Raw genomic sequence first — 55607 nt, 5'->3', positions numbered from 1 at the left:
CAGCCTGGCCGAGCTGATCCAACTGACCAACGATATCGGCGGCAGCACCGAGCCGGACTGGGCGGTGGTCGACAGAGCCATCGCTTATGCCTGCGAAATTGCCGACGGCTACCTGATGGGTCGTTACACCCTGCCGCTGGAGCCGGTACCCAGCATCCTGCGGCCGGTGTGCAGCGACATCGCGCGCTACTGGCTGCATACCCGCCGCATCAACACTGCCGATTTCCCCAAACCTTTGCAGGCAGCCTACGACAACGCGCTCAAGCTTTTGGCGCAGGTACGTGATGGCAAGCTGCATTTGGGTGTGCGTGCCGACGAATTGGCCAGCGATACCGAGCGGCCGCAGGCCGAGCGCGGTGCCTACCGTGTGCGCGGCAATGCCAAGCAGGATTGGGGAGGCTACTGATGTCTGCCACCCGCCCGATTCTGACCGCCGTGCGCGATTACTTGGCCGCCGAGCTGCCCGCCTACACGGTGGAGCTGTTCCCCGACGACCCGGCCGGCTACCGCTTTATGGCACCGCTGGGCGCGGTGCTGGTCGGTTATCAAGGCAGCAAGTTTGCCCGCCCGGACGGCCTCGGCCTAATCGGCCAGCAGCGCGACGTCACACTGGCGCTGACCGTGTTCGGGCGCGGCCTGAACCATGACGGCGCGGCCTTGGATCTGCTCGACGCATTGCGGCTGGCCATCACCGGCTACCGCCCGCCAGACTGCGAACCGTGCCATTTAATCAGCGAGCAGTTTTTGGCCGAAGAAGGCGGGGCATGGCAGTACCAGCTGATTGCCCAAACCGAAACCCAACAGGTCGAACGCCGCCCGGCGGATACCCGACCCAAAGTCAGCAGCCTGTACCTGCGGCAGCAAGGCCAGCCGCTCAACCCCGATATCAAACCCAAACCCTAGGAGATTATTATGTCCGCAGCTTTCCACCACGGTACGGAAACCAAACGTATCGACGGCGGCACCAGCCCGATCTACACCGCAGACGGCGCGATTACCGCCATTGTCGGCACGGCTCCGGCCGGTGCGATCAATACCCTGACCGTATGCGCAGCCGCCCGCGATTTCTTGCAATTTGGCAGCAGCCTGACCGGCAAGGGTTTTACCCTGTCTGATGCCGCCAATATCTTTACCCGCTACAAGGCCGGTACCGCCTATGTGGTCAATGTGTGCGACCCGGCCAAGCATAAGAGCAGCGTGGCTGACGAGGCGCTGACGGTCGATGCCGACACCCTGACCGCCCGCACCGCCCATCCGGCTTTGCAAACGGGTTACACGGTAAAAGACGGTGCCAGCGCCCTGAACGAGGGCAGCGACTACACCGTCACCGATGCCCTGGCCGGCGAGATTGTGTTCAAAACCAAACCGACCACGCCGACCATCAGCTATACCTACACCGACCCGTCCAAGGTAACCGAAGAAGAGATCATCGGCGCCTATGTGGCCGCCACCGGCAAACGCACCGGCCTGCAGGCGGTGATTGAAGGCTTCAACCGCTTCGGCGCCGATGCCAAAATCATCATCGTCCCCGAGTACGACAAGACCGCCAAATGCCGTGCCGCCATCGAAGTGCTGGCCGAGCAGATTAAGGCTATCGGCTACGCCGCCGCCCCGCAGCAGACCACCCTGAGCAAGGCCATCGAAGGCCGTGGCCCGTTGGGCAGCATCAACTTCCAAACCTCCAGCGACCGTATGATGCTGTTCTATCCCTATGTGTTGGGTTTGCTCGGCGTGGAGAGCCTGGCTACCCACGCTGCCGGCCTGCGCATGAAGACCGATGTGGAACAGGGCTACTGGTACAGCTCGTCCAACCGCGACCTGCTGGGCGTGACCGGCATCGAAATGCCGCTGACCGCCCGCGCCGACGACCCGCAGAGCGACACCAACCGCCTCAACGAAAAAGGCATTACCACGGTGTTCAACAGCTACGGCACCGGCTACCGCCTCTGGGGCAACCGCCTGGCCTGCTTCCCGACCGTCAGCCACATAAAAAACTTCGAAGTGGCGCAACGCACCGGCGACGTGATCGACGAATCCATCCGCCGCTTCGAATTGCAGTATATCGACCGCCCGATTGACGATGCCCTGATTGACAGCCTGCTCGGCTCCATCCGCACCTATCTGGGCACCCTGCAATCCATTGTCGGCTACAGCGTGGACTTGGATTACGACTACGACTTGGTGGATGCCTTCTCGAAAGGCCAAGTGCCGCTCAAATACGAATACACGCCCAAGCTGCCGGCCGAGCGCATCAGCAATGCCAGCGTGATGACCCGCAAATATCTGGCCAACTTGGTCAGCCAACGATAAGGAAGGAATGAAAGATGTCCGATATCAAAGTGATTTACAACGCCAACGTCTACATCGACGGCAACGACCTGTTGGGCAAGGCCAGCGAGTTCAAACTGCCGGAGTTTGAGTTTGAGCAGGACGAGTACAAAGGACTGGGGCTGAAAGGCACGGTCAAGCTGCCGATGGGCGTGGCCGCACTCGAGGGCGAGATTACCTGGAACAGCTTTTTCCCCGAAGTGGCGCGCAAAGCCGCCAACCCCTACAAAGCGGTGCAGCTGATGGTGCGTGCCAACGTGGAAACCTACGATACCACCGGCCGCGTGAAGGAAGTGCCGCTGGTAACGATGGTAACCGCCACCTTCAGCAAGAATGCGTTGGGCGGCTACAAACCGAAAGAAAAGGCGGAGTTCTCCAGCACCTACCAGACCACCGAAATCCGCCAAGTGTTGGACGGGCGCGAAGTGCTGTACTACAACGCCCTGCGCAACGAATACCGCGTAGACAGCGTGGACGTGGAAGAGACCTACCGGCGCAATATCGGGGCATAGTTTTTTAAAGCCGTTTAAAAGACCTTTAAAGCGCCCGCAAGCGACAATCCCTACATCAAATCCGATGTAGGGATTTTTATTTACCACCGGCGGTTTTATCAGGCCGCGCCGCCCGGCCAATTTGAAAAAGGATTGCAAAAAATGAGTGATGCAAAACAGCTGCAGGAAGACTTAGGCATAACCACTACCATCAAACTGAAATACCCAGTGCGACTAGCCACCGGCCAGACATTGGAACAGATTACGGTGCGCCGTGCCAAGGTGGGCGATCTGCGCGCGGTATTGCACATCGAGGGCGAGACGGCACAGGGTCTGGCTATTTTGTCACGCATTACCGGGCTAGTGCCGGAAGATTTGGACGAGTTGGATATTGAAGACTTGAATAAGTTGCAGGCCACTTTTCGCTTCGGACAGGAAGAAGCCGTCTGAAAAAAGGTCGCGCGAGGAAAACATCCGTGCGTTGCGCGAAGCCTGTGCCGATATGGCGTGGTGGTTTGGTTGGCCGCCAAGTGCGATTGACGGTTTGACCTTGGAAGAATTCGAGGGCTACCAGAAAGAAGCAGCCCGCCAAATTAAGGCGGGCTATCGGAAAGGTCTTTAAGAGAGGTTGCTGCGTTTGGTATGCCACCAACTACGCGGCAGCCAACCTACCATCCATAAAGTTTCAACTATGCCGTACAGGCAGCCGAATACGATGCCAATCGTAATGCAGGCTAAACATAGCCAGCCTAGCAACACAGCAATCATCAACATCATCTTCCCCTTTCACTTCAATATACTTCGGATAGTAAATCATGGCAGCAGAATTATCAATACTGGTCAAGGTAGGTGCCTCAATCGGGGGTACTGTTTCTGCTTTGCGTTCTTTAGTTGGCGGGGTGAATGGGGTACGGCACAGCGTACAAATTCTACGCAATGAACAGCTTCGACTTGGTGACTCCATTCGTCAGTCTACTGGGGTTGGTCGTACGGAGCTGGCACGGTTACAACGGCAGTATGATGGTTTGGGGAGAAGTATTACCCGGCTCAATCGTAACCGTTTGCGCCAAAATGCGATTGAAGCGCAATTGACGAACCTCCGAAACAGCAGGGAGCAAATGAAAACGGAGGTTATGGGTGCGGTGGCTGCTGCCGGTATCCCCTTGGTTCCGATTAAGATGGCGATGGATTTTGAATCGTCGATGGCCGATGTCCGCAAAGTGGTGGATTTCGACACCCCACAACAATTCAAGGAAATGCAGCAGGATATTCTGCAGCTGACCCACCGTATCCCAATGGCTGGTAAAGAGCTGGCAGCAATTGCCGCTTCAGGCGGCCAGTTGGGGGTTGCCCGTCAAGACCTTGCTGCGTTTACCGAGACCGTGGCCAAAATGAGCGTGGCCTTCGATATGTCGGCTGACGAGGCGGGCGACAGCATGGCCAAGCTGGCCAACGTGTATCAAATCCCGATTGCCCAAATCGACCGGCTGGGTGATGCCATTAACCATCTTTCCAACTCCAGCCCGGCCAAAGCCTCGGATATCGTCAACACTTTGGGGCGTATCGGCGGGGTGGCCAAACAATTCGGCCTGACCGAGCAGCAGGCTGCCTCACTGTCTAATGCCTTTATCAGCCTGGGCAAACGCCCTGAAGTGGCGGGTACCGCCATCAACGGCATGCTGGTTAGGTTGATGACGGCCGACAAACAGGGCAGCCGCTTCCAAAATACCCTGAAGTCGATGGGGATGTCGGCGGCGCAATTGAAACGCGAAATCGCTGAAAACGGTGAACAGGCGCTGGTTAATTTCATCAAACGTATTAATGCCCTGCCGAAAGAGCAGCAGATGAGCGCCTTGGTGGACTTATTCGGCCGCGAATACGCCGACGATATCGCTGTGCTGGCCGGTAGTGTCGACACCTATGAGCGCTCCATCCGCCAGCTGCAGGAAACGGGGAAAAATGGCCAAGCCAATTACCTCGGCAGCATGGATAAAGAGTTCCAGAGCCGCATGTCGACTACGGCCGCGCAATGGCAGACCTTCAAGAACCAGCTGATGCATTTGGGTATCACGATTGGCTCTGTGGTGCTGCCCAAGATTAACGAATTGCTGGCCGAAGTAAAGCCTCTTATCGATAACCTGATCCGCTATTCACAAGCACATCCCGAGCTAATCCAAAACATCTACAAAGTAGTTGCGCTGCTGGTTGGATTTAAAGCAGGCTCACTATTAGCACGCTTTGGTCTGAATCTGCTGGGAACGGCATTTTGGGGAACCGCCGGTCATTTGTTTAGCTTTATCGGCGGCTTGATGCGCTTAAAGAGTGCAATGATGTTGTTCCGCATGGGACGCGGGGTAATGGCCTTGCGCACGCTGGGGTTCTCTGCCCGGCAGGCACGCGCAACCATGCGCCTGCTTGGTGGTTCGTTCCGCTTGGTGCGTGCCGTGGGTGGGACTGCGTTCAGGCTGCTGGGTAGTATCGGTTCGGCGGCTTTTCGCCTCATTATCAATCTAGGTACGGGCTTAATCCGCTTCCTGCCGATGGTTGGCCAGGCATTTATGGCACTAGGTCGATTCCTACTGACTACCCCTATTGGTATCGCGTTGGGTTTGATGGCGGTAGCTGCTTATATGTTGTACACCCGCTGGAACGATATTGTTGGAGGAGCGAAGCTACTGTGGACGGATTTGTCCAATTTCTTTAGCAGCCTGTGGCAGCAAATCGTCGGCTTTTTCAACAGTGGTATCGGCAATATTTCCGCCACCATCATCAATTGGTCTCCACTTGGGCTTTTCTATCAGGCTTTTTCGGCGGTCATGAGCTGGTTCGGTATCGAACTGCCGGCTAAGTTTACCGAGTTCGGCAGCAACATCATTCAAGGGTTATGGAATGGGTTAATCGCCAAATTCGAAGCGGTTAAGGCATGGTTTGCCGAGAAGGCGGCGTGGTTTAAAAATGCCTTTGCCCAAAGTAACCAGATCAGATCGCCAAGCCGCGTGTTCCGCCGTTTTGGCGGCTGGATGATGGAAGGCCTGCAAATCGGTATCAACCAAGCCGCCCCGCGCCCGTTGGCCGCTATCGGCTCGGTTTCGCGCGGTTTGCAACAGCGTTTCAGCGACAACACCTCATCCTTGGCTGCCTCAATGGCCGCCAACAGCGCCGAACTCTCTGCCGCACGGCAGGGCACGGCTGCGGCAGGCGGCATCACGGTACATTTCAGCCCGACCATCAATGCACCCGGCGGCGATGCGGGGCAGATTCAGGCGGCCATGCAGATGGGTTATCGCGAGTTCGAGCAGACGTTTAGGCGCATGATGGAAGATTGGGACAGGAGGTCTTATGTACGCAATGCTGGGTGACGTGCGCTTTGAATTATTGGGCAGCTTTACCGACCTTGAAGAGACCCACGGCGCCAGCTACGCCAAGCACGAGGTGTTGGCCGGGCGGCCGCGCCTGCAGGCGATGGGCAACGAGCTGACGCAGATACGGTTCGGCATCAAGCTGCATTGGAAGCTGGGCGATGTGGACGCGGCCTACAAGGGCTTGATTGCGGCCAAGGAGGCACAGCAGGCGGTGTCGCTGGTTTTCGGGAGCGGCAGATTTGTCGGCTGGTTTGTGATTGAATCACTGACCGCCCGCACCCTGCTGCAGGACGGCCGGGGGCGCACCGCCGCGCGCGAGCTGGATGTGAGCCTGACCCAGTTTGTCGGCGACCCGAACAACCCGCTGCCGACCCCGGGCGTGGCCAACGGCCAAAACCCGCTGCTTGCCATGTTGCCCGAGTCGGTGCGTGCCCCTTTGTCCAAAGTGGCCGATGCGGTGCAGACCGGCGTGCGGATTTACCGCAGTGTCGAGCAGGAAGTCGGCCAGCTGCAAACCCTGATTGCCCATGCCCGCGAGCTGAAACACGACCCGCTCGCTTTGCTCGGCGTGGTGGGCGATGCGGTCAATCTCGGCGGCACGGCGCTGGGTAAATTGAACAAGCTGCCTGAAGTCGGCAAATACATCGGCAACCTGTCCGGTGCGGCCGAAATGTTGGCCTACGGCGGTCAGGCGGCGCGCGAACTCTCCGGCGGCTTGGCCGCGCTGCGCAACGGTGCGCAAAGCGGCACGGTGGGCGGCTGGCTGGAAGGCGGTGCGGCCGCCATCGCCTCGGCCGCCGACAGCCTGAACAACGGCGCACGCGGGGCGCAAAGCCTGACCGCGTGGCTGGCCGGCAGAAAGGACGGGACGAAATGAGCGAATCGGTATTAAGACATCTGACGCGCGATGGCGACCGCTGGGATTTGATTGCCTGGCGCTATTACGGCAACCCCTTGGAAATCGCCCGCCTGATTGCCGCCAATCCGCACCTGCCGGCCGCCGAGCAGTTTACGGCCAACCTGACCGTGTTTGTACCGGTTATCCCGGCCAAACCCCAAACCCAAGCCGACATGCCGCCGTGGTTGCGCGGCAATAACGGAGACGACGATGCAGATGCCTAACCTCCATCTGGGTGCCTTGCTTTCAGGTAGCCTGAACAGCACGGCCAGCCATCCGGTGACCCTGCCCAAGGTCATCATCAAATACGAGCAGAAGGACATTACCAGCGATATCCAGCCCTATTTGTTATCGGTGAGCTACACCGATTACTTGGAAGGACAATCGGACGAAGTACAGGTGGAGCTGGAAGACGTGGACGGCCGCTGGCGGCAAAAGTGGTATCCCGAGCAGGGCGACAAAATCAGCCTGGAAATCGGCGACCAGATTAACGGCATGCTCAAGCTGGGCAGCATGGAGCTGGCCGAGATTGAGTACCAGCACCCGCCGTCCGTGATTACCCTGAAAGCGCTGTCCACCGGCATCACCAAATCCAACCGCACCCAGCGCGGCCGTGCCTACGAGCACACCACGCTGGCCGACATCGTGCGCCGCATTGCCCGGCGGTTGCGGTTGAAGGTAACCGGCACCATCCGGCACATCCCGATCGAGCGCGTGACCCAGTATCAGGAGCGCGACGTGGAATTTCTGACCCGTTTGGCCAAAGAGTACGGCCATACTTTCAAGATTGTCGGCAGGCAGTTGGTTTTTCAGGCCAACGACGCGCTGGCGGAACAAAAGCCGGTGGCGGTGTTGCTGCCGGAGGACATCAAAAACTTCAGGCTGCGCGACCTGATTAAGGGCGTACCGCAGGAAGCGGTGGTGAGCGGCTACGATGCCAAACGCAAGACCACGCGCCGCACCCGCCGCCGCAGCAAGGCGCTGCGCCCGGGCGGCAAGCGCGCCAGCAGCGGTGACACGCTCAAAATCGTGGCCAATCGCGGCGAGAGCCAGGCGCAGGTCAATGCCCGTGCCGATGCCGCGCTGGCCAATGCGCAGCAAAGCCAAGTGGCCGGCAATTTTTCTATGGTGGGCAACGCCAAGCTGGTGGCCGGGCAGGTAGTACAGCTCAAGGGGTTTGGGAAGTTTTCGGGCAAGTATCTTGTGAAACAGGCGCGGCACGAAATCCGCCGTGGCGGCGGCTTTACCAGCGATTTGGAGGTAAAAATGGTCGAATACGTGCCGGATGAGCCACCACAGGCAACCGCCGCAACCCAACCCAAAAAACAGGCAGCCAAAAATGCGAACCCATGACTTTACCGCCACCCTGCAGTTCGGCACCGTAGCGGCGGTGGACGCGGCCAAACACGCGGTGCGCGTAACCGTGCCGACCTTGGACGATATCCAAACCGACTGGCTGCCGGTGGTCAGCCTGGGCGCGGGCGGTAACCAGTTCTACGCCTTACCCGACCCCGGTGCCTTGGCTGTCTGCCTGCTGGACGCGCGCGGCGAAGGCGGCGTATGCCTCGGTGTGATTTATAACGAGCAGGACGGCACACCCGCCGCCGATGCCAATATGTGGCTGAAGAAATTTGCCAACGGCACCGTCATCAGCCACAACAGAGCCGACGGACAGGTAACCGTCGACACCCCGGGCAAGGTGGTGGTTAAGGCCGCTTCGAAAGTGGAAATCCAGTCGCCGGAAACCGAGATTACCGGCAACACCACAGTCAAGGGCATGCTGACCTACACCGCCGGCCTGACCGCCTCCAACGGCGGCGGGGGCGATACCGCCAGCATCGAAGGCACTGTGCGCGTCAACGGCGAAATCATCCTCAACGGTATCCCACTCTCCGGCCACGTCCACCCCGGCGACTCCGGCGGCACCACCGGCAGCATGCAGGCCGGCTGATTTTTGAAAACGTTTTACAAGACTGCGGACAAGTCCCGCAGCACAATCCCCGTATCCCGCCCGATACGGGGATTGTTTTTTAAACCCGTTTAAAAGACCCGCCGCCACCGCGCAGGCAGAATAAGCCCATGACTACCCAGACCACCCCGCGCAGCCGCCACTGGCAGCCCGCCCCTCTCGCGAGCGGGCAGGACATCGTGCAAGACCTCGACGACATCAACCAGTGCATCGAAAACATCCTCGCCACCCGCAAGGGCAGCGACGTGCTGCGGCCGGATTTCGGCAGCAATTGGTTCGACTACATCGACTACCCGGAAGACGAATTTATCCCCAACACCGTGCGCGAGGTCATCCTCGCCATCCAAACATGGGAAAAGCGGGCACTGGTCGAGCAGGTCACGTTTGACGGCCACGCCCCGCATATCACCATGACCGTACATTGGCGCGTGGCGGATGAAGTGGCGGGCGAAATCTACCGCACCGACATTGTGCTTGAGGCTACCTGAAAATGGATTTGAGCAAACTGAAACGCGAAGAAGTCAAGATTGTCGATGACGACTTGGCACAAACCCTGGCCGCCACCATCGCCGACTACGAGCAGCGGGCGGGCAAAGTGTTGCAGCCCGCCCATATCGAAAGGCTGCTGATCAACACCTTTGCCTACCGCGAGCACCTGCTGCGCCAGCAGGTGAACGAAGCCTACCGCCAGCAGCACCCGCGCTTTGCCACCGGCCTGATGCTGGACTTGTGCGGTGATGACGTGTCTACCCCGCGCCTGCAGGCGCAGCCCGCCCTGACCACCCTACGCTTTACTGCGGTATTGAGTGGTTTGGAACAAATCGCCGTACCCAAAGGCACGCGGGTTAATGCCGGGCAGACCAGCTTTGTTACCACCGAGGCCGCCCTGCTGACTGCTGCCCAAAGCAGTGCCGAAGTGGCGGCGGAATGTACGGAAAGCGGCAGCGTGGGCAACGGTTGGTCGGTCGGCCAAATCAACAGTCTGGCCGAGCGGCTGCATCCGACGATTGATGTGGCCGTCAGCAACACCACCGTTTCTGCCGGCGGGGTGGAAATTGAAGACGACGAAGCCTACCGCGAGCGCGTGTTGCTGGCACCGGAGAGCTTTAGCGTAGCCGGGCCGGTGGGTGCCTACCAATATTGGGCGCGGCAGGCCAGCCCGGCGGTGGTGGACGTGCACGTGGCCAACGATACCGACGGCGGCGGCCAGCCTATAGGCGGGCGGGTGGCGGTAACCGTGCTGGCCAAAGACGGCCTGCCAAATGCCGAGCTGATTGGCAAGATTCAGGCTGCCTTATCGGCCGAGAAACGCCGCCCGCTGTGCGATACGGTGGTGGTCAAAGCCCCGACCGCCGTCGATTACACGCTGGACGCCGAGCTGACCCTGTTTACCGGCACCGATGCCCGCACCGCCAAAGCGGCGGCCGAACAGGCATGGGCAGTGTATGAAGCCGCCCGCCGCAGCCGGCTCGGCTTGGACATCGTGCCGCTGGACATCATGAGTGCGCTGAAAGTGGCCGGTGTTTATAACGTGGTGCTGCATAACCTGCCGCTGACCGTGGTCAAGCCCGACCAGTGGGCGCGCTGCACCCGTGCCACCATCCGCATTGCCGCACAAACGGCGGAGGGCTAGACGATGGCCAAACTTTCCTACGCCGCCATCATCGAACGCGACCAACGCGCCCGCGCCCTGGCCGAATTGGGACTGCGTTTGGATTTGGCCGAGCTGCCGCAGCTGATGCCGCGCCTAGTCGATTTGGTCGCCCCCGAACACCTGCCGCTGTTGGCTGAAAGCCGCAGCATCCTGGGTGCCGACGGCTACTGGCTGGCCGAATCCGACGATGCGCGGCGCAAGCTGATTAAAGGTGCGTACGAGCTGCACCGCTACAAAGGCACGCCGTGGGCCATCCGCGAGATTGTGCGGCGGCTCGGGTTTGGTGAGGTGCGGATTATTGAAGGGCTCACTGGCCAAACCTACGACGGCAGCATCAACTACAACGGCAGCCATGTTTACGGTGCCGGCAGCTACTGGGCGCACTACCGCATCATCATGAACAGCGTGATTACCAACGACCAGGCCGCGCTGTTGCGCAAAACGCTGGCCGCCTTCGCACCGGCACGCTGCCTGTTGGCAGCCTTGGATTATCAGGCCGTCCCCCTGCGTTACAACGGGCGGGCGGCCTACGACGGCAACTTTAACTTTGGAGCAGCTTAAAAATGGCGAATATCACGGAAGAACTGGACAACCCGCAATGGACGGAAGGTATCTACCAGCTGGAAACCACCGACCCGGTATTGGGCGGGCCGAACGGCATTGCCAACCGGCAGGCCAAGGAACTGGCCGCGCGGACGCAGTATTTGAAGAAGAAGCAGGAAGAGTACAAACCGGGTGCGGCCAGCACTACTAAGGCCGGCATCGTACAGCTCTCGTCTGCCACTGACAGCAACAGCGAAGAGCAGGCGGCCACGCCGAAGGCGGTGAAGGCGGCTTATGACAAGGCTGTTGAGTCCGCCGGCAAAGGTCTGCCCATTGGCGCAGTAATCGGCTTTCCGCGCGCCGTTACCAACCCCGAGGGCTACCTGAAAGCCGACGGCAGCACCTTTGCCCAGGCCACCTATCCCGACCTGCACCGTGTATTGGGTGGCAACAAACTGCCCAACCTCACGCGCTCCGACATCGGCATGACCGCCTATTTCCCGTTTGGCGACATCCCGGACGGCTGGATTAAGTACGACGAGATTGCCGCCAGGGTTACCCAGTCCGCCTATCCCGAACTCTACCGCAAGCTGGTGGCACAGTACGGCAGCATTGCCAACGTCAAGCCGGTAGATGATTACTTTGTGCGCAACGTGGGCAGCAGTGGACAAATCGGCCAGCAATACCCGTGGACGGTAGGCGACCATCATCATGTTTTGGGGCTTGTGGCCTACGGCAACGACGACCTGCTGCTCAAACGCCTGCCGGTGGATAAGTATTACCCCAACCAAATCAAAGCCGGCGACCCGATGTTTGTCATCTACGGACAACTGGGCGGCGGCGAGGGAAAAAACAACGGCACGGATATGTTTGGGCAGGAGCATGTACAGGCCGGCAGCGGCAAATACCACCAAAAACACGCTGTCCCCATCACTTACGACCACGCCTACACCGACCAATACACGCCCAAGCCCTATTACCAGGACAACACGCCGAAATACATCGGCATGGTGCTGTGCATCAAGGCTAAAGACAGCCTAGATGATGTGGTGATGTGGGTCAAAGCCTACGGCACAGTCAGCAATGCCGGCACGCTGGACGCTTCCACGCTGGCCGCGCAGTTGCAAAATAAATCCGATAAAGGGCACACCCACCGCGCCGCCGAAATCAGCGACTTGGACGAAACGGTTAAGCAGCAGATGGCCGCTGCCATGCAGCACCAAGCCAGCACCAACGGCTACACCAAACTGCCCAACGACCTCATCGACCAATGGGGCGAGGTGTTGATGAGCTGGCAAGGCGAGGGGCCGGTTAAGGTAACGTTCCCAATCGCCTTCCCGAATGCGTGCTACAACGTGCAAATCACTGCCAAAAGCAGCGGCCGGTCGGGCTCGGTGGGCACGGACTTAACCATCGGCGCGGGAGAGATAACGGCCACCGGCTTTAGCGCCATGCTTAACACATGGGCTCAAGGTGCGGCAGCCAATGATTTCCAGGGCTTTTTATGGCGTGCCATCGGCAAATAACGGGAGATAACTCATGACACTGTATTACTCACAATCCAGCGGCGGTTTTTATGACAGCACCATCCACAGCAGGCTACCTGAAGATGCGGTAGCCATCAGCCCCGAGCAGCACGCGGCACTGCTATCCGGCCAGTCCGCCGGGCAAGTGATTATGCCGGGCAAAGACGGCAAGCCCGTGCTAGCCGAGCAGCCGCCTTGCCCATCCAGCACTTGGGACGGCGAGCAATGGCACATCGACCCCGAGTGCGCCGCCCGGCTCAAAGCCGAGCAGCAGGATGAAATGTGGGAGCGCATCAAGGCCAAGCGCTACGACAACCTGCGGCACGGGGTGTTTGTCAAAAGCGTGGGCAAGTGGTTTTACACCAACGATGAGAGCCGAACCCAATACATCCTGCTGCGCACCATGAAAACGCTACCGCCGAATCTGAAGTGGAAAACGATGGAAAACGATTTTGTCCTCATGACCCGCGAACTGCTGGATGAAATGACTACGCAGATGGTAGTGGATGAGCAGGCGGATTTTGCCAATGCCGAACGCCATAGAGCCGCCATGCTCAAAGCCGAAAACCCGCTGGAATACGATTATTCAGACGGCTGGACAGCCAACTACGAACAGGCCGCCGCCGAACTTGAGGAGGCTGAAAAATGAACCGGCAACAAATCTATCTCGCTCTATACAAAGGTCGTCGGGACGGCTCCGGCTGGCGCGTGTGGCCGGCGCGGTTTACCGACTGGTTCACGCGCAAACTCACCCGCGGCCAGTATAGCCATGCCGAGATTGTGGTGCGCGCGCATCCGCAGGCATCAGTTTATACCTGTTACTCCGCCTCCATCCGCGATAAAGGCGTGCGCTGCAAAGTGATGCCGCTGCCGGCGGCCAAATGGGATTTGATCCCGCTGCCCTCTACCCCGGAGGCACACGAGCAGCTGCAGCGGGTATGGACGGCCACCGAGGGGCAGGGCTACGACCTGATGGGCGCATTGGGTATCGCCTTCGGACTGCCGCAAAACCGCCGCCGCTGGTTCTGCTCCGAGTGGTGCGCCACCGCGTTGAGGCTGCCTGAAAGCTGGCGCTGGTCGCCTAACGACCTCGCCGCCATTGTGCCCACACTATATAAGGGGGAGGCATAAAAATACCCGCCACAGGGGCGGGTATACGCAATAAGTAGGACGGCGGCGCGGCCGGTGTTTGCCCACCAAACCGCGCCAGCCACGCAGACTAGACCTGCATGACCCAAGGCCGCCACCTCTAGAGGCGGGCGGATTCTAACATACCGGTAATGTGGGAGCTGCAAAAATGCAATATCGTTGCAAAAACTGCAATAAGCTGTTGGCCAAAGGCGAGGGTGAGCTGGAAATCAAATGCCCGCGCTGCAAATCGGTCAACCAATTTGGTTCTTTAACAACCCGGAGTGCCTGTGAGCGCCAAACTTCAAGGAACAAGCATCATGGGCAACATCAATCCCGTCAGTCCGCTTAGGGGCTGGCTGGGCGGCAAATACCGCCTGGTCGGTACCATCATTCCGCTAATCCCGTCAGACCATACCTGCTACGCCGAAGTGTTCGGCGGTGCGGCATGGGTGCTGTTCAAAAAGCCGCCATCCAAAGTGGAGGCCATCAACGACATCAACGCCGATGTCATCAACCTATATAGGTGTGTTCAAAACCACCTGCCCGAGCTGCTGCGGCAGGCCGAATACCTGTTGCCCAGCCGCGATGAGTATTGCCGGCTGCAGCATTGCAATCCCTCCACCCTGACCGACATCCAGCGTGCGGTGCGCTTCCTCTATCTGCACCGCATGGGTTTCGGCGGTAAGGTAGCCGAGTTCTGCTGCGCTGCCACCAGCACCCGCCCGCCCAAATTCCGCGCCGACCGGTTGGCCGAGGAGCTGCAACACAGCCACCGCCGCCTGCAGGGTGTGATGCTGGAGCGGCTCAACTACGATGACTTCATCGCCCGCTACGACAAACCCGGCACCTTCTTTTACATCGACCCGCCGTATTGGGACTGTGAGACGATGTACGGCAAAGGCATCTTTGCTAAGGCTGACTTCGAACGGCTGGCCGAGCAGCTACGCCACATCAAAGGGCGCTTCCTGCTGTCGATTAACGACGTACCTCCCATTAGGGAGATTTTCACCGGCTTCCAGTTTAAAGAGGTCAGCCTGCGCTACAGCATCAATAAGGAGATTACTACCGAGGCTGACGAGCTGTTGATTGCCAACTACCCCATCACCACGGAGCAGGCGAAGTCAGCTTGATGTAAAAAATCCCACCAAGTAAGGTGGGATTTGTAACGTTGTTGCACAGGGTGCAATAATATCAGGACTGATTTATCGCGCCGGAGTGGGGATATTTATCGCGCGCGGCTTCAATAAATAATCACAATCTAATTGGCGGGCTGGCTTCCCGTCTGCTGGCACAACTGAACGGAGCGCGGTTTTTCGGGGGGAAAGGGCTTGCATGTTCGAAGCGGCGCAGCCGCAAGTTGCAGCTAATCCAATTTCTCTTTGCGCCCGAAAAACCGTGTGCAGTGAGGGAAGTTTGGCGAAGCCAAATCTGTGCTCGCAGTCGCCTTTCTTTGCTTCCTTTCTTTGGCGAAGCAAAGAAAGGAAGTGCCCGCGCGGGCATAAAGCGCAAGAATAAATAGAGCGCAAATATAAAAACTACCTGAGAATGCTTATTTCGAAAATTCAAACCAAACGGCAGCGTCGCAACGCCGCCCTGCCCCATCATCAACGGAGAAACCCATGGAACTTCCCTTTATCCTGCTGCTCATCACCGGCTTTTTGGCCGGGCTGATGGATGCGGCCGTTGGCGGCGGCGGGCTGTTGCAGCTGCCCGCGCTGTTCGGCGTACTGCCACCCGCCACGCCCGTGCCCACTGTACTGGGCACCAACAAGGCCGCTTCGTTCGCCGGCACCTTCACCGCCGCCGGCCAGTTTGCCCGCCGCCTGAGGCTGCCATGGAAAATGCTGCTGCCCGCCGGCGTGCTGGCCTTTGCCGCATCGTTTGCTGGTGCGAAGCTAGTGGCCTATGTGCCGGTGCAATACATGAAACCGGCCATGTTGGTCATTATGGTGGCGATGTTTGTGTACACCTTCTTCCGCAAAGATTTGGGGCAAACCGAGCGCACCCGCGCGCTCACGCGGGGCGAAATGCTGCTGGGCACGGCGTTTGGCGCGGCCATCGGCTTTTATGACGGCCTGTTCGGCCCGGGCACGGGCAGCCTGCTGGCCTTCGTGTTCGTGCGCTTTTTTGCCTACGATTTCCTCACCGCCACCGCCTGCGCCAAGGTAATCAACCTGATGACCAATCTGGCCGCACTGAGCTTTTTCATCCCCAGCCAACATGTGCTGTGGCACTGGGCGTTGCCGCTGGCGGCGGCCAACCTAAGCGGCGGCTTCTGCGGCGCACGGCTGGCGGTGCTCGGCGGCAGCCGCTGGCTACGTTATGGTTTTATGGCGCTGCTGTGTCTCTTAATCGGCAACTTCGCCCGCCAGCTGTGGTCAGCCTAAGAGATAGCTGAAACAATTATTTTCCCCTACAAGACAACAAGTCGCAGACAGTACGGAAGTACGGCAAGACGAACCAATGCAGTAGCGAAAGTGAAGTTAATCCGCTATGCCTGAAATCCAATAAGGAAACCCCATGCCCATCAAACTCATCGTCGGCCTCGGCAACCCTGGCACCGAATACGAAGACACCCGCCACAACGCCGGCTTCTGGCTGCTGGACGAACTCGCCCGCAAATGGCAGGCCCGCTGGCAAGACGATAAAAAATTCTTCGGCAGCCATGCCCGCAGTACGCAGAGTGAAGGCGAAATCCGCCTGCTCAAACCGCAAACCTATATGAACCTCTCCGGCCAATCCGTACAGGCACTCGCCGCCTTTTATAAAATCAAACCCCAAGAAATCCTCGTAATCCACGACGAACTCGACCTCGAGCCCGGCCGCATCAAATTCAAGCTCGGCGGCGGTAACGGCGGCCACAATGGCCTCAAAGACATCCAAGCTCGCCTCGGCACACCCGACTTCTACCGCCTGCGCCTAGGCATCGGCCACCCCGGCGATCGCAACGAAGTAGTGAATTATGTGCTGAAAAAACCCCGCTCCGAAGACCGAGACCTCATCAACCAAGCCATCATCAAATCCATCCACGCCCTGCCCGACATCCTCATCGGTAAAATCGAAGCCGTCCAACGAATGCTGCATAGCAAATAGCGGCGCAGTATACCTGAACGAATAAAGGCTACCTGAAAAATTAGCGCAGTACGCAAACCAATCCACCCGACCAAACCAATCTTTTCAGGTAGCCTTAACCTTTGCACCCCCCATCCCTCATCTCGGCCATCCCCCCCCTAAGGAGATTACAATGTTGCGTCATTCACTATGGTTGCTACTGTTGCTCGGCAGTAAGCTGGCCGCTGCGCCTATTCAAGGTTTCTACACCACGCAGGGCGATTGGGAGCTGGCCTGCGACAACACTGGCACGTGCCGTGCCGCAGGCTATGCCAACGAAGAAGACTCTCACGGGCTGCCGGTTTCCCTGCTGCTGCAACGCGCCGCCGGCGAGCGGGCTGTCGTGTCTAGCCATCTGCAAATTAGTTATCAAGATAATTTGGCTCGGCAGCAAACCGTAACTGAGTTACGTATCGACAACCACACAGTTGGCCGAGTTGTATTCACTGATCAGGGTGAAGGTGTAACCAAATTACCTGCCTCGCAAACGCAAGCTCTGTTGGCAGCCTTAAAACGCCGAACTGCCATCAGCCTACACACAACAAACGGCACGGTATGGCGGCTGTCGGCCAATGGTGCCACTGCCATTTTGCGCCGCATGGATGCGTTCCAACGCCGCAACGGCACTCCCTCTGCTCTCATCAACCCCGGCCACAGCCGCCGCCCCGTGTTGCAGCCGCAACCCTTACCGATAATCCATGCCGCAGCTGTACCGGAAATGCCACGCATTCAGCCAAATAGTGCGCTGGCAAATAGTAATAGCCCGTCTATGCCGATGGTGCGCGTATTAAAACGCCATACCCCGCGATACCGTGCATTGGTGCAAAAACTGCGTCGTTTGCCGCAGGCAAAATTCTGCGAGTTTGTTGATTCACCAGAGGAGACCCCAAAAATCGAAGCCTACCGCTTGAGTGGCGGCCATATACTGATACGAGCCGACTGTATGCATACGGCTTCGAACGGTGTAACCCAATTTGTTACAGTAACCAACAGGGATTTCTCACGAATCGAATCAATACTTGGCAATAAAATTAACGAAAGTTATAGATATGACGGCATCATATCCAACAACTGGAAAGAACGCGGTTTCGGCGATTGTTGGGGGCATGAAAACTGGATTTGGAACGGCAGAAAATTTAGCCTGACTTATTCCGCCACCGATCAAATGTGCCGTGGATTTGCCGGCGGTGCGTGGACAATGCCCACCTTCATCTCCCTGCCCACCGGCACGCCTGCAGCCGAAAAAAGAGCGGAGTGGATTAGGGAGTGGCTGAAAGAATATGCCGACTGAACTCTCCTCAATCATCCCAAAGCTATATATCATTTTCAGGTAGCCTTTAAATGAGATAACCTACACGACTTTATCTTCATGCTTGAGCAGTAGAGCAAACTCAAGCATTTCGCCCATCCCGTTTCCCTGCATTTGGAAATGGCTGAAATCGCCGACCGCGTGCTGCGCGCCGAAAGGTTGGTGTTGCTGTTTGAAAACTCGATTAAGCCCGACGCACACCCAAACGCGTGGCGACGGGCATGGGTGCGGACAGCGTGTCCAAGTTGCGCGAAATCGGGAAGATACTGGCGTATCTGAAAGAACCCGAGCCGCCCAAGGGCATCAAAGACGCGTTTTCCAAACTGCCACTGTTGAAAGACATTTAGAGCATGGCATCGAATGTGGTGAAAATGCCCCCATCGACTATCTCGACTTCGCCAGCCCTGTCAGCGGACTCGGCGGCAAAATGGGCTTGGACGCGACCAACAAATGGCCGGGAGAAACCGACCGCGAATGGGGACGGGTAATCAAAAAAGACCCTGCGGTTATGGCTAAGATTGATGAGATTTGGGGAGAATTGGGGTTGTAAGAAACTGAATCTTGCCGGGCATTTGGGGACTTTTCAGGTAGCCTTTGCCATGCTGATGGCTCGGCTTGGGAAATAAAATGAACAATAACGAATTGATTGAACAAATCAAAAATCCACAAACCCCGCTGCGGAACAAAATCCCACTGATTTTAGACCTTGCCGAACAACGCAATCGTGAAATCTACCCGTTGATTTTGGCCGCACTAGACAGCACGGAATATGCCAAAGTTCGCGGTACGCTGATTTATGCATTGGCAAACTATCCGGCGAAGCCTTTGTTTGAGAAAGCTATTTGCTGGCTGATTGACGGCAATTTCGAAATGGCGCATGAAGCAGTGGGTATTCTCGACAAAATTGCAAAAATAGAAGGCACGCGTGCAGACAAAGCATATGCCGCCCTCACTACCGCGTTGGACAATCCTGCCAACGAAACATGGCGCGTTGAGCTGTTGGGAGAGGTGCTGGGGATGTTTGAATAGCAGGCATAGAAAAACGCATAGATAGAGCTTCAACCGTCTTACAAAGGCTACCTGAAAATATGAAAAAGCAGCCTGCACTTGGTAAATTCAAAGTGCAGGCTGCTTTTCCCACCTCCGCCTTCACACCGCCATTCCTTGCCACACGCCAAAAACCCCTATACCATTCAACCCACTAACCATCAACACGGCCAAACCCCATGCCCACATCCCTCCCCTTCTCCCCCGCCGAACTCTGGCAAATGCTGCTTACGCATTTATGGCTTTCCGGACTGGCTTTGCTCGCGGCAGTGGTAATTGCCGTGTCCGCCGCCGTGTTGTTTGCGCGCAGGCGGCGGGCGGCGGAGGCGGTATTGCAGTTCACCAATATATTGCAAACCATCCCGTCTTTGGCACTGCTAGGTTTGCTGATTCCGTTTGTCGGCATTGGATCACCGCCCGTCTTGATTGCGCTCACGTTATACGCGCTGTTGCCGATTTTTCAAAATACCTATTTGGGGCTGACCCAAATCGACCAATCGATTCAAGATGCGTACACCGCATTCGGGCTATCGCGCTGGCAATCATTGTGGCGGATTGAGCTACCGATGGCGTTGCCTGCCATGATTTCTGGCATCCGCACGGCGGCAGTGCTGATTGTCGGCACGGCAACACTGGCGGCGTTAATCGGCGCAGGCGGCTTGGGTAACCTGATTTTGCTCGGCATCGACCGCAACAACATGACGATGACGTTTACCGGCGCATTGCTCTCCGCGTTACTGGCTGTCGGCGTAAGCGGAATTATCAGGCTGTTGCAGAAATCGCGACGCAAGTTGCCGATTATTCTTGCATTGGCTGTGGGCTTCGGCGCACTCGGTCTGTCGCAGATTTCATTTACGCCTGCCACAAAAAACGTGGTAGTTGCCGGCAAAATGGGTAGCGAGCCGGATATTCTGATTAACATGTATAAATTATTAATTGAACGTGAAAATCCGAATATCAGAGTTACAGTCAAACCCAATTTCGGCAAAACCACCTTCCTGTTCAACGCGCTGAACAGCGGCGAAATCGACATTTACCCCGAATTCACCGGCACAGTGCTGGAAACCTTGGTGCAAGTGCCGCCCGAACAAAAGAGCCGCCGCCTGTCGCCCGATAAAACCTATCGACTGGGCAAACAATTGTTGGCGGAACAATATCAGCTGGAGTTTCTACCACCGATGTCTTATCAGAACACTTACGCGTTGGCGGTCAAAGAAAGCTACGGCGCGGCGCACCAACTGAATGCCATCAGCGACTTAAAGCAGGTAGCGCCCGATATCCGAGCAGGTTTCTCACTGGAGTTTACCGACCGGGCGGACGGCTACAAAGGCATGCAGGCAGCCGGTATCACGCTAAAACATATTGTTAGCTTGGAACCAGCCTTACGCTATACGGCATTGTTGAATGACAAAATCGACCTAGTCGAAGCCTTTTCCACCGATGCAGAATTGAAACAATATCAATTGCGCCTGCTGAAAGACGATATTTCTCTGTTTCCGGCCTATCAGGGCGCACCGCTGATGAAAGCCGAATTTGCTGCGAAGAATCCGCAAATCGTGGCTGTGCTGAACCGATTGGCCGGCAAAATCAGCGAAGAAGAAATGAGCGAGATGAACTACCGCGTGAAAGTGCAAGGCGAAAGCGCGGAAAACGTGGCTCGGGATTATTTGGAGAAAAATGGGTTGTTGGCGAAGTGAAATAAGCAGCAGGCTACCTGAGACCCAAAAAGCAGCCTGCACATGGCTTGCCAGAAACCCTGCAAACGGCAAAGCTATCCCTTTTAAAACGCATAAGGAAAACAACATGAACCTCGCCATCACCGGCGCCAGCGGCCACATCGGCGGCATGGTCGCCCGCCACCTCAGCGCACGCGGTTTGCCGCTGATTCTGCCGCTGCGCAACCCCACCAAAGTGCCCGATTTGCCCGCTTGCGAAGCGCGCCCCTTTGCCTACGGCGATTTCGAACTGGCCCGGCAGGCGTTAAGCGGCGTGGATGTGCTCTTTATGGTGTCCGCTGCCGAAAGCCCGACGCGCGAGCAGGAACACCTGACCTTGGTGCGCGCGGCAGCGGCGGCGGGCGTACAGCATTTGGTGTATCTATCCTTCGCCGGTGCCAGCGCCAGCAGCACCTTCACCCTGGCGCGCACCCACGCCGCGACCGAAGCTGCCATCCAGCAAACCGCCATGCGCTACACCTTCCTGCGCGACAACTTTTACAGCGAAGCGATGGCGACGTTTGCCAATGCCGACGGCATCATCGCCGGACCTGCGGGCGATGGCCGTGTTGCCTGCGTCTCGCAGCAGGATGTGGCGCAAGCGGCGGCCAACATCCTCGCCGCCATCGTCTCCGGTGACGACCGCCACCACAACCGCAGCTACACCCTTACTGGCAGCGAAGCGCTGACCTTCGCTGACATCGCCGCCATTCTCAGCGACATCACCGGCAAACCGCACCGCTACCACAACCAAACCCTTGCAGAAGCCTTCGCCAGCCGCGAACGTGACTACCCCGACACGCCCGCCTGGCAAATCGAAGCCTGGGTATCCACCTACACCGCGATCGCAGGCGGCGAACTCGCCACTGTTTCAGACGACCTGCCGCAACTATTGGGCCGCGCACCACGCCGTTTTGCCGAAGTGGTTAAAAGCATATTTATCAAGGGAAATACAAATGACGAAAGCAGAGATTCTTGAAAAAGAGATACGCTTTACGTTTCCATGGTCAATTATCACGCCAAACTCAATAGTGAGTCTATTTGCTATTTTTAACCACGTTAGGCAGTTACAACTGATAACTTTCAAAAATATCAGCAAATACGTTTTGGCTGCGGCCACATAATTAAAGAGGTTCTTATGGATAACACCATTCTCAGCAACAAGAAAATTCACCAAGCGACCGTGCTGGCCTGTCGCGGCGAACAAAAACTTGCGGAACTATCAAAGGGCGGGATGACCTGCGATTCCCCTTTTGCCATTGCCAGCATCTCGAAGCTCTATACCCATGCGATGACCTTTGCGATGATAGATAAACGGCTGCTTGCCTACACATCACGGCTTGTTGATTTGCTGCCGGCGGATAAAGTCGGCTGTTTACCCAATGCCAAAGAAGTCACTGTGCGACACCTGATTGATCAGACTTCCGGTTTTGCCAACCATGAATTGGATAAATTGCCGAACGGCACCGTATTATTTAAGGAAATATTGCATCAGGATCGCGCAGTGAGCGTTGTGGAGTCGCTGCGGTTGGTGGCTGCATTGCCGCCGAAGGGTAAACCGGGCAGTCGTGCTTACTATGCCGACATCAATGCGTTGTTACTGGGCGAAATCTGCCAAACTCTCACCGGCAAAACCTTGCCTGCATTATTGGCAGAAATTATTTGCCAACCGCTTGGTCTTAAAAACACGCATTACTGCACAGCTAACGAAAATAATATTACGCCTATTTATAATGGTTCCCACGCTGCCTTTTGGCTCAGATATCTATCAGCGCAAATGGCGCAAGGCGGTATTGTTGCGACCAATCATGAATTGATGCAATTTTTGCAGGCCTTTATGAAAGGCCAACTATTTTCCAAAAATCACCTTACAAATCCGAACTTTCGCCGCATACAATTCATACCGCTGAAATACGGCAGCGGCATGATGCAACTCAAAATTCCGCGCATATTATCGCCATTTGTTCCGGCTCCGGAAATCATCGGCCATAATGGCAGTAGCGGCAGTTTTGCCTTTTATTGCCCGTCGAAGAATATCTTTATTACCGGCACTATTAATCAGATTCAACACCGACCCTTTGCCGTCATCTATCGCACCATCAATAAGGTTTAGTCAATGACCCCGCCGCCTGAATTAACCCTGCTGATTGAATTCAAAAACGTCAGCAAACACTACGACAGCCATGCCGCCGTGAGCGAACTGAACCTCACCATCCACCAGGGCGAATTCTTCGTGCTGGTGGGCGGCTCCGGCAGCGGCAAATCTACCACCCTGCGCATGATTAACGCGCTAATTGAACCGACCGATGGCAACGTTTATCTGCACGGCAAACGGATTAAAGACTACGACATCCGCCAGCTCCGCCACCAAATTGGTTACGTATTACAGCAAATCGCGCTCTTTCCCACTATGACTGTGGCGGAAAACATCGAACTCATGCCAGACGTACTGGGCTGGCCGAAAGCAGAACGCAAAACGCGTGTGAATGAATTGTTGGAGCTGGTGGAACTTGACCCTGCACACTACCGCGACCGCTATCCGCACGAACTTTCCGGCGGCGAACAGCAGCGCATCGGCATTTTGCGCGCCATTGCCGCCAAGCCCCAAGTGCTGCTGATGGATGAACCGTTTTCCGCGCTCGACCCACTGGTGCGCACCGTGCTGCAAGACCAAATTGCTATGATTCACCAAAAATTTGGCACCACTATCGTTTTCGTTACCCACGATATGCAGGAAGCAGCGAAACTTGCATGCCGTATCGGTGTAATGCATAACGGCAAACTGGTACAAATCGGTACGCCCGAAGAAATCAAAAAGCAGCCTGCAAACGATTACGTGCAATCGTTGTTTTCCGCCGCCGACACGCCCGATGCCGAACGCATCATCAACCAATTCCTGCGGCTGGACCAACAAGGGCAGGAGGCGGTGAGACGGGCGTTGCTTTGATGCGGGGTTGAGGCTACCTGAAAACCTAAAAAGCAGCCTGCACTTTAATGTGCAGGCTGCTTTTTCATGTTCAGACCGTCTAAAACACTCAAATATCCACAATCTGCCGTTCCATCCCTTTCACCGGCGGCAGCCACGGCGAGTTGGTCAGGCAGCGTTGCCACAGCGCGTCGGGCAGGCGGTAGTGGTCGGCGCGGTCGGGGTCAAGGTCGGTTTGGATGTTGGTATCGCGGTTTTCGCGCAGCAAATCGGCCAAATCGGGGTTAATCAGCACGGTTTTTCCCAACGCGATGAACTCCGCCCAGCCGGTGTTAAACGCTTTGGCGATGTCGCTACCGGTGTAAAGGTTGCCCACGCCGATTAAGGGCAGGCGGCCAGCAATGCGCTCGTGCAGCAGTTCCATGCGGGCGCGGTTAGTGTCTGCGCCGCGTCGGGCGTGTTTGTAGAAGTCCCACAGCGAAACGTGCAGATATTGCAGCGGTTTTTGCACCAGCGCGTCCACGAGTGCGAAAGTTTCCGCCATGGTAATGCCGTGTTCACCAGGCTCTTCGGGCGAGAAACGGTAGCCCAAGATGAACTCTGGTTTGGCGTGCGCTTTGACGGCGGCGGCCACCGCATCGACCACGGCCAGCGGGAAGCGCAGGCGGTTGTGCAGGCTGCCACCCCATTCGTCGGTGCGGCGGTTGGTTTGGGCGGACACGAATTGTTGCAGCAGATAGCCGTTTGCACCATGGATTTCCACACCGTCAAATCCGGCCTGCACCGCGAGGGTGGCGGCATTGGCATAGGCGGCGATGAGCTGCTCGATTTCGGCGGTGGTCATTTCGCGCGCACCCGTGGCTTCATCGGCGGACGGGGCGACGGTGTCACCGCAGAGTTCTTTGAGGGCGGATTTGCCGCCGTGATGGATTTGCAGGATGGCTTTCGCGCCTTGCGTTTGGGCGATTTGGGCAACTTCGCGCAAGCTGGGCAGGTCGTCCTCATTTATGGCGTAGGGTTGGCCTTCAAAGGCTTTGCCGTTTGCCTGCACCAACGTGGCGGCGGCGATAAACAGGCCGAAACCGTTGAAGCGGTTTTGCAAAAACGTGCGCTCTTGGTCGGTAATATGGCCGTTTTCATCGGAGGAAAAATGGGTCAAGGGGGCGACGGCGAGGCGGTTGGGAACAGTGGCACCGTTGTTGAAGGTGTAGGGCTGGAAGACGGGGTTCATGTTGGATTCCTTTCGGGGTGTGAGTTTCAGGTAGCCTGAAGCGGCAGGTGTATTCGGTATACGCACAGTTGCCACATCAGCAACACTTTGCTAGTTGGGCGGTTTGGCTTGGTTTTCAAGCAGAACGGCTACCTAAAAACTCTGCGGAGAGCAGCCAGCATTCTTCCCCAATATAGCCAACGCACTTATTGCTTCAGCCTATCTGGATAGGCGGCCTTGGGGCTTTCAGGTAGCCTTTCACATCATCTCAAGCTGCTTATTCGGGTGTACAATCTATTCTGCAAGATTCTCATTTCTATTTAGTCCAACAGGCTACCTGAAAGCAGAGCTGCAACCCAGTTTCTATACAGCTCAAATCTCCGTTTAAGGAAACGCCTGCAGGCAGCCCAGTTCAGGAGAGATGCTATGCTAAAAATCCAAAACGCCGTCAGCGAAACCCTGCTGATTCCGCTCTACATGAAATACCTCGATGCACAGCAAAGCCGGCCGATACTGAACGACCTCGCCGCCCTGCGCCTTGTGCCGCAAATCGACTACGACTTCGCCCGATTCCGCACTGCCCGCAACAGCCGCGTAGGCACAGCCCTGCGCGCCCGCTACTTCGACCAAGTGGCCGCCGACTTCATCCGCCGATACCCAGAAGGCATCGTTGCCATCCTCGGCTGCGGGCTCGACAGCCGCCGCGAGCGGCTCGGCAGTACCGCCGACCATACCCCTTTCTACCAGCTCGACCTGCCCGACGTCATCGCCCTGCGCGAAACACTGCTGCCGCCGCAAGCCAACGAAACCCTCATCCCCGCCTCCGCATTCGACACTGACTGGATGGAACAGCTGCGCCAAAGCCACCCCGCCGCCCCCGTGTTCTTTATCCTCGAAGGCGTGCTGATGTATTTTGCCGAAGCCCAAGTGCGCGAACTGTTCCAACAGCTTGCCCAACGCTTCCGCGGCGAAATCGCCTTCGACGTGGCCGGCACGTTTATGGTGAAGCATTCCGACCAACACGACGCCCTCAAACACGCCCGCGCCCGCTTCGATTTCGCCTGCGACGACGACCGTCAAATGGAAAGCTGGGCCGCCAACCTCCATCTCGTGTCCGCCAAACGCATGACCGATTTCCCCGAAGCCAAAGACATCGGCCTCAACTACTGGCTCATGCGCCTATTTCCTAAAATCCGCCATGCCTATCGATTGCTGCACTACCGGATTGATTAGGGCAAACAGAACAAAGGCTACCTGAAATTTCAGGTAGCCTTTTCAGCCCAACAGACAATGCCACAAATTCAGGCAACCAGGCATTAGCGTTTGAAAATTAACAGCCCAAACCTAGATGCCCGATAAAACCTTATAATCGAGCTACTAACTTTTCAGCCAGTCTCATCCCAACACACCACAGAAAGTCCGCCATGCTCATCCTGCTCGACCAAGACAATGTGCTCGCCGACTTTAAAAGCGGATTCCGCCGCCATTGGCGCGGCCGCTTCGGCGAAGACGCGCCGATAGAAGGCAAAGAACACATTTTCTACATCCGCGACCGCCTACCCGAGCACCTGCGCCCGCACGCAGCCGAGCTCTACGGCGCAGTCGGGTTTTTCGAAAGCCTGCCGTCCATGCCCGGCGCAGTGGAAGCTGCCCACGCCCTTTTGGCTGCCGGCCACGACGTGCGCATCTGTACCGCGCCGGTCAACCAATACCGCTACTGCGCCGGCGAGAAAATCGCCTGGGTGGAACAACACTTGGGCGCAGGATGGACACGGCGCGTGATTATCGCCAAAGACAAAACCTGGGTGCGCGGCGACATCCTCATCGACGACAAACCGACTATCGAAGGCAGCCTGCCGCCCCTGTGGCAACACCGCCTCTACGATGCGCCACATAACCGCCACCTGAACGTACCGCGCATTGTATGGACACAGCCGGAAACCTGGGCTGATTTGCTGGATAATTGATGCCGCCGACTTAAGGCTACCTGAAAAATGAGCGCAACTGTTTTTCAGGTAGCCTTTCTTATTCAGATGGCATGCCACTCTGCCCCCCGGCCGATAATTCTCTCTCTCCCGATTTGCCACACCCAACACTCAAACTCCGCTTATGCAGAAACTACTTTCCTGCTTTTCAGGTAGCCTTCACTATTCTGCTGAATCGGCGGGGAAATTTATTCACAGCCAATCAATCTGCCTGTTGCCTGCCGCTTTTTCCGTTGTTATACTCATTTCCCGATTAATGAAATAAATCTGCGGCCAACGTCCATCCGGCCACAAAGCTAAAGCGCTTATTTCTCCACATCGGGCAATAAACGGAGAAATTGGGCTTTGGCTTTTGCTTTTGGCGGATGTGGATTAGGCGCAGGAAAGGAGAAAGCAAAATGAATGCCGTAGTGTTGGCTGTGCTGGTGATGCTGATTTTGTCGGCGGCACGGGTACACGTTGTGTTGAGCCTGGTTATCGGCGCATTTGTGGGCGGCCTGGCCGCCGGGTTGCCGCTAGCGGATATTACCGACCCAGCCACTCATGAAGTCATCACCAAAGGCGTGATTACCCATTTCCAAAGCGGCTTGGCCGGCGGTGCGAAGATTGCGCTCTCCTATGCCATGCTCGGTGCATTTGCCATGGCGATTGCCCACTCCGGCCTGCCCTATCAGCTGGCTGGTATGGTGGTGCGCAAAATGGGCGGCAATGCCAGCCGCGACCAAATCCCTTCCGGCGTAAACGGCCTGAAATGGGGGCTGATTGGTGCGCTCTTACTGATGAGCGTTATGAGCCAAAACATCATCCCGATCCACATCGCCTTCATCCCGATGGTGGTGCCGCCGCTTTTGCTCGTATTCAACCGCATGCAAATCGACCGCCGACTGCTGGCCTGCGTGATCACCTTTGGTTTGGTGACCACCTATATGTTCCTGCCCTATGGCTTTGGCGCGATTTTCTTAAACCAAATCTTGTTGGCCAACATCCAAAAAGCTGGCATGAGCGTGCAGGGCATCAACGTGATGGAAGCCATGGCGATTCCCGCCGCCGGTATGTTCACCGGCCTGCTACTCGCCTTCATTCACTACCGCAAACCGCGCCACTACACCAACAATCAGGTGGATTGGAGCTCCGAACAGGCTGCGGCCAACGCGCCGAAAATTTCTACCTACCGCAGTGTGGTGGCCGTGGTGGCGATTGTGGCTTCCTTTGTGGTGCAGCTGGTGTATAGCGATGCGCTGCTCTTAGGCGCAATGGTCGGCTTCGGCGTATTCATGGCCACCGGCGTGGTGCGCCGCCGCGAAGTGGATGTCGTATTCGATAGTGGCCTGCGCATGATGGCGATGATCGGCTTCATCATGATTGCCGCCCAGGGCTTCGCTGAAGTGATGCAGGCCACTGGCCAGATTAAACCCCTGGTCGACACCAGCACCAGCCTGTTTGCCGGCAACAAAAGCATGGCCGCGTTGGTTATGCTCGCCGTCGGCTTATTGGTAACCATGGGCATCGGCAGCTCCTTCTCCACCCTGCCCATCATTGCCGCCATTTACGTTCCCCTGTGCGCCAGCATGGGCTTCTCACCGATGGCCACCGTAGCCATCATCGGCACCGCCGGCGCGTTGGGTGATGCCGGATCGCCCGCTTCCGATTCCACCCTCGGCCCCACCTCCGGCCTGAACGTAGACGGCCAGCACGACCACATCTACGATTCGGTTATCCCCACCTTCCTCCACTACAACCTGCCACTGATGGCCGCAGGCTGGGTGGCCGCCATGGTGCTGTGATGACGCATAACGACACCGAAGCGCGGCTGGCCGAGCTGGAAATTCAGGTAGCCCTGCAAAACGACCTGCTCGACAGCCTGAACGACACCGTCGCCCGCTTGCAGCAATCCTTAGATTTGCAACAAGCCCAGCTGCGCCTGCTCTACGGCCGTTTGCAAGAAAAAGATGGAAGCGGCGCCAACCAAGCCTTTAATCCCGCCGCCGAAATCCCGCCGCATTATTAAAGGCCAAGCGTGTATCAACCAAGAGGCTACCTGAAAAACATAAAACGTTTTCAGGTAGCCTCTTGCCAACTTGCCCATTCCTTTTTTTATCATTCCGCCTTTCATTTCCACCATGAAGAAAGCACATCATGCCCACCCGAATCTCTATCGGCCGCACCACCATCCTTGCCTGCCTCATTTACCTCACCGACGGCTGTGCCAGCCTAGACACACGTATGAAACGCTTTGTTGGCAGACCCATCGATGCCGTTATCAAATCCTATGGCGGCGAACCCACAGAAGGTGGAGTCAAATCGGGAAACAACCGCTATGCCTACCTCTGGCGCTACACTTATATTTCCTACGGCGGCCGTGAATACGAAGGCAGCAGCCCAAACGGCCCCATCATTACCAACTACTATAGCGATGTCTGCTACGGCCAAAACCACGACCGCATCTTCTACACTGATAACCAAGGCATCATCGTGGATTATTACTGGCAAAACAGTAACAAATGGCGCGTGAATTGCCGCACTCACCAAATCGGGCGGTATTTCCATAAATCTCTGTAATCAGCCACATCCTTGAAACCACATTAATACGTTTGGCATAAAGGAAACGGTTTAGCCACAGCGAGCCCTTATCAAATAGTGGGAAAATGAGAATGGAACAAAGCGGCAGGCAGCAGCCAGTACGCTCAGGCGAGCCAACGCAACAGCATTCTTAGTTGAATTCACTATAAATCAAGGCTACCTGAAACTTTCAGGTAGCCTTTCTACACTGCCAACACATTTCAAGCACACAAAAAACAGCAGCCCGAAGGCTGCCCAAACAAGTTTTACGAAAGGAAATCTGGTGGAGGCGGGGGGAATCGAACCCCCGTCCGAAAGTCCTCTACAAAGCGCTCTACATACTTAGTCTTGCCAACTTAGAATCTCACCCCCATTCCGCCGACAGACAGGCTGTTTGGGAGCTAGTTACCTTAAATCTCATTTCCCGCCAAGTAACCCGACGGGAAACCAGTCAATGTAGAATGACGTTGCGGTAGCTTACGCTACACAGCCCATTGACCAACTGCTGCAACGGCAGGCCTTAGGCGGCCAATGCGAAAGTTTCGTCGTTTGCGACTATTTAAATTCAGTGTTTTACGGGAAATCTGAGACCCCGGTATGCCCGCATCTGCTTCGCAACCCCCGTCGAAACCAAGGTCGCCCCCAGATAAAGGAAGGTGGATTATACGCTGCCGGCCGGCTTTGGACAATTCGTTTTGCCGGCTTCCCCCTAAAGGCTACCTGAAAGCGCAACTTCAACGAGATGAACCGACGTCTTGGCGCAGCCAAAGCCTGATTTCTGCAAAGCTAAAGCGTTGGCTTCAGCTAGCGGATCGATGACTTGGCGTGGCCAAGGTTGAGTTGCTGCCCAACCTTCTTCTAGCATTTAATTTCCGCACAATAAAAAATCGGCCGGAAGATTCCGGCCGATTTTCCAATTAGGCATTAAGCCAAAGCGGCTTTGGCTTTTTCAACCAGCTGAGCGAAAGCAGCTTTGTCGAATACAGCCAAGTCGGCCAATACTTTGCGATCCAGCTCGATAGCAGCGCGTTTCAGGCCGTTCATGAATTTGCTGTAAGACAGGCCGTGCTGGCGGGCACCGGCGTTGATACGGGCAATCCACAGTTGACGGAACTGGCGTTTGCGCTGACGGCGGTCGCGGTAGGCATATTGGCCTGCCTTCATCACCGCCTGTTTGGCAACGCGGTAGACGTTTTTACGACGGCCGCGATAGCCTTTGGCCAAAACTAATACTTTTTTATGACGGGCACGTGCGGTTACACCGCGTTTTACGCGTGGCATATTTCAGACTCCTTTAAGCGTAGGGCAACATTTTGTGAACAGAAGCCACGTCGCGCTCGTTCACCATAGCGGTGCTGCGCAGCTGGCGTTTGTTCTTAGTGGTTTTCTTGGTGAGGATGTGGCGTTTGAACGCATGAGCGCGTTTGATGCCACCGTTGCCCAGCACTTTGAAGCGTTTCTTCGCACTGGATTTGGTTTTCATTTTAGGCATGGGAAAACTCCATTGGTTTATCGGATTAGGCATCGGGAGGCTGCCTGCAACAGGCAGCGCTTAATACCCGAAACCACGGTTTTATGCCGCACACACAACATTGAAGCCGTTTCCCGCGTGCGGCGGAGCGGAAAACGGCGAATTATACGGTTACTTCTTCTTGGGTGCAACCATCATCACCATCTGGCGGCCTTCCATTTTCGGAAACTGCTCCACAGCGGCCACCTCGGCCAAATCGGCCTTCACACGCTCCAGAAGCTGCGCGCCCAAGTGCTGGTGCGCCATTTCGCGGCCGCGGAAACGCAGGGTGATTTTTACTTTGTCGCCATCGGCCAAGAAGCGGGTAACGTTGCGCATTTTGATTTGATAATCGCCTTCGTCGGTGCCGGGGCGGAATTTGATTTCCTTAATCTGCACCTGCTTCTGCTTTTTCTTGGCTTCGTCGCGTTTTTTCGACTGCTCGTATTTATATTTGCCGTAGTCCATCAGCTTGCAGACAGGCGGTTTGGCAGTGGGGGAAATCTCCACCAAATCCACATCTTGTTCTTCGGCCATGGCCAGGGCTTCTTTCACGGTTACGATGCCGAGCTGCTCGCCCGTGCCGCTGATTAAACGCACTTCTTTGGCGTGGATTTCGCCGTTAATCCGTGCTTCGCGTTCTTGTGCGATGATGAATCTCCTATTAAGGTTAGTCTTCTGGTGGTGCGCTTTGGCGCACCTGTTGTTCAGATAGCCTTAGGTGATAACGCTGTTCAACCCGGCTACCAAAACACTGTATTTTATCAAAAACCGCTGCGCTTGGCGCAATGCGCCCGCGATTATAGCAAGTTTCGCCATAAATACACCAAAAACCTGCATTTAGCCACCAAAAACGATACTTCCCGCCAACAATCCAAGCAATCCGTGTTGGCGATACACCCGATTTTGCCTGCTTACTGCCAAACATGCGCTGCGTATCCGCCCGAATTTTTTCAGGTAGCCTCCAGCAATCGCCGGTATAGTGCCGCATCTTGCTGCGAAAAACAGCAAAACACTACGCGCTCTATCTGCGGGCATTGCGGCAGCGTTTCGCGCACCGTCCTCACCGCAATTTCCGCTGCGTCGTACGCAGGGTAGCCATACACGCCGGTACTGATACAGGGAAAAGCAATGCTTTGCGCACCCTGTTCGGCAGCCAGGCGCAACGAATTGGCATAGGCTGCGGCCAGCAGCTCCGCTTCGCCATGTTGCCCGCCGCGCCATACCGGGCCGACGGTGTGCACCACCCAACGCGCCGGCAGCCGGTAGCCCCGTGTGATTTTGGCCTCCCCGGTGCGGCAGCCGCCCAGCTGGCGACACTCGGCCAACAGCTCCGAACCAGCGGCGCAGTGTATCGCACCATCCACTCCGCCGCCGCCCAATAGCGAAGAATTGGCGGCATTGACTATTGCGTCCACCGCCAGCGTGGTGATATCGGCTTGGCATACTTCCAAAGTGGCAGTCATATCGGTTTCCTTAGTTTTAAATGAGAGGCTACCTGAAATTGCTTCAGCCTTGCCGTAGTCTATTTTGCTGCGTTGCGGCAAAAGTTTTCAGGTAGCCTGATTCTCCGTTGGTACAATATGTCTAGTTTACTGCCCACACTATCCAAAGGCTACCTGAAACCATGCTGCCGTTTTCACCATACCAACGCGTTAGCTCCGTAGAGAAGTGCGCTTTCAGGTAGCCCTTCCTGTTTCAGGTACAATACCCACCGTCTCCTTATTCATTCACTCCCAACCGCCGTGCCCTACTGCCAAGTTGCTCTCAATGTTCCGCTCGACACGCTCTTCACCTACCGTGCCGACCGTATTCCCGCGCCCGGCACCCGCGTGGCTGTGCCGTTTCGCGGTAAAACCGTGGCCGGCATCGTGTGGGGCGCGTGCGAAGAACCGGAAATCAGCCCGGCCAAAATCCGCCCGCTTGAGCAAGTGTTTGAACACGAGCCGCCGCTGCCCGCCGCTTGGCGTGAACTGATTGAATTTACTGCCCGTTATTATCACCACCCCATCGGCCAAACCGCCTTCACCGCCCTGCCCGCCGGCCTGCGCGAAGCCAAGCCCTGCCCACCGCCCCAGCCGGAAACCTATTTTTCGCTCACCGATTTGGGGCGGCAACAGCCCGCGCCACCGCCGCACCATCGCCGCAAGGCCGCGCTGTGGCAATCGCTGTTGGAGAGCCCGGTGAGCCAAAGCGCCGCCCGCACTATCGCGCCGCAGGCCACCATCCAGCTGGCAAGCTGGCAGGCGCAGGGCTGGCTGACAGCCGAAACCAGCACTCTGCCCACCCATATACCGATTCCGCCCTCGTCCGTGCCGCTCAACCCCGAGCAGCAGGCCGCGGCCGATGCGGTGGCGCAGGCGCAGGGTTTTGCCCCCTTCCTGCTGCACGGCATCACCGGCAGCGGCAAAACCGAAACCTATTTTGAGGCCATGGCCGCCGCGCTCTTGGCGGGCAAACAGGTGTTGTTCCTGCTGCCTGAAATCAGCCTCACGCCGCAACTCATCGCCCGTTTGCAACAGCGCTTTGCCGACGTGCCGACTGCTGTGCTGCACAGCCAAACCGCCGCCGGCGAGCGCACCCAAGGCTACCTGAAAGCCATGTGCGGCCAGGTGCGGCTGGTAGTGGGCACCAGGCTGGCGGTGTTTACGCCGCTGCCGGATTTGGGGCTGATTGTGGTGGACGAAGAACACGATTCCTCGTTCAAGCAAGACAGCGAACTGCGCTACCACGCCCGCGATTTGGCCGTGTGGCGCGCACGGCAGGCCAGCTGCCCGATTGTGCTCGGCAGCGCCACGCCCGCGCTGGAAAGCTGGCACAAGGCGCAAAGCGGCGGCTACCGCCTGCTCAGCCTGCCACAACGCGCCCGCGCTGCCGCCCGCCTGCCCGAAATCCGCCTGATCGACATCCGCCGCGAGCCATTGGACCAAGGCTTCAGCCCGGCCGCTTTCAAGCTGTTGCAGCAAAATCACGCTGCCGGCGGCATGAGCATGGTATACCTCAATCGGCGCGGCTTCGCCCCCGCCCTCTTCTGCGGCGACTGCGGCCACACCTTCGGCTGCCCGCACTGCTCCGCCAAGCTGGTGCTGCACCAGCGCGCGCGCCAGCTACGCTGCCACCACTGTGGCCTGGCGGTGCCGATTCCGAAAAAATGCCCCGACTGCGGCAACCAAGACCTCACCGCCGTGGGCATCGGCACGCAGCGGGTGGAAGAAGCCCTGCGCGCGCAACTGCCCGAGGCTAAAATCGAACGGGTAGACCGCGACAGCGTCGCCCGCAAAGGCGACTGGCAGCGGCTCTACCAGCGCATCGCCGCCAACGGCGTGGATATTTTGGTGGGCACGCAGATGCTGGTCAAAGGCCACGATTTCGCCCGCCTGAATTTGGTGCTGGTGCTCAATGCCGACGGCAGCCTCTACAGCGCCGACTTCCGCGCCCCCGAGCGGCTGTTTGCCGAGCTGATGCAGGTGGCCGGCCGCGCCGGGCGTGCTGAGCTGCCCGGCCGCGTGTTCATCCAAACCCGCCTGCCGGAGCATCGCGTGTATCAAACGCTGCTGCGGCAAAACTATGCCGACTTCGCCGCCGGCGAGTTGGCCGAGCGCGAAAGTTTCGATATGCCGCCCTTCGCCCATACCGCCGCCATCCGTGCCGATGCCGCCAATATGGGCGATGCGCTGGAATTATTGCGCCTGGCTGCCGAATGGGTGGCACAACAAAGGCAAAGGCTACCTGAAAGCGCAGAAACCGAAGCCGCGGAAGTGCTCTGCCTCGGCCCCGTGCCCATGCTGCTGGCCAAACTCGCCGGCCGCGAACGCGCCCAAGTGTTTCTGGAAAGCCCCAGCCGCAAATCGCTGCACCGGCAGGTTTCCCTCTGGCAGCAAGCCCTCGCCGTGCTGGCACGGCAGTTTGCCGCGGCCAGATGGTCGGTGGATATCGATCCATTGGAAATGTGAGCTGCAAATATTCGGTTTGCAACACCACGCATTCACAAAAGGCTACCTGAAAAACATCCTGCCCTCTCAATGGAATATTTTTCAGGTAGCCTTCTTCCGCCCGAACGTTCCGCTCTAAATCACTCCGCCTATAGACAATTCCCCCGCCAAACGGCACAATGCGGCTTCGTTCCCTCATTCATCATATTTCAAAAGGAAACCACAAATGAAAAAATACCTATTTGCCACCGCCGTATTAGCCGCTGTTGCTGCTCCTGCCGCCCAAGCCAAAACCCTGCAGCAAATGCGCAATGAATTCGTGAGCGCTTGCACCCAATCTGCCACCTCCCAAGGCAGCACCCTGAACCAGCAAATGGCTCGCACCCTTTGCTCCTGCACCTTCGACGAAACCGGCAAACAATATGGCACTCGCTGGAAAGCCGCGCTGGATGCCTACGACCGCACCGGCAACGATCCACAGTTTGAAAGCCGCATGAAACGCAACACCGAAGTGTGCGTAAACCGCCACATCAAACGCCGCTAACCGGCCACACAGGCAGCCCGCTGTTTTGCAGGCTGCCTAATTTTTATCCTTCACTCATCCACATCAAAATACCATGTTGAAAAAACTCATCCCCGCCCTATTCCTGCTCGCCCTCATCCCCGGCGCCGGCGCCAATGGCTCCACCTACAGCCCGCGCGATTTGTTTATCAGCCGCTGCACCGGCGAAACCGCAGCCGCCGGCATTTCCCGCCAATCAGCCGCCGATATCTGCGCCTGCACTTTCAATCAAATCAGCAGCCGGTATGGCAGCAACTGGCCGCAAACCCTCACCAGCCAAGACATCAGCAATAAGTCCGAACTCACCAGCTTCATCGACACCGCCACCCGGCAATGCGTCACTCGCCATATGCCCCGCTAAATGCGGAATGATTCAAAACCCACTTTATCAGTTAGTCTTCACCAGCCAATACGCGAAGCCTCCTACACCTGTGCATACGTCGTCGCCGCCTACGGCACGCTCACCCCCGAACACACCAAACTCCTCACCCAATTCTTCCACCGCCACCACAGCCAATTCGCCAAAGCCCCCTTCGCCATGAAATGGGCACTCCTGATCTGGAATACCGAAACCGCCGCATAACCACCGGACAACAGAAAGGCTACCTGAAAACCTTCGCTACAACGCCGTGCAAACAAACACACGCGTTCCCGCCAAGCCAAAGTTTCAGGTAGCCTTCTCCCGCCCGCACCACACCGGATGCTTTAATCCGCCCTTCCCGCTACAATAGCCCCTTTTCCCCACCCCGCCCGCCATGAACATCCGCTTCGGCAACACCGTATTCCGCCCGCACCCGCACGGCAGCGCCGTGACCATCGGCAATTTCGACGGCGTCCACCTCGGCCACCGCCACATCCTCGAGCGCCTGCGCCATGAAGCCGACGAGCGCAGCCTCGCCGCCGTAGCCATCGTATTCGAACCCCAGCCGCAAGAGTTTTTCAGCCGGCAGCGTGGCGCGGAAAAACCCTTCCGCCTCAGCCCCCTGCGCGAAAAGCTGCGCCTTCTGCGCGACACCGGCTGCCTCGATGCCGTATGGGTGCTGCGTTTCAACGCCGGCCTCGCCGCCGTATCCGCCGCTGATTTCATCCAACACCTGCTCATCGAACAGCTGCATACCCGCCACCTGCTCATCGGCGATGACTTCCGCTTCGGCGCCGGCCGCCAAGGCGACTTCAGCCTCCTCAACCGCTGCCCCCATTTCACCACCGAGCGCACCCCCTCCGTGATGGTGCAAGACGTGCGCGCCAGCAGCACCCTCGTGCGCCAAGCCCTCAGCGAAGGCCGCCTCGGCTACGCCGCAAGCCTGCTCGGCCACCCCTATTCCCTCAGCGGCCGCGTGAAACACGGCGCCAAGCTCGGCCGCACCATCGGCTGCCCCACCGCCAACCTCCACCTCCCCGCACCGCTACCCCTCTGCGGCGTATTCGTCATCTCCGCCCACGGCGCATTCGGCACACGCTACGGCGTGGCCAGCTTCGGCCAAAACCCCACTGTATCCAGCCTGCCCACGCAAAAACTGGAAGCCCACCTTTTCGACTTTGCCGGCCAACTCTACGGCCAACGCCTGCGCATCGACTTCCTGCACAAACTGCGCGACGAAGCCAAATTCCCCGACCTGCCCGAGCTGCAAGCACAAATCGCCGCCGACATTACCCGCGCCCGCGATTGGCTGGCGCAACACCAGCGATAGGCATATCATCAGCCGTACTGCCGAACCTGGCTAGTACACAAAAGGCTACCTGAAAGCACAGCTTCAACGAAGTTAAAACCACGTGCGTGCGTACCGTACACACCCTACTCTTGCTACTCTTGCGGGCTACGCTGGCTTTGGCAGGTGGTTTCGGAAGGCGAGCATTGTGCAGCATTGGCGGGACGGCAAGAGGAAAGGCTACCTGAAAATATTTCAGGTAGCCTTTCCTCTTGCCACTGCTTAATCTTGATTATACAAACTATAATCGTAGCCCACGCAGAAAATGCCTTCCCCATGCGGCGTTCGCAGCAGGGAGGAGAAGCATCTGTCTTCCCGCTTGCCATGCACCGCCTCGCAGGCCTGAACAGCTTTCCGTACCGCCCTGTTGCCGTCTCGGTCGTAGGCTACAAAAAAATCCTGCACCGAGCGCGGCTCGGCTACCGCACTAACGAAATGGGCGCAGGTGTTATTGAAAGTGGCAAATACATGACAATTGGGGGAAGAGCAGATCTGTTTGGCTCGCTCAATGGCTCGCTGCTCAGATTTAAAACCGCCAGGCCAAATGATTGCATCTTTCTCGAAATTCCAAGCCAAAGCCATCCAAAACGGCGTGGCGCGGAAATGGGCGATACGTGCTTGCACCTCCGCCTCGCGCTGCTCCCAGGCGCGTATTTCGGCGGCGGTGGGGCCGGAGTAGGTTGGCTGTTGCCGTACGGCATTGCGCTCGCGTTGTATCCGATCTGCTTCCGACTGCATGATGCCATTAAAGTTGTGCCATTGCTGCGAGCCAACCGGATAGGGGTTGGCATATGCCAAGCCCGCACTGCCCAATAGCACTGCCGCCAATACGCCCGCTGCCGTGTTCATCATTGATTGCTTCATCTTGCCGCTCCTGTTTGGAAAGGGGAATAAGGGTATTGCCGATAATCGGATTGTAACAAAATACAAGATATTGTAAACATCTGTCCCGCTGCTTGAAGGCTACCTGAAAACCATAAGTCGGATTCCCGAATCCGACACCCCGCCCAAAGCTACCTGAAAAAGGCTACCTGAGATTTCAGGTAGCCTTTGTTTGCTTACAGCCAACTCCAACCCGTCAGCCGCGCGTCCAGCTGGTGCCGTCCGCGCCGTCGCGCAGGGTGATGCCTTGCTCGGCGAGCAGGTCGCGGATGCGGTCGGATTCGGCCCAGTTTTTGTCGGCGCGGGCTTGCTTGCGCCGGGCGATGAGGGCTTCGATTTCTTCGTTGCTCAAACCGTTTGCGGGCGCGCCGCCTTGCAGGAATTCGGTCGGGTTGCGTTGCAGCAACCCGATGGTGCCGGCAAGGGCTTTGAGGCAGCCGGCAAGCTCGGCAGACCGGGTTTTGTTGGCTTCGCCTGCCAGCTCGAACAATACGGCCACGGCCTGCACGGTGTCGAAATCGTCGTGCATGGCGGCGAAGAAGCGGCGGGTGTAGTCGTTGGCTTCGGAGGCTACCTGTAGATGGTTTCCACGAGTTTCGGCAGAGCCAAACTCGGCTGCGGGCGGCACATTGGCCAGGGTGTTGTAGAGGCGGGTGAGGGCGTTTTTGGCGTCGTCGAGGTGCGCATCCGAATAATTCAGAGGGCTGCGGTAGTGGGCGCGCAGGATGAAGAAGCGCACAACTTCGGGATCGTATTGCTTCAGCACGTCGCGGATGGTGAAGAAGTTGCCCAGGGATTTGGACATTTTTTCGCCGTCCACACGGATGAAGCCGTTGTGCATCCAGTATTTGACGTGGCTGGCGATGCTTTGGCCGTGGTGGGTGTGTGCGTGTTCGTGTCCGCAAACATGGCCGCTGGCGCCGACGCTTTGGGCGATTTCGTTTTCATGGTGCGGGAACTGCAAATCTGCGCCGCCGCCATGGATGTCGAAGGTGTCGCCGAACAGGTTGTCGCTCATGGCGGAGCATTCGATGTGCCAGCCCGGGCGGCCGTTGCCCCACGGGCTTTCCCAGGCCGGCTCGCCTGCTTTGGCGGCTTTCCACAGCACGAAATCGAGCGGGTCGCGTTTGAAACCGTCCACTTCCACGCGCTCGCCGGCGCGCAGGTCGTCCAGCGATTTGCCGGATAATTGGCCGTAAGGGGCAAACTCGCGCACGGCGTAATAAACGTCGCCGTTGGCGGCGGGATAGGCTTTGCCGTTGCGAATCAGGGCTTCAATCATGGCAATCATCTGCGGAATGTTTTCCGTGGCCTTCGGCTCAACGTCGGGGCGCAACACGCCCAAGGCGTCGGCATCTTCATGCATGGCTTGGATAAAGCGGGTGGTGAGCTCGCCGATGGTTTCGCCGTTTTCGGCCGCGCGGGCGATGATTTTGTCGTCGATATCGGTGATGTTGCGCACATAAGTGAGCGGATAGCCGCACTCGCGCAACCAGCGGGCAATCATGTCGAATACCACCATCACGCGGGCGTGGCCTAAGTGGCAGTAGTCGTATACGGTCATGCCGCAAACGTACATGCGCACGTTTTTGGGATCGATGGGGGAGAAGGACTCTTTTTGGCGGGTGAGGGTGTTGTAGATAGTTGGCATAGTGCAATGGAAGTGGTTGGTTAAAGATTAGAGGCTACCTGAAAGCGAAGTTTCTGTGCAGCCGAAAATTATTTGCTATCGGCTTCGGCGGGGCAGCTTGGGCCTTGGTAGGTGTAGTGCTGGTTAACTTGGGTGTTGTGGACGGAATTGCGTTCGGTATCGGTGGAGTTGATGGAGAAGGCAACAACAGGGCGGCCTTGCGGGTCTTCTTTCAGCACCATGCTCACGGCGTAGGCATCCAAACCTGGCTTGGCTTGGGCGGGGTTGAGCAGGGTGTAAACCCGGCCGTGGGCGGTTTGATGTTCTTCAAACCGGCCTTGGGGATAGAGGCCGGTGGTGAGCCGGCGTATTTGCTCTTGCAGCCAGGCTTGGCTGTCGGCAGGAACACAGACTTTCCGCTCGGCATGAATGGAGGGCGAACGCGGGAACGGAATAGCATCGGGCTCGTCGGCGGGGCGGTAGTTGCCGCCATCGTTGCCCTGGTATAAATAGAGGCCTGCGGGGAGCTCGGCGTGGGCAAAAGCAGCGGCAAACAAGGCGAGCGCAGGCAGGAGGAAGCGGAAGAGGCGCGGCATGTTTTCAGGTATCCTATCAGGTTGTTGGGAAGGGCATTGTAGCCGAAAGCCTTATTTACAGCCACCTAGCAGGCAAATGTAAACAAACATTTGGAAAGTTTTGAAAACGGTAAATGTTACAGCGGCGGCTTTTGTTTGCGCGGCGGCTCGCCTATAGTAACTGCTGCAAGCAGCGTGCTTTATATTAACTTTTTGTTTTCAATGGAATCTACAAAACAAGGGAACCGATTATGATGAAACGTCTAACCGTTTTAACCCTGGCCGCCACCTTTGCCCTGAACGGCTGCGTTACCGACCCGGTTACCGGCCAGCAGACTATTTCCAAAACCGCTCTATTCGGCCTCGGCGGCGCGGCGGCCTGCGGTGCCATCGGAGCACTGACTCACGGTGGCAAAGGCGCGCGCAATGCGGCACTGGGCTGCGGCGTGGTAGGTGCGGGTGTTGGTGCCTATATGGACGTGCAAGAGCGCCGTTTGCGCCAAGAACTGGCTAATACGCCGGTGGAAGTGCAGCGCCAAGGCGACCAAATCAAACTGACTATGCCCAGCGGCGTAACCTTCGCCACCAACAGCGCCAGCCTGAGCCCCGATGCGGTAAATTCGCTCAACACCGTGGCCAATGTGTTGACGCAGTATCCGGAAACCACCATCACTGTGGCCGGCCACACCGACAACACCGGCAACGACCGCATCAACAACCCCTTGTCTGAAAACCGCGCCCGCTCGGTAGCCGGCTACCTCACCAGCCGCGGCGTGGCTGCCAGCCGCATCAGCACTGTAGGCTACGGCTCACGCTCGCCGGTGGCTGACAACTCCACCGAAAGCGGCCGCGCGCAAAACCGCCGTGTGGAAATCTTAATCAACCCGACCACGCAGGCAGGCCAATAGTAAGCGTAATAGCTGAAACAAAGGCACGACGGAAGCAGCTCCAGCGTGCCTTTAGTTTTTTGGGGAGGACAACCGCCTTCATCAGGATCAAAGGCAATGCTGCTTTATTCAAATCTTCATCTCTATCTCTGCCGCAACAAAGGCTACCTGAAAACGAAGAACGAAGCGCGACACAGTCAAAACCAAAATGTGCCGTTCCACTGGCGTTCTCAGGTGGCTTTTGCACCGGAACCCAGCTGTTTTCATGTTTTTCCGGTTTTGTCTACTCTAAAAACAGCATCCGGGCAGATTTTCCCAAGTAAAATCCGCAACACAGCAGGGAAAAATATTTTCTTCGACAAATCAAGCATACTATTGCAGAATATATTCATAAAACCAGAGCAGAAAGTGTTGCATTGCTACAACTTATGTTGCATTTCTGCTAAAATTACATCTATGTTCCATTCTTGTTTTGATTATGCTGCTTGACCTAAACCGTTATTCCACCGCCGTTTTCCGCAAAGAGTCCTCCAAATTGGGTGCTTTGGCGGTGCCCATGCTGCTGGCGCAGATTGCGCAAGTGGGGCTGGGGCTGGTCGATACCGTGATGGCCGGCGGTGCGGGCAAAACCGATTTGGCCGCCGTGGCACTGGGTAGCAGCGCATTCGTTACTGTTTACATAACCTTCCTCGGCATCATGACCGCGCTCAATCCGATGATTTCCCAAGAACACGGCGCGGGCGAAATCGAGAAAGTGGGTGAGCTGGGCCGGCAGGGCATATTGTATGGCCTGATACTGGGCATTGTGGGCATGATTCTGCTGTGGCTGATGATTCAGCCCATCAATGGCTTTTTAGACTTGGATGCCGAAGTGAAACGGCAATTTGCCGTGTATGTGGGCCTTATTGCCCTTTCCATGCCGGCAGCCATGATTCACCGTGCGCTGCACGCTTTTGCCTCCAGCTTGGGTAAACCCAAACCAATTATGTGGATGAGCTGGATTAGCCTGTTTTTAAACATCCCGCTCAACCATATCTTCGTTTACGGCGATTTAGGCATGCCTGCCTTGGGCGGCGCGGGCTGCGGCCTGGCCAGTACTTTGGTGTTCTGGTTTAACGCCGCCGCGCTGTGGGCTTATATTGCCAAACAGAAATATTTCCAACGCTTCGGCCTGTTCGCGCGTTTCACCAAGCCCAGCGCCAAGATTTTCCGTCAAATTACCAAGCTAGGTGTGCCGATCGGCTTGTCTTTCTTCCTCGAAGTGAGTCTGTTTACTGTGATGATGATGCTGATTGCCCAACTGCCGGGCAATGCCGAAGACCACGTGGCCGCACAGCAAGTGGTAAACAGCATCACCAGCCTGATTTATGTGATTCCGCAAGGCATCGGCGCGGCAGTAACCGTGCGCGTGGGCTATGCCATCGGTGCCGACCGCTATTTCCAGGCGCGTTATGCCTCCGGCGTGGCCTTGGCCTGCGGCTCGGCTCTGGCCATTGTCACCGCGGTACTCACTCTACTGTTCCGCTATCCGATTATGCGCGTTTACACGGATGACCAGGCCGTGATCGGGCTCGGCGCCACTATCCTGCTGTTCGCCGCTGCCTTCCAATTAGCCGACGCCATCCAATGTATTGCCTCCTACGCCTTGCGCGGCTATAAAGTAACCAAACTGCCGATGGTGATTCACGGCATCGCTTTCTGGGTGGTCGGCCTCGGGCTGGGCTGCCTGTTGGCCTTCGGTACGCGTATGGGGATTTACGGCTTCTGGGCGGCGCTGGTGCTGTCGCTAGGCTGTGCCGCTGCCGCCCTCTTATGGTGTTTGGCGGTAGTAAGCCAAGAAATGCTGGAACATGAAGACGATGAATAGACTGCAATACGATGTCGATTTAACCGCACTGAACACCTTCGGCCTGCCCACCCGCGCCGCCGCACTCTACACGCTGGACGCCGCCGAAAGGCTACCTGAGATTTTCCAACTGCCCGAATACGGTCGCGAGCACACCCTGTGGCTGGGCGGCGGCAGCAATATCCTGCTGATGAAAAACTATGGCGGGCTGGTGGTACGCATGGCCAATAAAGGCATTTCCGCGCCCGAGCCGGCCGGCATCGGCAAAATGCGTATTACCGCGCAGGCCGGCGAAAACTGGCACGATTTCGTGCAGCACACCATCACACTAGGCTTGAGCGGGCTGGAAAACCTCAGCCTGATTCCCGGCACAGTGGGCGCCGCGCCGGTGCAGAATATCGGCGCCTACGGCGTGGAAGCCGAAAGCTGCATCGAAGCCGTGCACGCCTGGGATTTAGACAGCGGCAAACCGGTATCGTTCGGCCATGCCGACTGCCGTTTTGCCTATCGCAACAGCGTGTTCAAACAATCCGGCGGCCGCTTCGTGATTACCGCAGTAACGTTCGTGCTGGATAGCGAATTCAAACCCAAGCTGCACTACGGCGACGTGCAAGCCGAAGCCGAAACCCTGGCTCAAGGCGCGCCGCTCACCGCTGCCATCGTGGCCGAGGCCGTGTGTCGCATCCGCCGCCGCAAGCTGCCCGACCCCGCCGAAACCGGCAGCTGCGGCAGCTTCTATAAAAACCCCATCGTTCCCGCCGAGCAAGCCGCCGCGCTGAAGAAGCAGCACCCCGCCCTGCCGGTATACCCCCAGCCTGGCAGTCAGGCCAAACTCGCCGCTGGCTGGCTTATCGACCAATGCGGGCTCAAAGGCCACCGCGAAGGCCATGCCGCCGTACACCAAAAACAAGCCCTGGTGCTGATTAACCTCGGCGGCGCCAGTGCCGAAGACGTGCGCCGTTTGTCCGAACACGTGCAAAACAGCGTTTACCAACGCTTCGGCGTGCGGCTGGAGCCCGAGCCGGTGTGGCTGGAATAAGGAAGCTGAAGCATATTTTTCCTACCAAGCGGCGAAGCACAGCCGTATGAAAAATAAGTGCTTTATCTATAAGGCAATACAATCGATAATGTATTAAAATCCCGCTATATCATTTTCAGGCAGCCTCTTGCACAGGCATAATTCACATTGCAGCCAAGGAGATAACCCATGCCCAGGAAGCCCGGCAAACCCAACACCTACAACCGGATCATCGACATCAGCCTCCAGCTGTTCAACGAGGAGGGTGAGCGCAACATCAGCACCAACCACATCTCCCAACACCTCGGCATCAGCCCCGGCAACCTGTACTACCATTTTCGCAATAAAGACGAAATCATTGTTCAGCTGTTCCAGCGCTACAGCAACAAACTGCTCGACTACATCCGCCAAACCGAGCTGCCTGACAGCATGGCCAAAATGGGTGGATACCTACAGGGTGTGTACGACATCCTGTGGGAATACCGCTTTTTATTCAGCGATGTAAACACCCTGCTCTCCCGCAGTAAGCAGCTTTTGGGCGAACACAACGAATTCACCCATGTGAAAATCTCCCCGCTTTTGGTGAAAATCTTCATCGAACTGCGCGACAAAGGCATCATCGAAGCCGACGACGAAGCCCTGCGCGAGCTCGGACTGAACGTGTGGCTGCTCACCAAATACTGGTTCGACTTCGACAACTCCCAGCACATCGGCTGCTGGGACGAAAACACCAAACGGCGCGGCATCTACCAAACCATGAGCCTGATTCGCGGCTTTGTAACCAAAGAGCACTACCAAAACTACTGCGAACTGATGGCGCAATATCGTTCCTAAAACAGCAGACCAAACGGCAGCCGGAAACCGCCTTTCCGCTGCCGTTGAATATTGTGGGCGGCTTGGCGGCATTTTCCCGCAACTGCCATGCCCGGCAAGCTGAGGCCTTCGCAAAACCCAGCTTGTTTCCCCCAACATTTTCAGGTAGCCTGCCGCCCGCATTGAAGGCTACCTGAAAAATAAATCTGCCTCCCTGCCCTTCCATATCCTGTGGATTAAGTTTAAGCAGAATCAGGCAACAAGCCAACACCATGCTGGTTTAAAATGAATCACTATAAGCAAAAAAGCTACCCGAAACACACCAACCATGATCCAATCCCTCACCATCCTCGGCAGCACCGGCAGCATCGGCAGCAGCACGCTCGATGTGGTTGCCCGCCACCCCGAACGCTTCCGCATCTTCGCCCTCAGCGGCCACAGCCAAACCGCCAAGCTGGCCGAACAATGCCTTGCCTTCCATCCGCAATATGCCGTAACCGCCAATGAAGCGCAAGCCGCCGAACTGCGCTCGCATCTCGCTGCCACCGGCTGCCAAACCGAAGTGCTGCACGGCGAGCAAGCCTTGTGCGACATTGCCGCCGCGCCGGAAACCGACGGCGTGATGGCCGCCATCGTTGGCGCCGCCGGCCTGCCGCCCACCTTGGCCGCCGCCCGCGCCGGCAAAACCATCTACCTGGCCAACAAAGAAACGCTGGTGGTTTCAGGTAGCCTCTTCATGCAAACCACCGCCCAGTCCGGCGCGTGCATCCTGCCGGTAGACAGCGAACACAACGCCATCTACCAAGTGTTGCCGCCAGAAAAAGGCTACCTGAAACATAACGGCGTGCAATCCATCATCCTCACCGCTTCCGGCGGCCCCTTCCTACACACCGACTTGGCCGACTTCCCCGCCATCACGCCCGAGCAGGCGGTGAAACACCCCAACTGGCAGATGGGGCGCAAAATTTCGGTAGACAGCGCCACCATGATGAACAAGGGCCTGGAGCTGATTGAAGCGCACTGGCTGTTTAACTGCCCGCCGGAGAAACTGGAAACCGTTATCCACCCGCAAAGCGTGGTGCACAGCATGGTGCGCTATGCCGACGGCTCGGTGCTGGCGCAAATGGGCACCCCCGATATGCGCACACCCATCGCCTACTGCCTCGGCCTGCCCGAACGCATCGCCTCCGGCGTGCCGCCGCTGGATTTCGCCACCCTATCCGCACTCACCTTTGAAACGCCCGACTATCGCCGTTTCCCCTGCCTGGAACTGGCCTATCAGGCCATGCAGGCCGGCGACGGCGTGCCCTGCGTGCTCAATGCCGCCAACGAAATCGCCGTGGCCGCTTTTCTGGCCGGCCGCATCCGCTTCACCGACATCGCACGCACGGTGCGGCATTGCCTGGAACAGGGTTTTTCAGGTAGCCACCACAGCCTGGAAGGCCTGCTGGATTTAGACGCCGCCGCCCGGCACGCCGCAGAAGCGTTTGTGCGGCAAGTGGAGTATAGCTGAAATATATTTCTTCTTTCTTCATAGCCAGGCGGCGAGCCGCAGACCATATGAGTAATATGGCAAGGCGAATCAGCACGGTAGGTAGAAATAAGGCTCCTTAGCTATTGGCATAGGCTTTGTCGGGAGCATCTGTTTCTATTACAATTATGTTTTTCTTCCTGTAGCCGATTGGCGGCTGAGGCTACCTGAAAATACCACTTAGCCCTTCGCTTCCATTTTTCAGGTAGCCTCAATCCAATTCGCCTGCTTCAAGGAGCTTCTTGTTTGTTTCTTTTGCACACACTCGGCGCGTTTATCGTTGCCATCCTGATTTTAGTCAGCCTGCACGAACTGGGGCATTTGTTGGTGGCACGCTGGTGCGGCATCAAAGTGTTGCGCTTCTCGGTGGGCTTCGGCAAGCCGTTTTTCAACAAACGCTGGCGCAATATCGAATGGTGCCTGGCGCCGATTCCGCTGGGCGGCTATGTGAAAATGGTCGATACCCGCGAAGGCGACGTGACCGAGGCCGACCTGCCCTACGCCTTCGATAAGCAACACCCGTTCAAACGCATGCTGGTGGTAGCCGCCGGGCCGCTCACCAATCTGGCGCTGGCCGTGCTGCTCTACACTTTCTCCTTCGGCTATTTCGGCGCGCAAGAAGTGCGCCCGATGGTGGGCATGGTGATGCCCGACACGCTGGCCGCGAACGCAGGCTTTCAGCCGGGCGACACCATCACCGCCGTAAACGGCAAGCAGGTGCTCACCTGGGGCGATGCACAATCGGAAATCATCCTGAATTTAGAAGCCGGCAAGGTTCAGGTAGCCGTGCGCGAAGCCAATGGCAGCCAAACCACCCGCACCATTGATGCCGCCGGCACACCGGAGGCGGAAGCCGTGGCCAAACGCGGCGGCTGGTTCGGCATCACCGCCCTGCGCCTGAACACCACGCTCGCCTCTATCCAGCCCGGCTCCCCCGCCGAGCACGCCGGTTTGCGCAAAGGCGACCGCGTGGTGGCCGTGAACGGGCAAATCGTGCACACTTGGCCAGATTTAACCGCTGCCATCCGCCAACACCCACAAGACAAACTTGCTATCGATATTTTGCGCGGCAAAAAACCGCTTCAGGTAGCATTGCGCCCCAACAGCCGTGAAGACCGCAATGGCGAGCGCTACGGCTATGCCGGTTTTGAAGCCGAAGTCGACCAACAATGGATGGCTCGTGCCACCTACCGCTACCAGCCCACCTGGCTGGGCGCTGCCGAAATGGGCATGCAGCGCGTGTCTTCCTACACCGCACTTACCGGCCGCCTGTTTGCCCGCCTGCTCACCGGCCAGGCTTCTGTAAGCCACATTTCCGGCCCGATCACCATCGCCAGCTATGCCGGCAAAACCGCTTCCGCCGGCATTCAGGATTATTTGGAATTCCTCGCCGTGGTGAGTATCAGCCTGGGGATTTTGAATTTGCTGCCGATTCCTGTTTTAGATGGCGGCCATTTAATGTATTATGCCGCCGAATGGATTCGCGGCAAGCCCGTTAGCACCAATGTGCAAATGTGGGGATTGCGCCTCGGCCTCTCCCTGATGCTGATGCTGATGCTGCTGGCTTTTTTCAACGATATCACCCGCTTATTGGGATAAAGCATGAAACTGAACAAACTTACTTTCTCTTTGTTTGCAGCCGGATTGTCTTCTTGGGCGCTGGCCGCCGCACCGTTTACCATCCAAGATATCCGCATTGAGGGCTTGCAGCGCACCGACCCTTCCACTGTATTGGGCCACCTGCCGGTTAAAGTGGGCAGCACCTTCACTGATGGCGAAGGCGAACAAATCATCAAAAACCTCTATGCCACCGGCCTGTTCGACGACGTGCGCGTGGAAACCATGGGCAATCAAGTGTTGCTAACCGTGGTGGAACGCCCCATCATCAACACGCTCACCGTTACCGGCGGCAAAACCCTGCCCAGCGACGCGATCAAGAAAAATCTCGACAGCTTCGGCCTGGGCCAATCGCAGCCATTCAACCAAGCGGTCCTAAACCAAGCCGTGGCCGGCCTGCAGCAGGAATATGCCAACCAAGGCAAACTCTCTGCCACCATCACCCCCGAGATTTCCCGCCTCTCGCGTAACCGTGTGGACATCACACTGAAAATCGACGAAGGCCCTACCACCCACATCAAAGAAATCGACTTTGAAGGCAACCAGCACTTCTCCAACCGTACTCTGCGCCGCCAAATGCAGATGGATCGCCACGGTATGTTGAGCTGGCTCTCCAAAGACGACCGCTTCTCTGACGAAAAATTCCGTCAAGACCTGCAATCCATCACCGATTTCTACCAAAACGAAGGCTTCTTTGAAGGCCGAGTGCAGGATGCCGATGTGCGCTACAACGCCGACCGTACCGAGCAGACGCTGTGGATTAAAGTACACGAAGGCGAACGTTACCGTTGGGGCAAAGTGCGCATCGAAGGCGACACCCGCGAAGTGCCGCGCGAAGAGTTGGAAGCCCTGCTGAAAATGCGCGAAGGCCGCCGCTACAACCGTTCACAGATGGTAGAAAGCCTGCAAGCTATCCAAGACCGTATGGGTCAGGCTGGCTATGCGCTGGCTCAAGTGGGCGTGCAGCCGCAGCCCGACCAGGCCAACCACACCGTGGATTTTGTTCTAACGGTAAATCCCGGTCGTAAATACTATGTGAATCAAATCCACATTTCCGGCAATAACAAAACCCGTGATGCCGTTATCCGCCGCGAAATGCGCCAAACCGAAGCAGCACCCTACGATTCGGCCAAACTCAACCGCTCCAAAGACCGTATCCAGCTCTTGGGCTATTTCGACGATGTGAAAGTGAAAACCCGCCCGCTGCCCGATACGCCTGACCAAGTGGATGTGGATGTATCCGTGAAAGAACGCTCTACTGGTTCGGTGGAAGTAGCTGCCGGTTGGGTGCAAGACACCGGCTTGGTACTTTCTGCCGGCGTGGCACAAGATAACCTGTTCGGCACGGGCAAATCTGCCAACTTCCGCATTGCACGCGGCAAAACCCAAAATACCGCGTCCCTGTCGTTTACCGATCCCTACTTCACTCCCGACGGTGTGAGCTTGGGCTACGACATCTACTATCGCGGCTACATGCCCTATAAATCCAGCTCCAGCTCCAGCTCCAACAACTACGAAACTACCCGTATCGGCTTAGGTGCGCGTATGGGTGTGCCGGTTACCGAGTATGACCGCGTAAACTTCGGCCTCGCAGTGGAGCACCTGAACGTGAAACTACATGGCGACGTAAATTATCAACCCTACCGCTACCGCCAGTTCCTCCAAGAACATGGTGAGAAAAACTGGATTCTCAAAGGCAATATCGGTTGGGGACGCAACAAAACCGACGATGCCCTGTGGCCAACCCGCGGCTACACCACCAGCGTAAACGCCGATCTCGGCCTGCCTGGCGGTGATTTAAAATACTACATCCTTACCCACGACCAACGCTGGTTCTTCCCCTTAAGTAAGAGCTTCACCCTGATGCTGGGTGGCGAAGTGGGCTATGCCGGCTCCTACGGCGGCACCTCCACTGTACCCTTCTTCAATAACTTCTACGGCGGCGGCCTGGGTTCCGTGCGCGGCTACGAAAGCGGTTCTCTGGGCCCGAAGGTGTACGAAATTTACGGCAACTCTCGCAACATCGTCAATTACGGCGGCACCTATAAAGCCTATGCCTCCGCCGAGCTGCTCTTCCCCTTCCCCGGCGTGAAAGACCAGCGCTCCGTGCGCCTGAGTGTATTTGCCGATGCCGGCAGCGTGTGGGATGGCAAAAACTACAACACCGGTGCCTACAGCTCTACTAACCCCTACGGCACCAACGGCTACTACAGCCAAGACCATCGCTCCACCTTCAGCAACGAATTGCGCTATTCTGTGGGCGCAGCGCTGACTTGGCTTTCGCCACTAGGCCCAATGAAATTCAGTTTCGCCCACCCGATGCGCCGGCGGGATAACGACCAGATCCAACGTTTCCAATTTCAATTAGGCACGACTTTCTAAGGAAAGCAGATGATGAAGCTTAATCTTCCCCGTATAGCAGCGGCAGCTGCTGCGATGCTGCTCGCATTGCATGCCGCGGCCGACAGCATACAGAAGCTGGGGTTTATCGATACTGAGCGTGTGTATCAGCAGTCCACCCAAGCGCAGCGTATCCAAACCATCCTGCAAAACGAATTCAGTGCCCGACAGCAGGCACTGCAACGGCTGCGTAATCAAGGTATTGCCCTGAAAACCAGGCTCGACCAGGGGCGCCTGAGCACCACCGAACGCCGCCGCACAGAGCAGCAGCTGATTGCTCTGGATAGAGATTTACGTCACCAAGCCGCACAGCTCACTGAAGAATACAACCTGCGCCGCAACGAAGAGTTTGCCGCCCTGCAGCAAAATGCCAACCGCGTGATTACTGAGCTGGCACAGCGCGATGGCTATGACTTGATTATCCAAGACGTTATCTACGTAAACAGCAAATTCGACATCACTGACCAAGTTATTCGCGCTCTCAACAACCAATAAAAGGCTACCTGAAAATTCCGGCCTCCCTACCGCAAAACAGGTTACCTGAAAGCGAAACTTCACCGAAGTTAAAATGCAGAAACAGCTTTCCCACATTATAGCCGCCTTGGGCGGCACGCTTGCCGGGCAAGATATCGCCATCAGCCGCATTGCCCCGCTGCATGCCGCACAACAAGGCGACATCAGCTTTATTTCCCATCCCAAGCACCTGAACGAAGCCCTGGCCAGCCAAGCCGGCGCGCTGATTGTGCACCACAAGTTGGCCGACAAACTGCCCGGCCGCAATCTGATTGTGTGCGACAACCCGCAACTCTATTTCGCCCAAACTGCCCGCCTGTTCCACCCCGCTCCCGCCGCCAATCCCGGCATTCATCCCAGTGCCGTGGTGGAAGCAAGCGCCATCGTGCCCGATAGCTGCGAAATCGGTGCCAACGTTTATATCGGCGAATGTGTTGTACTGGGCGAAGGCTGCCGTATTTTGGCCAACTGTGTGGTGGAAGCCAACTGCGTGCTTGGCGAGCATACCGTACTGCATCCCAACGTCACCGTTTATGCCGGCTGCCGCCTCGGTGAGCGTGTGGAAATCCACTCCGGCACCGTGATCGGTGCCGACGGCTTTGGTAATGCCTGGGCGCAAGACCATTGGTACAAAATCCCGCAAGTGGGCGGCGTGGAAATCGGCAACGATGTGGAAATCGGCGCCAATACCACCATCGACCGCGGCGCAATCAAAGACACTGTGATTGCCGAGGGCGCAAAAATCGACAACCTCGTGCAAATCGCCCACAACGTGCACATCGGCGCCCACACCGCCATCGCCGCCTGCGTGGGCATTGCCGGCAGCACCCACATCGGCGCCTACTGCCAAATCGGCGGCGCCGCCATGTTTGTCGGCCACATCCACGTAGCCGACCGCACCTTCATCGGCGGCGGCACCCTCGTGGCCGCCTCCATCAACCAGCCGGATTACTATGCCAGCTCCTATCCGCTGCAAACCCACCGCGACTGGGTGAAAAATGCCGTGCACCTGCGCCGGCTCAACGAACTGCACCGCCGCGTGAAAACACTGGAAAACACAATCAACTATCCCGAAAACAAGGAATAACCCATGCAAATCGAAAATATCGAACTCCCGCTGGACGTGCGTACCCTGCAACGTCTGCTACCGCACCGCTACCCCTTCCTGCTACTGGATCGCGTGATCGGTTTTGAAAAAGAAAAAAGCCTCACTGCCATTAAAAACGTTTCCGTAAATGAGCCTTTTTTCCAAGGCCACTTCCCTGATTTCCCCGTGATGCCCGGCGTGTTGATTATCGAAGCCATGGCACAGGCTGCCGGCGTGCTCGCCATCCTCAGCCGGGGCGAGCGCAAAGAAAACGAAATCTACTTTTTCGTTGGCATCGACGAAGCCCGCTTCAAACGCCAAGTTGTGCCCGGCGACCAAGTACAGATTCATCTGGACGTCATCACCCACAAGCGCGACATCGGCAAATTCAAAGCCACTGCCACCGTAGACGGCCAAATCGCCGCCGAAGCCGTCATCATGTGCGCCAAACGCGCAGTGGATAAATAAGCCGGCAAGCCAGCCAACACCTTTTCAGGTAGCCTCTGCCAAACCTCCGCCGCATTTAGCACCGAACCATTTTCAGGTAGCCTCACCCGGCAAAGCCCGCTGCCATAAGGAAACACCATGTCCCTAATCCACCCCACCGCGATTATCGACCCCAAAGCCGAGCTCGACAGCAGCGTTAAAGTCGGTGCCTACACCGTCATCGGCCCGAACGTACAAATCGGCGCCGGCAGCGAAATCGGCCCGCACGCCGTTATCGAAGGGCACACCACCATCGGCGAAAACAACCGCATTTTCCAATTCGCCAGCCTGGGTGCCATCCCGCAAGACAAAAAATACCGTGGCGAGCCTACCCGCCTGATTATCGGCAACAGCAACACCATCCGCGAATTCACCACCTTCAACCTCGGCACCGTAACCGGCATCGGCGAAACCCGCATCGGCGACGACAACTGGATCATGGCCTACTGCCACCTCGCCCACGACTGCGTAATCGGCAGCCATACTATCTTCGCCAACAACGCCTCCCTCGCCGGCCACGTTACCATCGGCGACTATGTCATCCTCGGCGGCTACACCCTTGTGTTCCAATTCTGCCAAATCGGCAACTACGCCATGACCGCCTTCGCCGCCGGCGTACATAAAGACGTGCCCCCCTACTTCATGGCCGCCGGCTATCGCGCCGAGCCCGCCGGTATCAACAGCGAAGGCATGCGCCGCAACGGCTTCACGCCCGAACAGATCGCCAATGTGAAAAACGCTTACAAGATCCTCTACCGCCAAGGCTTGGCCTACGAAGAAGCCTGCAGCCAGATTGCCAAAACCGCTCAAATTTCCCCCGAGCTGGCCGTGTTGCGCGATTTCCTTGCCGACTCACAACGCAGCATCATTCGCTGACCCCCCAAGACCATCTGAAGCAACCAAACCATTTTCAGGTAGCCTGCCGTTTTCCCCTTCAGCAAGCCCCCACCGCCATGCCCACACGCTGCCTTATCTTCGCTTCTGCCCATTCTGCTGTTGTCTGCCGCAGGCGCAGCGCATGAACCGCGAAATCGTGCGCAAAGAAGACCGCCGCGCCCGGCTGTATGAACATTTCCGCGGCAGCCTCTCCCAAGGAGAATCCAAACTCCAACAAATCAACCTACGTGTCGGCAAACACTACACCTTCTTTGCCGATTGCAGCCGCCAATGCAGTAACATCGACTTCGCCCTGCTGCGCGACGGCCGCACCCTTATCGCCGACACCGATCCCCATGCCTCCCCCATGTTTGGCTGGTATGCCCGCCAAAGCGGCCAATACACTCTCACCATGCCCAACTGTATCGACCGCGTGTGTGATTACAGCATTCAAGTGTTCGAAGGCAGCCAAAAAATCCTCTAGCCGCCAAATCGGGGCGCGCAAAACTCGTGCAGATTTTGCCGAAGCCCAACAAACAGTAATGGCATGGAATACCTTCACCACAAATTTTTCAGGTAGCCTTTATCTCAAAGGCTACCTGAAAACTTAAAATACCCCCATGAACCTAATTCTAGCCCCCATGCAGGGTCTGCTCGACCCCGTCATGCGCCGCCTGCTCACCGATATCGGCGGCTACAGCGAATGCGTTACCGAATTCGTCCGCATCACCCACACCCTGCACTCCCGCGCCACCTGGCGGCGGCACATGCCCGAAATCGATCACGGCTGCCGCACCCATGCCGGTACCCCCTGCACCCTCCAGCTGCTCGGCAGCGACCCCGACAACATGGCCGCCAACGCCCAAGCCGCCGTGGCCGCAGGCGCGCAAAAAATCGACCTCAACTTCGGCTGCCCCGCCCCCACCGTCAACAAACACCAAGGCGGTGCCATCCTCCTGCGCGAGCCCGAACGCATCCGCCAAATCGTCTCCACCGTGCGCCAAAGGCTACCTGAAAACATCCCCCTCACCGCCAAAATGCGCCTCGGCTACGAAGACGGCTCCCGCGCCCTCGAATGCGCCCAGGCCATCGCCCAAGGCGGTGCCTCCGCGCTGTCCGTACACGCCCGCACCAAAATCGAAGGCTACCGCCCGCCCGCCCATTGGGAACAAATCGCCCCCATCCGCCAAGCCCTCAGCATCCCCGTCATCGCCAACGGCGACGTATTCAGCCTGGCCGACTACCTCGCCATCCGCCGCACCAGCGGCTGCCAAGATGTGATGCTCGGGCGCGGCGCCGTCATTACCCCCGACCTCGCCCGCCAAATCCAGCGCCACAACCAAGGTCTCCCGCCACAGCCCGCCGGTTTCGCCGACTACCTCGTGTGGATACGCCGGTTCTTCCAACTCTGCCGCAAACACGCCGGCGACACGCCCTACCCCGCCGCCCGCCTCAAACAATGGCTCGGCATGATGAAAACCGCCCACCCCCAAGCCGCACACCTCTTCACCCAACTGCGCCCCCTCACCTGCCCCCAACAAATCGAACAGCTGCTGGATAACTACCAGCCACAGCCCGAATAAGCAAAGGCTACCTGAAAGCCAAGCCCCGCGAAGCTCAAACTTTCAGGTAGCCCCAAACCACACACCACCATGCCCAAACTTTCCCGCCTCATCCGCCGCAGCTTCCTCAGCCTGGCCGCCCTCCTCCTGCTCTACGGCGCCGCCGTTTGGCTGCTGCCCCGCATCAAAAGCCCAGGCCGGCTCGAAGGCGAGCCCGAAATCACCGTATGGCTGCTCTCCAACGGCGTGCATACCGACATCGTCGTCCCCACCTTCAGCAGCGAAGCCGACTGGCGAGCCGTCTTCCCCGCCGAGCACACCCGCGGCCAAGAATACGCCCCCTGGCTCGCCATCGGCCTGGGCGACAAAAACTTCTACCTCACCACCCCCACCTGGGCCGACCTTCG

General features: G+C 57.3%; 61 protein-coding genes, 1 other RNA gene and 1 pseudogene (2 of these 63 only partly in view). 53 read left to right on the top strand and 10 right to left on the bottom strand.

The window, feature by feature from the left end:
• The 28 genes and pseudogenes from EZJ17_RS01185 to EZJ17_RS01050 form a co-directional block, all read left to right on the top strand.
• Positions 1-406 carry the 3' portion of a DUF1320 domain-containing protein gene (locus EZJ17_RS01185; protein WP_023888047.1) on the top strand. The gene continues 35 nt to the left of window position 1, outside the view, so the window shows 406 of its 441 coding nt (coding positions 36-441); the start codon falls outside the window, past its left edge; its stop codon occupies positions 404-406.
• Positions 406-903 carry a Gp37 family protein gene (locus EZJ17_RS01180; RefSeq protein ID WP_067446630.1) on the top strand — a complete coding sequence of 166 codons (498 nt, stop codon included), beginning with the start codon at positions 406-408 and terminating at the stop codon, positions 901-903. The genes EZJ17_RS01185 and EZJ17_RS01180 overlap by 1 nt, the downstream gene beginning before the upstream one ends.
• Positions 904-912: 9 nt before the next feature.
• Positions 913-2310 carry a phage tail sheath family protein gene (locus EZJ17_RS01175; RefSeq protein ID WP_067446628.1) on the top strand — a complete coding sequence of 466 codons (1398 nt, stop codon included), beginning with the start codon at positions 913-915 and terminating at the stop codon, positions 2308-2310.
• Positions 2311-2324: 14 nt separating this feature from the next.
• Positions 2325-2840, top strand: a complete 516-nt coding sequence (locus tag EZJ17_RS01170) for a phage major tail tube protein (protein WP_067446626.1) — start codon at positions 2325-2327, stop codon at positions 2838-2840.
• Positions 2841-2981: 141 nt separating this feature from the next.
• A complete protein-coding gene (locus EZJ17_RS01165; RefSeq protein WP_064104199.1) occupies positions 2982-3269 on the top strand; it encodes a phage tail assembly protein in 288 nt (95 codons plus the stop codon).
• Positions 3270-3321: 52 nt separating this feature from the next.
• A complete protein-coding gene (locus EZJ17_RS10920; RefSeq protein ID WP_064104200.1) occupies positions 3322-3441 on the top strand; it encodes a GpE family phage tail protein in 120 nt (39 codons plus the stop codon).
• A 496-nt stretch (positions 3442-3937) separates the two neighbouring features.
• A complete protein-coding gene (locus EZJ17_RS01155; protein WP_231881748.1) occupies positions 3938-6178 on the top strand; it encodes a phage tail tape measure protein in 2241 nt (746 codons plus the stop codon).
• Positions 6159-7058 carry a phage tail protein gene (locus EZJ17_RS01150; RefSeq protein ID WP_151085950.1) on the top strand — a complete coding sequence of 300 codons (900 nt, stop codon included), beginning with the start codon at positions 6159-6161 and terminating at the stop codon, positions 7056-7058. The genes EZJ17_RS01155 and EZJ17_RS01150 overlap by 20 nt, the downstream gene beginning before the upstream one ends.
• Positions 7055-7303 (top strand): tail protein X, encoded by a 249-nt coding sequence (locus EZJ17_RS01145; RefSeq protein ID WP_067446619.1) that lies wholly within the window; start codon positions 7055-7057, stop codon positions 7301-7303. The genes EZJ17_RS01150 and EZJ17_RS01145 overlap by 4 nt, the downstream gene beginning before the upstream one ends.
• Positions 7290-8432 carry a phage late control D family protein gene (locus tag EZJ17_RS01140; protein ID WP_067446617.1) on the top strand — a complete coding sequence of 381 codons (1143 nt, stop codon included), beginning with the start codon at positions 7290-7292 and terminating at the stop codon, positions 8430-8432. The genes EZJ17_RS01145 and EZJ17_RS01140 overlap by 14 nt, the downstream gene beginning before the upstream one ends.
• Positions 8419-9030 (top strand): phage baseplate assembly protein V, encoded by a 612-nt coding sequence (locus EZJ17_RS01135; RefSeq protein WP_067446616.1) that lies wholly within the window; start codon positions 8419-8421, stop codon positions 9028-9030. The genes EZJ17_RS01140 and EZJ17_RS01135 overlap by 14 nt, the downstream gene beginning before the upstream one ends.
• Before the next feature lie 128 nt (positions 9031-9158).
• Entirely contained in the window at positions 9159-9536 is a 378-nt protein-coding gene (locus tag EZJ17_RS01130) for a GPW/gp25 family protein (protein ID WP_067446614.1), read from the top strand.
• 2 nt (positions 9537-9538) lie between these two features.
• Entirely contained in the window at positions 9539-10681 is a 1143-nt protein-coding gene (locus EZJ17_RS01125) for a baseplate assembly protein (RefSeq protein WP_151085948.1), read from the top strand.
• Between the two features lie 3 nt (positions 10682-10684).
• Positions 10685-11263, top strand: a complete 579-nt coding sequence (locus EZJ17_RS01120) for a phage tail protein (protein WP_023887382.1) — start codon at positions 10685-10687, stop codon at positions 11261-11263.
• Positions 11264-11265: 2 nt separating this feature from the next.
• Positions 11266-12771 (top strand): tail fiber protein, encoded by a 1506-nt coding sequence (locus EZJ17_RS10390; protein ID WP_151085945.1) that lies wholly within the window; start codon positions 11266-11268, stop codon positions 12769-12771.
• 13 nt (positions 12772-12784) lie between these two features.
• On the top strand, positions 12785-13420 hold the full coding sequence (locus EZJ17_RS01110) for a DUF4376 domain-containing protein (protein ID WP_151085943.1): 636 nt from the start codon (positions 12785-12787) through the stop codon (positions 13418-13420).
• Positions 13417-13902: a hypothetical protein gene (locus EZJ17_RS01105; RefSeq protein WP_151085941.1), complete on the top strand. Its 486-nt coding sequence runs from the start codon at positions 13417-13419 to the stop codon at positions 13900-13902. The genes EZJ17_RS01110 and EZJ17_RS01105 overlap by 4 nt, the downstream gene beginning before the upstream one ends.
• 166 nt (positions 13903-14068) lie before the next feature.
• The gene (locus EZJ17_RS01100; protein ID WP_151085938.1) at positions 14069-14251 is read left to right on the top strand and encodes a Com family DNA-binding transcriptional regulator; all 183 of its coding nucleotides are present in this window, start codon (positions 14069-14071) and stop codon (positions 14249-14251) included.
• Positions 14220-15032 carry a DNA adenine methylase gene (locus EZJ17_RS01095; protein ID WP_151085936.1) on the top strand — a complete coding sequence of 271 codons (813 nt, stop codon included), beginning with the start codon at positions 14220-14222 and terminating at the stop codon, positions 15030-15032. The genes EZJ17_RS01100 and EZJ17_RS01095 overlap by 32 nt, the downstream gene beginning before the upstream one ends.
• Before the next feature lie 489 nt (positions 15033-15521).
• Positions 15522-16289, top strand: coding sequence for a sulfite exporter TauE/SafE family protein (locus EZJ17_RS01090; RefSeq protein WP_067440373.1), 768 nt, complete (start codon positions 15522-15524; stop codon positions 16287-16289).
• A 133-nt stretch (positions 16290-16422) separates the two neighbouring features.
• A complete protein-coding gene (pth, locus tag EZJ17_RS01085) occupies positions 16423-16995 on the top strand; it encodes an aminoacyl-tRNA hydrolase (RefSeq protein ID WP_067440370.1) in 573 nt (190 codons plus the stop codon).
• Between the two features lie 151 nt (positions 16996-17146).
• On the top strand, positions 17147-18304 hold the full coding sequence (locus tag EZJ17_RS01080) for a DUF1176 domain-containing protein (RefSeq protein ID WP_067440367.1): 1158 nt from the start codon (positions 17147-17149) through the stop codon (positions 18302-18304).
• 78 nt (positions 18305-18382) lie between these two features.
• Positions 18383-18666: pseudogene (locus EZJ17_RS10490) on the top strand (3-octaprenyl-4-hydroxybenzoate decarboxylase); the annotation flags it as partial.
• A gap of 283 nt (positions 18667-18949) precedes the next feature.
• A complete protein-coding gene (locus EZJ17_RS01070) occupies positions 18950-19351 on the top strand; it encodes a hypothetical protein (protein ID WP_067440366.1) in 402 nt (133 codons plus the stop codon).
• 197 nt (positions 19352-19548) lie between these two features.
• Positions 19549-21066: an ABC transporter permease/substrate-binding protein gene (locus EZJ17_RS01065; protein WP_067444158.1), complete on the top strand. Its 1518-nt coding sequence runs from the start codon at positions 19549-19551 to the stop codon at positions 21064-21066.
• Between the two features lie 106 nt (positions 21067-21172).
• Positions 21173-22063, top strand: a complete 891-nt coding sequence (locus tag EZJ17_RS01060) for an SDR family oxidoreductase (protein WP_067440359.1) — start codon at positions 21173-21175, stop codon at positions 22061-22063.
• A 159-nt stretch (positions 22064-22222) separates the two neighbouring features.
• Positions 22223-23197, top strand: a complete 975-nt coding sequence (locus tag EZJ17_RS01055; RefSeq protein WP_067440357.1) for a serine hydrolase domain-containing protein — start codon at positions 22223-22225, stop codon at positions 23195-23197.
• Between the two features lie 3 nt (positions 23198-23200).
• Entirely contained in the window at positions 23201-24031 is an 831-nt protein-coding gene (locus EZJ17_RS01050) for an ABC transporter ATP-binding protein (RefSeq protein WP_067440353.1), read from the top strand.
• 88 nt (positions 24032-24119) lie between these two features.
• On the opposite strand, the gene EZJ17_RS01045 is transcribed toward EZJ17_RS01050, so the two are convergent.
• Positions 24120-25241: an NADH-dependent flavin oxidoreductase gene (locus EZJ17_RS01045; RefSeq protein ID WP_067440352.1), complete on the bottom strand. Its 1122-nt coding sequence runs from the start codon at positions 25239-25241 to the stop codon at positions 24120-24122.
• A gap of 405 nt (positions 25242-25646) precedes the next feature.
• Here EZJ17_RS01045 and EZJ17_RS01040 point away from each other — a divergent pair, with 405 nt between their 5' ends.
• From EZJ17_RS01040 to EZJ17_RS01020, 5 genes are all read left to right on the top strand, one after another.
• A complete protein-coding gene (locus EZJ17_RS01040; protein WP_067440349.1) occupies positions 25647-26453 on the top strand; it encodes a class I SAM-dependent methyltransferase in 807 nt (268 codons plus the stop codon).
• Positions 26454-26644: 191 nt separating this feature from the next.
• Positions 26645-27187, top strand: a complete 543-nt coding sequence (locus EZJ17_RS01035; protein WP_067440344.1) for a 5' nucleotidase, NT5C type — start codon at positions 26645-26647, stop codon at positions 27185-27187.
• A 416-nt stretch (positions 27188-27603) separates the two neighbouring features.
• Complete coding sequence (locus EZJ17_RS01030) at positions 27604-28989, top strand: Na+/H+ antiporter family protein (RefSeq protein WP_067444156.1); 1386 nt, start codon at positions 27604-27606, stop codon at positions 28987-28989.
• A complete protein-coding gene (locus tag EZJ17_RS01025; RefSeq protein WP_067440339.1) occupies positions 28989-29213 on the top strand; it encodes a SlyX family protein in 225 nt (74 codons plus the stop codon). Before EZJ17_RS01030 ends, EZJ17_RS01025 begins: the two co-directional genes overlap by 1 nt.
• 128 nt (positions 29214-29341) lie before the next feature.
• The gene (locus tag EZJ17_RS01020; protein ID WP_067440335.1) at positions 29342-29764 is read left to right on the top strand and encodes a hypothetical protein; all 423 of its coding nucleotides are present in this window, start codon (positions 29342-29344) and stop codon (positions 29762-29764) included.
• A 281-nt stretch (positions 29765-30045) separates the two neighbouring features.
• Here the strand turns inward: EZJ17_RS01020 and ssrA are convergent.
• The 6 genes from ssrA to EZJ17_RS00990 form a co-directional block, all read right to left on the bottom strand.
• Positions 30046-30408: a transfer-messenger RNA gene (gene ssrA, locus EZJ17_RS01015) on the bottom strand.
• Positions 30409-30688: 280 nt separating this feature from the next.
• Entirely contained in the window at positions 30689-31045 is a 357-nt protein-coding gene (gene rplT / locus EZJ17_RS01010) for a 50S ribosomal protein L20 (protein ID WP_023888029.1), read from the bottom strand.
• Positions 31046-31058: 13 nt separating this feature from the next.
• On the bottom strand, positions 31059-31256 hold the full coding sequence (gene rpmI / locus EZJ17_RS01005) for a 50S ribosomal protein L35 (protein ID WP_067440333.1): 198 nt from the start codon (positions 31254-31256) through the stop codon (positions 31059-31061).
• A gap of 150 nt (positions 31257-31406) precedes the next feature.
• On the bottom strand, positions 31407-31928 hold the full coding sequence (infC, locus tag EZJ17_RS01000) for a translation initiation factor IF-3 (protein ID WP_082880675.1): 522 nt from the start codon (positions 31926-31928) through the stop codon (positions 31407-31409).
• A gap of 16 nt (positions 31929-31944) precedes the next feature.
• Positions 31945-32202 carry a hypothetical protein gene (locus EZJ17_RS00995; protein ID WP_151085934.1) on the bottom strand — a complete coding sequence of 86 codons (258 nt, stop codon included), beginning with the start codon at positions 32200-32202 and terminating at the stop codon, positions 31945-31947.
• 25 nt (positions 32203-32227) lie between these two features.
• The gene (locus EZJ17_RS00990) at positions 32228-32740 is read right to left on the bottom strand and encodes an O-acetyl-ADP-ribose deacetylase (RefSeq protein WP_067440331.1); all 513 of its coding nucleotides are present in this window, start codon (positions 32738-32740) and stop codon (positions 32228-32230) included.
• A gap of 279 nt (positions 32741-33019) precedes the next feature.
• Between EZJ17_RS00990 and EZJ17_RS00985 the strand changes: the two genes are divergently transcribed.
• From EZJ17_RS00985 to ribF, 5 genes are all read left to right on the top strand, one after another.
• Entirely contained in the window at positions 33020-35227 is a 2208-nt protein-coding gene (locus EZJ17_RS00985; RefSeq protein WP_067444154.1) for a primosomal protein N', read from the top strand.
• A 205-nt stretch (positions 35228-35432) separates the two neighbouring features.
• Positions 35433-35750, top strand: a complete 318-nt coding sequence (locus EZJ17_RS00980) for a hypothetical protein (RefSeq protein WP_067444152.1) — start codon at positions 35433-35435, stop codon at positions 35748-35750.
• Positions 35751-35823: 73 nt separating this feature from the next.
• Positions 35824-36129: a hypothetical protein gene (locus EZJ17_RS00975; protein ID WP_067440321.1), complete on the top strand. Its 306-nt coding sequence runs from the start codon at positions 35824-35826 to the stop codon at positions 36127-36129.
• Positions 36130-36351 carry a hypothetical protein gene (locus tag EZJ17_RS00970; protein WP_067444150.1) on the top strand — a complete coding sequence of 74 codons (222 nt, stop codon included), beginning with the start codon at positions 36130-36132 and terminating at the stop codon, positions 36349-36351.
• Positions 36352-36523: 172 nt separating this feature from the next.
• Positions 36524-37459 carry a bifunctional riboflavin kinase/FAD synthetase gene (gene ribF, locus EZJ17_RS00965; RefSeq protein WP_151085932.1) on the top strand — a complete coding sequence of 312 codons (936 nt, stop codon included), beginning with the start codon at positions 36524-36526 and terminating at the stop codon, positions 37457-37459.
• Positions 37460-37699: 240 nt separating this feature from the next.
• Here ribF and EZJ17_RS00960 read toward each other — a convergent pair whose 3' ends face one another.
• From EZJ17_RS00960 to EZJ17_RS00950, 3 genes are all read right to left on the bottom strand, one after another.
• Positions 37700-38341 (bottom strand): DUF4189 domain-containing protein, encoded by a 642-nt coding sequence (locus EZJ17_RS00960; RefSeq protein ID WP_151085930.1) that lies wholly within the window; start codon positions 38339-38341, stop codon positions 37700-37702.
• A 214-nt stretch (positions 38342-38555) separates the two neighbouring features.
• Positions 38556-40010, bottom strand: a complete 1455-nt coding sequence (gene cysS, locus EZJ17_RS00955) for a cysteine--tRNA ligase (RefSeq protein ID WP_151085928.1) — start codon at positions 40008-40010, stop codon at positions 38556-38558.
• Positions 40011-40078: 68 nt separating this feature from the next.
• Positions 40079-40585, bottom strand: a complete 507-nt coding sequence (locus tag EZJ17_RS00950; RefSeq protein ID WP_067444142.1) for a hypothetical protein — start codon at positions 40583-40585, stop codon at positions 40079-40081.
• Positions 40586-40815: 230 nt separating this feature from the next.
• Between EZJ17_RS00950 and EZJ17_RS00945 the strand changes: the two genes are divergently transcribed.
• The 15 genes from EZJ17_RS00945 to EZJ17_RS00875 form a co-directional block, all read left to right on the top strand.
• The gene (locus EZJ17_RS00945) at positions 40816-41472 is read left to right on the top strand and encodes a YiaD family glycine zipper/OmpA-like lipoprotein (protein WP_067442814.1); all 657 of its coding nucleotides are present in this window, start codon (positions 40816-40818) and stop codon (positions 41470-41472) included.
• A 45-nt stretch (positions 41473-41517) separates the two neighbouring features.
• Complete coding sequence (locus EZJ17_RS00940; protein WP_151085925.1) at positions 41518-41940, top strand: hypothetical protein; 423 nt, start codon at positions 41518-41520, stop codon at positions 41938-41940.
• Positions 41930-43318: an MATE family efflux transporter gene (locus EZJ17_RS00935; RefSeq protein ID WP_067442812.1), complete on the top strand. Its 1389-nt coding sequence runs from the start codon at positions 41930-41932 to the stop codon at positions 43316-43318. Before EZJ17_RS00940 ends, EZJ17_RS00935 begins: the two co-directional genes overlap by 11 nt.
• Positions 43311-44336 carry a UDP-N-acetylmuramate dehydrogenase gene (gene murB / locus EZJ17_RS00930; RefSeq protein ID WP_167508191.1) on the top strand — a complete coding sequence of 342 codons (1026 nt, stop codon included), beginning with the start codon at positions 43311-43313 and terminating at the stop codon, positions 44334-44336. Before EZJ17_RS00935 ends, murB begins: the two co-directional genes overlap by 8 nt.
• Positions 44337-44504: 168 nt before the next feature.
• On the top strand, positions 44505-45149 hold the full coding sequence (locus EZJ17_RS00925; RefSeq protein ID WP_067442809.1) for a TetR/AcrR family transcriptional regulator: 645 nt from the start codon (positions 44505-44507) through the stop codon (positions 45147-45149).
• Between the two features lie 307 nt (positions 45150-45456).
• Positions 45457-46641: a 1-deoxy-D-xylulose-5-phosphate reductoisomerase gene (gene ispC / locus EZJ17_RS00920; protein WP_067442808.1), complete on the top strand. Its 1185-nt coding sequence runs from the start codon at positions 45457-45459 to the stop codon at positions 46639-46641.
• A 273-nt stretch (positions 46642-46914) separates the two neighbouring features.
• On the top strand, positions 46915-48258 hold the full coding sequence (gene rseP, locus EZJ17_RS00915; protein WP_067442826.1) for an RIP metalloprotease RseP: 1344 nt from the start codon (positions 46915-46917) through the stop codon (positions 48256-48258).
• Between the two features lie 3 nt (positions 48259-48261).
• The gene (gene bamA / locus EZJ17_RS00910) at positions 48262-50658 is read left to right on the top strand and encodes an outer membrane protein assembly factor BamA (RefSeq protein WP_067444138.1); all 2397 of its coding nucleotides are present in this window, start codon (positions 48262-48264) and stop codon (positions 50656-50658) included.
• Positions 50659-50667: 9 nt separating this feature from the next.
• Positions 50668-51171 (top strand): OmpH/Skp family outer membrane protein, encoded by a 504-nt coding sequence (locus tag EZJ17_RS00905; protein ID WP_067442803.1) that lies wholly within the window; start codon positions 50668-50670, stop codon positions 51169-51171.
• Between the two features lie 73 nt (positions 51172-51244).
• Positions 51245-52276, top strand: a complete 1032-nt coding sequence (gene lpxD, locus EZJ17_RS00900; RefSeq protein ID WP_067444136.1) for a UDP-3-O-(3-hydroxymyristoyl)glucosamine N-acyltransferase — start codon at positions 51245-51247, stop codon at positions 52274-52276.
• A gap of 3 nt (positions 52277-52279) precedes the next feature.
• Positions 52280-52744, top strand: coding sequence for a 3-hydroxyacyl-ACP dehydratase FabZ (gene fabZ / locus EZJ17_RS00895; protein WP_023887998.1), 465 nt, complete (start codon positions 52280-52282; stop codon positions 52742-52744).
• A 117-nt stretch (positions 52745-52861) separates the two neighbouring features.
• Positions 52862-53638, top strand: a complete 777-nt coding sequence (gene lpxA, locus EZJ17_RS00890; RefSeq protein WP_067444134.1) for an acyl-ACP--UDP-N-acetylglucosamine O-acyltransferase — start codon at positions 52862-52864, stop codon at positions 53636-53638.
• 142 nt (positions 53639-53780) lie between these two features.
• Positions 53781-54122, top strand: a complete 342-nt coding sequence (locus EZJ17_RS00885) for a hypothetical protein (RefSeq protein WP_151085919.1) — start codon at positions 53781-53783, stop codon at positions 54120-54122.
• Between the two features lie 136 nt (positions 54123-54258).
• The gene (locus EZJ17_RS00880; RefSeq protein ID WP_067444132.1) at positions 54259-55221 is read left to right on the top strand and encodes a tRNA dihydrouridine synthase; all 963 of its coding nucleotides are present in this window, start codon (positions 54259-54261) and stop codon (positions 55219-55221) included.
• Positions 55222-55290: 69 nt separating this feature from the next.
• Positions 55291-55607, top strand: the 5' portion of a protein-coding gene (locus EZJ17_RS00875) for a TIGR02117 family protein (protein ID WP_067444130.1). It continues 412 nt past the right edge of the window; the window shows 317 of its 729 coding nt (coding positions 1-317); it begins with the start codon at positions 55291-55293; its stop codon lies off the right edge, out of view.

The sequence above is a fragment of the Eikenella exigua genome (genome assembly GCF_008805035.1).
In the GTDB taxonomy this organism is placed as follows: Bacteria; Pseudomonadota; Gammaproteobacteria; order Burkholderiales; family Neisseriaceae; genus Eikenella; species Eikenella exigua.
The sequence above is the reverse complement of the archived record's forward strand: the minus strand, read 5'-3'. Positions and strand labels throughout refer to the sequence as shown.

What these genes read in the sequence shown, in the direction of transcription:
- EZJ17_RS01080 (WP_067440367.1), top strand. Translation starts at nt 17,147, where the DNA reads ATGTTGCGTCATTCACTATGGTTGCTACTGTTGCTCGGCAGTAAGCTG.
- EZJ17_RS01040 (WP_067440349.1), top strand. Translation starts at nt 25,647, where the DNA reads ATGCTAAAAATCCAAAACGCCGTCAGCGAAACCCTGCTGATTCCGCTC.
- EZJ17_RS01020 (WP_067440335.1), top strand. Translation starts at nt 29,342, where the DNA reads ATGCCCACCCGAATCTCTATCGGCCGCACCACCATCCTTGCCTGCCTC.
- EZJ17_RS01070 (WP_067440366.1), top strand. Translation starts at nt 18,950, where the DNA reads ATGAACAATAACGAATTGATTGAACAAATCAAAAATCCACAAACCCCG.
- EZJ17_RS01105 (WP_151085941.1), top strand. Translation starts at nt 13,417, where the DNA reads ATGAACCGGCAACAAATCTATCTCGCTCTATACAAAGGTCGTCGGGAC.
- ispC (WP_067442808.1), top strand. Translation starts at nt 45,457, where the DNA reads ATGATCCAATCCCTCACCATCCTCGGCAGCACCGGCAGCATCGGCAGC.
- EZJ17_RS01095 (WP_151085936.1), top strand. Translation starts at nt 14,220, where the DNA reads ATGGGCAACATCAATCCCGTCAGTCCGCTTAGGGGCTGGCTGGGCGGC.
- EZJ17_RS00925 (WP_067442809.1), top strand. Translation starts at nt 44,505, where the DNA reads ATGCCCAGGAAGCCCGGCAAACCCAACACCTACAACCGGATCATCGAC.
- EZJ17_RS01150 (WP_151085950.1), top strand. Translation starts at nt 6,159, where the DNA reads ATGTACGCAATGCTGGGTGACGTGCGCTTTGAATTATTGGGCAGCTTT.
- EZJ17_RS01170 (WP_067446626.1), top strand. Translation starts at nt 2,325, where the DNA reads ATGTCCGATATCAAAGTGATTTACAACGCCAACGTCTACATCGACGGC.
- pth (WP_067440370.1), top strand. Translation starts at nt 16,423, where the DNA reads ATGCCCATCAAACTCATCGTCGGCCTCGGCAACCCTGGCACCGAATAC.
- ribF (WP_151085932.1), top strand. Translation starts at nt 36,524, where the DNA reads ATGAACATCCGCTTCGGCAACACCGTATTCCGCCCGCACCCGCACGGC.
- EZJ17_RS00995 (WP_151085934.1), bottom strand. Translation starts at nt 32,202, where the DNA reads ATGTTTGGCAGTAAGCAGGCAAAATCGGGTGTATCGCCAACACGGATT.
- fabZ (WP_023887998.1), top strand. Translation starts at nt 52,280, where the DNA reads ATGCAAATCGAAAATATCGAACTCCCGCTGGACGTGCGTACCCTGCAA.
- EZJ17_RS00935 (WP_067442812.1), top strand. Translation starts at nt 41,930, where the DNA reads ATGCTGCTTGACCTAAACCGTTATTCCACCGCCGTTTTCCGCAAAGAG.
- EZJ17_RS01030 (WP_067444156.1), top strand. Translation starts at nt 27,604, where the DNA reads ATGAATGCCGTAGTGTTGGCTGTGCTGGTGATGCTGATTTTGTCGGCG.
- EZJ17_RS01140 (WP_067446617.1), top strand. Translation starts at nt 7,290, where the DNA reads ATGCAGATGCCTAACCTCCATCTGGGTGCCTTGCTTTCAGGTAGCCTG.
- EZJ17_RS01155 (WP_231881748.1), top strand. Translation starts at nt 3,938, where the DNA reads ATGAAAACGGAGGTTATGGGTGCGGTGGCTGCTGCCGGTATCCCCTTG.
- EZJ17_RS00885 (WP_151085919.1), top strand. Translation starts at nt 53,781, where the DNA reads ATGAACCGCGAAATCGTGCGCAAAGAAGACCGCCGCGCCCGGCTGTAT.
- EZJ17_RS01100 (WP_151085938.1), top strand. Translation starts at nt 14,069, where the DNA reads ATGCAATATCGTTGCAAAAACTGCAATAAGCTGTTGGCCAAAGGCGAG.
- EZJ17_RS00980 (WP_067444152.1), top strand. Translation starts at nt 35,433, where the DNA reads ATGAAAAAATACCTATTTGCCACCGCCGTATTAGCCGCTGTTGCTGCT.
- EZJ17_RS00950 (WP_067444142.1), bottom strand. Translation starts at nt 40,585, where the DNA reads ATGCCGCGCCTCTTCCGCTTCCTCCTGCCTGCGCTCGCCTTGTTTGCC.
- EZJ17_RS01175 (WP_067446628.1), top strand. Translation starts at nt 913, where the DNA reads ATGTCCGCAGCTTTCCACCACGGTACGGAAACCAAACGTATCGACGGC.
- EZJ17_RS00880 (WP_067444132.1), top strand. Translation starts at nt 54,259, where the DNA reads ATGAACCTAATTCTAGCCCCCATGCAGGGTCTGCTCGACCCCGTCATG.
- cysS (WP_151085928.1), bottom strand. Translation starts at nt 40,010, where the DNA reads ATGCCAACTATCTACAACACCCTCACCCGCCAAAAAGAGTCCTTCTCC.
- EZJ17_RS10920 (WP_064104200.1), top strand. Translation starts at nt 3,322, where the DNA reads ATGGCGTGGTGGTTTGGTTGGCCGCCAAGTGCGATTGACGGTTTGACC.
- EZJ17_RS01025 (WP_067440339.1), top strand. Translation starts at nt 28,989, where the DNA reads ATGACGCATAACGACACCGAAGCGCGGCTGGCCGAGCTGGAAATTCAG.
- lpxA (WP_067444134.1), top strand. Translation starts at nt 52,862, where the DNA reads ATGTCCCTAATCCACCCCACCGCGATTATCGACCCCAAAGCCGAGCTC.
- EZJ17_RS01055 (WP_067440357.1), top strand. Translation starts at nt 22,223, where the DNA reads ATGGATAACACCATTCTCAGCAACAAGAAAATTCACCAAGCGACCGTG.
- lpxD (WP_067444136.1), top strand. Translation starts at nt 51,245, where the DNA reads ATGCAGAAACAGCTTTCCCACATTATAGCCGCCTTGGGCGGCACGCTT.
- bamA (WP_067444138.1), top strand. Translation starts at nt 48,262, where the DNA reads ATGAAACTGAACAAACTTACTTTCTCTTTGTTTGCAGCCGGATTGTCT.
- EZJ17_RS00945 (WP_067442814.1), top strand. Translation starts at nt 40,816, where the DNA reads ATGATGAAACGTCTAACCGTTTTAACCCTGGCCGCCACCTTTGCCCTG.
- EZJ17_RS10390 (WP_151085945.1), top strand. Translation starts at nt 11,266, where the DNA reads ATGGCGAATATCACGGAAGAACTGGACAACCCGCAATGGACGGAAGGT.
- EZJ17_RS01125 (WP_151085948.1), top strand. Translation starts at nt 9,539, where the DNA reads ATGGATTTGAGCAAACTGAAACGCGAAGAAGTCAAGATTGTCGATGAC.
- EZJ17_RS00970 (WP_067444150.1), top strand. Translation starts at nt 36,130, where the DNA reads ATGCGGAATGATTCAAAACCCACTTTATCAGTTAGTCTTCACCAGCCA.
- EZJ17_RS01120 (WP_023887382.1), top strand. Translation starts at nt 10,685, where the DNA reads ATGGCCAAACTTTCCTACGCCGCCATCATCGAACGCGACCAACGCGCC.
- EZJ17_RS01110 (WP_151085943.1), top strand. Translation starts at nt 12,785, where the DNA reads ATGACACTGTATTACTCACAATCCAGCGGCGGTTTTTATGACAGCACC.
- EZJ17_RS01050 (WP_067440353.1), top strand. Translation starts at nt 23,201, where the DNA reads ATGACCCCGCCGCCTGAATTAACCCTGCTGATTGAATTCAAAAACGTC.
- EZJ17_RS01090 (WP_067440373.1), top strand. Translation starts at nt 15,522, where the DNA reads ATGGAACTTCCCTTTATCCTGCTGCTCATCACCGGCTTTTTGGCCGGG.
- EZJ17_RS01180 (WP_067446630.1), top strand. Translation starts at nt 406, where the DNA reads ATGTCTGCCACCCGCCCGATTCTGACCGCCGTGCGCGATTACTTGGCC.
- EZJ17_RS00990 (WP_067440331.1), bottom strand. Translation starts at nt 32,740, where the DNA reads ATGACTGCCACTTTGGAAGTATGCCAAGCCGATATCACCACGCTGGCG.
- murB (WP_167508191.1), top strand. Translation starts at nt 43,311, where the DNA reads ATGAATAGACTGCAATACGATGTCGATTTAACCGCACTGAACACCTTC.
- rplT (WP_023888029.1), bottom strand. Translation starts at nt 31,045, where the DNA reads ATGCCACGCGTAAAACGCGGTGTAACCGCACGTGCCCGTCATAAAAAA.
- EZJ17_RS01065 (WP_067444158.1), top strand. Translation starts at nt 19,549, where the DNA reads ATGCCCACATCCCTCCCCTTCTCCCCCGCCGAACTCTGGCAAATGCTG.
- EZJ17_RS01035 (WP_067440344.1), top strand. Translation starts at nt 26,645, where the DNA reads ATGCTCATCCTGCTCGACCAAGACAATGTGCTCGCCGACTTTAAAAGC.
- EZJ17_RS01145 (WP_067446619.1), top strand. Translation starts at nt 7,055, where the DNA reads ATGAGCGAATCGGTATTAAGACATCTGACGCGCGATGGCGACCGCTGG.
- EZJ17_RS00960 (WP_151085930.1), bottom strand. Translation starts at nt 38,341, where the DNA reads ATGAAGCAATCAATGATGAACACGGCAGCGGGCGTATTGGCGGCAGTG.
- EZJ17_RS01060 (WP_067440359.1), top strand. Translation starts at nt 21,173, where the DNA reads ATGAACCTCGCCATCACCGGCGCCAGCGGCCACATCGGCGGCATGGTC.
- EZJ17_RS00975 (WP_067440321.1), top strand. Translation starts at nt 35,824, where the DNA reads ATGTTGAAAAAACTCATCCCCGCCCTATTCCTGCTCGCCCTCATCCCC.
- EZJ17_RS01165 (WP_064104199.1), top strand. Translation starts at nt 2,982, where the DNA reads ATGAGTGATGCAAAACAGCTGCAGGAAGACTTAGGCATAACCACTACC.
- EZJ17_RS01135 (WP_067446616.1), top strand. Translation starts at nt 8,419, where the DNA reads ATGCGAACCCATGACTTTACCGCCACCCTGCAGTTCGGCACCGTAGCG.
- rpmI (WP_067440333.1), bottom strand. Translation starts at nt 31,256, where the DNA reads ATGCCTAAAATGAAAACCAAATCCAGTGCGAAGAAACGCTTCAAAGTG.
- EZJ17_RS01045 (WP_067440352.1), bottom strand. Translation starts at nt 25,241, where the DNA reads ATGAACCCCGTCTTCCAGCCCTACACCTTCAACAACGGTGCCACTGTT.
- EZJ17_RS00905 (WP_067442803.1), top strand. Translation starts at nt 50,668, where the DNA reads ATGATGAAGCTTAATCTTCCCCGTATAGCAGCGGCAGCTGCTGCGATG.
- EZJ17_RS01130 (WP_067446614.1), top strand. Translation starts at nt 9,159, where the DNA reads ATGACTACCCAGACCACCCCGCGCAGCCGCCACTGGCAGCCCGCCCCT.